This window comes from Methylobacterium sp. Leaf87, assembly GCF_001422775.1.
Classification (GTDB): domain Bacteria; phylum Pseudomonadota; class Alphaproteobacteria; order Rhizobiales; family Beijerinckiaceae; genus Methylobacterium.
Genome location: NZ_LMMI01000007.1, coordinates 1 through 54,318, shown reverse-complemented (window position 1 = coordinate 54,318; position 54,318 = coordinate 1). Strand labels below are relative to the sequence as shown.

Genomic DNA, 54,318 nt, shown 5'->3' with positions numbered 1-54,318 from the left:
CCGTGTGCATCCTCGAGATGGACCGGCAGGCGACGATCTCCGACTGGCTCGACCATCGCACCGCCGACGGTCCCGAGGTCGCCCAGATCGACGCGACCCAGATCGACGGGGTCATGGCCAAGCTGCGCGAATCCTCCTACGATTACGTCTTCATCGACACCCCGGGCGTCGATTCCACCGGGACCCTCTCGGCGATCCGCGCGGCGGATCTCTGCATCATCCCGTGCCGGCCGACGCCGGCGGACCTGCGGGCGTTCAAGCCGACCCTGGCCGCCGTCTATCGCCTCGAGAAGAAGTTCGCCTTCGTCCTCAACCAGACCCCGCCGCGCTCCTACCGCATCCGCGACGCCGCCGACGGCCTCGCGGTGCTCGGCATCCTGCCCGACGTGAACATCGTCGCCCGCACGGACCACCAGGACGCCATCGGGGTCGGCCAGGGCGTCACCGAGTTCAATCCGAAGGGCCAAGCCGCGGGCGAGATCCGCAAGCTCTGGACCTGGATCGAGAAGCGGATGCAGGTCTCCAAGCATGTCAAAGCCGCCTAAGCCGAGCCTCGCCGCCATCGTCGCGGCCTCGGCCACGACGGGGCGCCCCCCGCACGCCACCGCCGAGATCGTCCAGCTCGACGTCGGCCCCCCCCGCCCCCGGCCCGCCGCCACCCTGAAGCAGCGGGCGCGGCAGATGTCGGTCTACCTCGAGCCGCCGGTCTACGATCAGCTGCGCGACATCGCCCATGCCGAGCGGGCCAAGATGCACGGCCTGATGCTGGAGGCCCTCGACCTGCTGTTCCGCCAGCGCGGCGCCCGCTCCATCCAGCAGCTGACGGAGACCGACCCGCGCTGAGGCGGGTCGGCGCGGACCCGTGTCGCTTCCGCGCGGCAGGGTTCGGTGCCTGCCCTGGACAGCCGAGTCTCCGCGCTCGGGATGATTCCTCGTTTCGATTCAGGTGGTTGCGCTGGGATTTCGATCCAACCTCTCAGCGCAACGCCCGAACCCCGGCCTTCGCGCGAGCGAGGCGGCTCACAAATTCATTGTACTGATCGTCACGTTTTTCATATTCTTTGGATAGTACAAAGGGTTAGCGCCGTTCCTGAAGGTAGTGCGTGACCCTGCGCCAGGCCGGCTGACCCGCCCGCACGGCAATCCCGTCGATCCCATTCAGCCTTCGTTTACGGCAAAGCGACAAACCTGCGGCCCTCGGGATGGCGTGCGTTCGCGCCGCTCCGGGCCCCGGTGGACCTCGTCGTCTCGGTCGCGGGTGTGTGTTGCGTAACGAGGCAGCGGGGCGGATTCTCGGGATGACGCGTTCGACGAAGGCCGGCCTCGTATCCGCTGTGCCGGGCCGCCCCCTGTGGCAGCTCCTCGGTGTCTGCGCCGTGGCGCTCACCACCGCCAACTGCGCCCAGAATCCGCAGCAGAAATTCGCCGGGCCCTCGGGCTCCACCCTCGATCCGAAATACGGGGTCAAGGCGAGCCCGCGCCTCTACAAGGAGGGCGACGTGATCCCGAAGGGCGGCGGACGCCGCTTCTCCGGCAAGCCCTACGTGGTGGCCGGCCGCACCTACGTGCCGCGCGAGGACGCCAAGGGCTACGTCCGCGAGGGGCAGGCCTCGTGGTACGGCGCCGCCTTCCACGGCCGCCTGACCGCCAACGGCGAGGTGTTCGACCGCAATTCCATCGCCGCCGCGCACCCGACCCTGCCCCTGCCGAGCTACGCCCGCGTCACCAACCTCGCCAACCGCCGCTCGATGATCGTGCGGGTGAACGATCGCGGGCCCTACCACGCCGACCGCATCATGGACGTGTCGGAGGAGGTGGCCCAGGCGCTGGAATTCCACCGCGGCGGCACCTCCCGCGTCCGCGTCGAGTATGTCGGCAAGGCCTCCACCGCCGGCAGCGACGACCGCAAGCTGCTGGCGACCCTGCGCACGGACGGCGTGCCCGCCGCGATCCGCGGGGCCTCGCCGGTGATGGTGGCCGACCTCGGCCCCGACGAACCCCTGGCCCGGGGCCGCTCCGCCCTGGCGTTCAAGCCCGCCGCCGACGAGGCACCGCGCGAAACCGCGCCGGAGGCCGCTTCCGAGACCGTTCAGGAGACGCCGCGCGAGGCGCCCCGTCCGGCACGGGTCCAGCCGATCCTCCTGGCGAGCGCGGCCGGCCTCGCCGTGCCGGCCGCCGTCCAGCCGACCGCCGTGCGGGAGACCACGTTCCGGCACGTGCCCACCGCCCCCGTGCGCCTCGCGCCGGCGCCCCTGGCCCTGACCCCGCCGCCCGTGCGGCTGGCGGCGCGCGGGATCGAGGACGGTCACCGGACCGGGGGCCGGATGCAGGCCGCCGCCCAGCCCCTCACCCGCACCGCCGCCGCCTGGCCTGCGCCGTCCGTTCAGCCGAAGGCCGTGGCCAGAGGGACCGGCAGGGACGTCGCCCCGGTGCACGCCGTCGCTGCGGGCAAGACCACCGCTGCGGACAAGACCACCGCTGCGGACAAGACCGTCGTTGCCTCGAAGGGCGGCGTGGGTAAGACCGTCGACTCAGCCAAGGCGGGCGGACCCGTGAAGGCCGTGGCGGTCGCGAAGGCAACGCTGCCGCCCGCGAAGGTGCCGGCCAAGGCCACGCCTGTCCTCGTGGGCAAGGCCACGCTGGCACCCGTGGGCAAGGCCGCCCCGGCCAGGACCGCCGTCGTGGCCGGCAAGCCCGCGCGCGCGCGGGTGGCCGAGGCGCGCTGACCCGGAACTCTGCCCCGGAACTCTGCGGCGTTGTGCGATGCGAAATGCCGTGAGGCATCACGCATTTGGGTTCGATCTCGCACGCAAATCCCTGTATCGTCACGCTTGATCACTGGTGGGGGCCGGTGATCGGGGTGTCGAGATTCTGGCGTCGAGTGGTGTGAGGCGAAAGATGCGCGCGATGGTTCTTCACGCGAGCCGGACGGCCCTGGTCTGCGGCCTGCTCGCCGCCTCCGCCTGGGGCGCCCTTGCCCAGAGCTTCCAGTCGGCGGCGCCGCACGCGATCCTCATCGATGCCGATTCCGGCTCGGTGCTGTTCGAGAAGGGGGCCGACGAGCCCTTCTCCCCGGCCAGCATGGCCAAGCTGATGACCACCGAGATCGTCTTCAACGAGATCCGGCAGGGCCGGCTCACCATGGAGTCCGAATTCCAGATCACCGAGGACGCGTGGCGCCGGGGCGGTGCCGGCGGCGGCGGCTCCTCGATGTTCGCCCAGCTCAACAGCCGCATCAAGCTGTCCGACCTCCTGCGCGGGCTCATCGTCCAGTCGGGCAACGACGCCGCCATCGCGATCAGTGAGGGCATCGCCGGCTCGGAAGAGAATTTCGGGCGGATGATGACCAACCGGGCCCGCGAGATCGGCCTGTCGCGCTCGACCTTCCGCAACGCCACCGGCTACGCGGCGCCCGACCAGAAGGTGACCGCGCGGGACCTTGCCAAGCTCGCCCTGCACCTCATCGAGACCTACCCCGACCTCTACAAGATGTTCGCCGAACGCGAGTTCACCTGGAACAAGATCAAGCAGCAGAACCGCAACCCGCTGCTGGCGCTGGACATCGGCGCCGACGGGCTCAAGACCGGATACCTCGAGGAATCCGGCTACGGCCTGACCGGCTCGGCGGTGCAGAACGGCCAGCGCCTGATCATGGTGGTGAGCGGCCTCAAGACCGCGCGCGACCGGGCCGCCGAATCCCGCAAGCTGGTGGAGTGGGGCTTTCGCGCCTTCGAGCCGCGTCAGGTCTTCGCCGCCGGCGAGACCGTGGCGGAGGCCTCCGTCTACGGCGGCGCGCAGGGAAGCGTGCCGCTGGTGGCAAAGAAACCCGTGCGGGTGCTGCTGCCGCGCGGCACCGGCGACAAGATCACCGCCAAGGCGGTCTATGACGGGCCTCTCGTCGCCCCCGTACAGGAGGGCAAGGCCGTGGGCCGCCTGCGGATCATGCGCGGCGACATCCAGGCCCTCGACCAGCCGCTCTATGCCGGCGCCGACGTCCCGGCCGGCACGATCCCGCAGCGGGCCCTCGACGCGGCCCTGGAGGTCGGCACCGGCCTGTTCCGCCGCGCCTTCGAGAAGGCCGGCGCCAAATCGTGACGGACAGCGAGTCGTGACGGAAGACAGGTCTTGACGGAAGGCGCGACAGGGATCGGCGCGACGGGGGCGTTCATCACCTTCGAGGGCGGGGAGGGGGCGGGGAAATCCACCCAGGTCCGGCGCCTCGCCGAGCACCTGCGCGCCCGCACCGGCCGCCCCGTGGTGGTGACGCGCGAGCCCGGCGGCTCGCCCAAGGCCGAGGCGATCCGCGCCGCCCTGCTCGCCGGCATCGCCAAGCCGCACGGCCCATTCGCCGAGGCCCTGCTGTTCTCCGCCGCCCGCATCGACCACCTCGACACCCTGATCCGCCCGGCCCTGGCCCGGGGCGAGACCGTGCTGTGCGACCGGTTCGCGGATTCGACCCGGGCCTACCAGGGCGCCGCCGGCGGCCTCGATCCCGCCCTCGTCCTCGGCCTGGAGCGCGTCGTCGTCGGTCCGACGCGGCCCGACCTCACCCTGATCCTCGACCTCGACCCGGCGCTCGGCCTCGCCCGCGCCGCCAAGCGCTCGGACGCGGCACCCGACCGGTTCGAGGCCGAGGCCCTCGAGTTCCACGCCCGCCTGCGCGCCGCGTTCCGCGCCATCGCCGAAGCCGAGCCGGAGCGCTGCGCCATCGTCGACGCCGGTGCCGACCCCGAGGCGGTGGAGGCGGCGATCCGGGCGGCCGTGGCGGCGCGGCTGCCCTTGCTTCTCGGCGAGGGGCATATCAGGGAGGGACATACCAGGGAGGGACATGGCGATGCGGCCTGAACGCCTGCCCGAGGATGTCGAGCCGGGCGACCTGCCCCACATCCCCCGCCCCCGCGAGCAGGCGGGCCTCGTCGGCCATACGGAGGCCGAGGCCGCCCTCGTCGCCGGGATCGCGTCCGGGCGCCTGCACCACGCCTGGCTCATCGGCGGCCCCCGCGGCATCGGCAAGGCGACGCTGGCCTACCGCATGGCGCGCTGGCTCATCGCCAATCCGGGCCTCGACGCGATCCCCGAAACCCTCCACGTCGATCCGGGCCACCCGGCGGCCCGCCAGGTCGCGGCCCTGTCCCACCCCAACCTCGTCGCCCTGCGCCGGACCCGCCCGCCCACGGCGAAGACCCTGGCGACGAAGATCTCCGTCGATGCCGCGCGGGGCGCCCTGGAGCTCTTCGGCTCCACCGGGGGGGCGGCCGGCTACCGCATCTGCATCGTCGACAGCGCCGAGGACCTCAACGCCAACAGCGCCAACGCCCTCCTGAAGATGGTGGAGGAGCCGCCGCCCCGCTCCCTGTTCCTCATCGTCAGCCACGCGCCGGGCCGGCTTCTGCCGACCATCCGCTCGCGCTGCCGGGCCCTGACCCTGCGGCCGCTACCCGACGCCGAGGTCGCCCGGGTTGTGGCGGGCTTTCCCCCGCCCTTCGTCCAGCCCGAAGCCGAGGCGCTGGCCCGGGCCGCCGCCCTGTCGGAGGGCTCGGTGGCGCAGGCGATGGCGATGCTCGATCCCGCCACCGCCAACCTCGTCGCGGAAGTCGAGACCCTGCTCGCCCGCCTCGACCACCCGGACTGGCGCCGCATCCTGGCGCTCGCGGAGAAGCTCGCGGGCCGCGACTCCGACGACCTGTTCGCCGCGAGCCTCGACACGGTGTTCCGCTTCGTCTCGGCCGAACTCGACCGGCGCGCCCACGAGGGGCCGGCCCGCCTTGCGGCCCTGGTCGAGGTGTGTGACAAGATCGCCCGCGCCGCGCGGGAGGCCGCGACCTACAATCTCGACCGCCGGCCGCTGGTCCTGTCCCTGTTCGGAGACCTCGCCGGCGCCCTGCGCGCGGCGGCCTGAACCGGACGGACGTCCTGCGAGTCTTCGTCCTGTGATCCCATGAACCCAGCCTCCGGGGATACTTCGACGTGACCGACCCGGCCTCCGAAAAAACCTTCGGCCTCACCACCGCGATCTCCTACCCCAACGGCGCCCCGCATATCGGCCACGCCTACGAGGCGATCGCCACGGACGCCATCGCGCGCTTCAAGCGCCTCGACGGCTACGAGGTGCTGTTCTCCACGGGCACCGACGAGCACGGTCTCAAGATCCAGCAGGCCGCCGCCAAGGCCGGGCTGTCGCCGCGGGCCCTCGCCGACAGCATGGCCGGCCTGTTCGAGACCATGGTCAAGGCCCTCAACTGCTCGCACGACCGCTTCATCCGCACCACCGAGCCCGTGCACTACGCCGCCGCGCAGGAACTCTGGCGCCGGATGGAGGCCAACGGCGATATCTACCTGTCGAAGTATTCCGGCTGGTACTCCGTGCGCGACGAGGCCTACTACGCCGAGGACGAGACCGAGATCGGCCCCGACGGGGAGCGCCGGTCGCGCGAGACCGGCACGCCCGTGACCTGGATGGAGGAGGAGAACTTCCTGTTCCGCCTCTCGGCCTATGGGGACCGGCTGCTGGCCCTCTACGAATCCCAGCCCGATTTCATCGGCCCGGAGACCCGGCGCAACGAGGTGGCGAGCTTCGTACGCTCCGGCCTCAAGGACTTCTCCGTGAGCCGCACGAACTTCGACTGGGGCGTGCCGGTGCCGGGGCATCCCGACCACGTCATGTACGTCTGGGTCGACGCGCTCACGAACTACCTCACGGTCACGGGCTTCCCGGACGAGGCGGACGCGCGCAAGAAGTTCTGGCCCATGGACCTGCACGTCATCGGCAAGGACATCGTCCGCTTCCACGCGGTGTACTGGCCGGCCTTCCTGATGTCGGCCGGACTGCCGCTGCCCAAGCGCGTCTTCGGTCACGGCTTCCTGCTCTCCAAGGGCGAGAAGATGTCGAAGTCGCTGGGCAACGTCGTCGACCCCATGGACCTCATCGCCACCTACGGCGTCGACCCCGTGCGCCACTTCGTCCTGCGGGAGGTACCCTTCGGCGGCGACGGCAACTACTCCCACGAGGCCATCGTCATCCGCACAACGGCGGACCTGTCCAACGGGCTCGGCAACCTCGCCCAGCGTTCGCTCTCGATGATCGCCAAGAACGTTTCGGGATTGGTCCCGGAGCACGGCGACCTTACCGAGGACGACCGGGCGCTCCTGGCCCTGGCCGACGCCCTGCCGGGCGCCGTGCGCGATGCCATGGACCGGCTCGCGCTCCACACGGCGCTCACCGAGATCTGGGCCGTGGTGACGGCCTCGGACCGCTATTTCGACGCCCAGAAGCCCTGGGTCCTGCGCAAGACCGACCCGGCCCGCATGGCCGCCTCCCTCTACGTGGTGGCCGAGACCCTGCGGGCCATCGCCATCCTGGTGCAGCCGTTCATGCCGGATTCGGCGGGGAAGCTCCTCGACCTGCTGGCCGTTCCGGGCGACCAACGCCAGCTCGCCCATGTGGGGGAGGGCGGTCGCCTCGTGCCCGGCACGCCGCTCCCCGCCCCCGTCGGGCTGTTCCCGCGCTTCGTCGAGCCGGCGGCCAGTGTAGGGTGATGCGGGGGTCGAGGCCGCCGTTCCAGGATGAGGTTTCGCGCGGGCCCCCTCCCTCGGAAGGAGAGGGAGCCTGCCGCGACCGCTTTATCCGAAGCGATCAAACAGCTTCGGCATCACGTGTCCATCCAGGCTCGAGATCGTGAGGTTCGATAGCCTCGATGCGATGTTGCCTGTCGAGCCCTTCAGCTCGGCCTACAACGCGCTGAGCGACGAGGAAGCCGCCAGCCGCGCCGCGGCCGATCCGGACGCTGGTGTGATTCCCGTAGGCTTCTGGGAAACAGTTGCGCCCGTCGCATTTCCGTCCGCAAAGAAACCCTGAGCAACAATGCTGGTCGACAGTCACTGCCACCTCGATTTCCCCAACTTCGCCGAGGACCTGCCGGGCGTCATCGCCCGCGCGCGCGCAGCGGGGGTGACCCGCATGGTCACCATCTCGACCAGGGTCGCGAAGGCGGAGACCTACGCGGCGATCTCCGAGGCCCATCCCGAGATCTGGCACACCATCGGCACCCACCCGGACGGGGCCGGGGACGAGCCCGACGTGCCGACGGAGACGATCGTGGCCCTGAGCCGGCATCCGCGCTGCGTCGGCATCGGCGAATCCGGCCTCGACTTCCACTACGACAACGCCGCGCCGGAGGCCGTGCAGGAGCGGGTGTTCCGCCGCCACATCGCGGCGGCGCGCGAGACCGGCCTGCCCCTGGTGATCCATTCCCGCGACGCCGATGCCGAGATGGAGGCGATCCTCGTCGACGAGATGGGGCAGGGGGCCTTCAAGGCGGTGCTGCACTGCTTCTCGTCGGGCGCCCGCCTCGCCGAGGTCGGGGTCGATCTCGGCCTCTCCGTGTCGTTCTCCGGCATCGTCACCTTCCGGCGCTCGCACGAACTGCGCGCCATCGCCCTCAAGGTGCCGCGCGACCGTCTGCTGGTGGAGACCGACGCGCCGTTCCTGGCGCCCGAGCCGCACCGGGGCCGCACCAACGAGCCGGCCTACACCGCCGACACGGCGCGGGCCCTGGCCAAGACCCTGGAGATGGAGTTCGACGCCTTCGCGGCGCTCACCACCGCGAACTTCCACCGCCTGTTCCACAAGGCCGCCGCCTGAGCGGGCAGGGGACAGGCGAGGGGGGCGTGACATGCCCCTCCCCCCTCCGATACCAACGGCAGCGGAGGTGGCGATGGGTTCCTTGACGGTGACGATCCTCGGCTGCGGCTCGTCCGGCGGCGTGCCCCGGGTCGCCTATGGCTGGGGCGCCTGCGATCCGGCCGAGCCGAAGAACCGGCGGCGGCGCTGCTCGCTCCTCGTCGAGCGCGGCCCGGAGACCGGGCGCACCAGCGTCCTCGTCGACACCGCGCCGGACCTGCGCGAGCAGCTCATCGGCGCGGGGGTGACGCATCTCGACGCGGTGCTGTTCACCCACGCACATGCCGACCACACCCACGGCATCGACGACGTCCGGCCCCTCGTGCTCCACATGCGCCGGCGCATTCCGGTCTATGCCGACGCCCTCACCCGGGCGCTCCTGGAGCGTCGCTTCGGCTACTGCTTCGAGACCCCGCCGGGCAGCGAGTATCCGCCGATCCTCGACATGAACGATCTCGTCCCGGGCGAGACGGTGGAGGTCGGCGGGGCGGGCGGCGCGGTGACGGCCCTGCCCTTCGCCATGGAGCACGGCAACGAGGCGGCGCTCGGATTCCGGTTCGGCCCGGCGGCCTACGCGCCCGATGTCAGCCTGATGCCGGCGGGGTCCCAGGCGCACCTGCACGGCCTCGACCTGCTGATCATCGACGCCCTGCGGGAGACGCCGCACCCGACGCACTACTCGGTCTCGGACGCCCTCGCCCTCATCGAGACGGTGCGGCCCCGCCGCGCCATCCTCACCAACCTCCACACCGACCTCGACTACGCCACCCTGGCGCGCAAGCTCCCGCCGCACGTGGTGCCGGCGTATGACGGCTTGCGGGTGACCGTGGACGTGTGAGCGGCGGCGGAGGAGGGCGGTCCCAGGATCAGTTGCGGGCCGGAGTCTCGTCCGGCAGGCCGGCACTCACCAGGATCTGCGTCATCGCCGCCTTGGCGAGATGGTTGTAGCCCGCATCGGTCATGTGGAGGCCGTCGGGGCCGATCATCTGGGTGGGCGTGAGCAGGCCCTTGGCCACCCAGGCGCGCATCATGGCGTTGCGCCGGATCACCGGAACGTCGAGTTCGCTGGCGACGGCGTGCAGGGCGGTGCCGTAGAGCTCCGATCCGGCGGTGCCGGACAGGCGCTTGCACCATTGCTGGTCCATGAGGATCACGTCCGCCCCCGTGGCGCGGATCGCCAGGATGCCGGCCCGGGTCAGTTCGGCGAAGCGCTCCACGCTGACGCCGGTCATCGGGTCGTTGCTGCCCGTCTGCCAGATCACGAGATCGGGCTTGTCGGCCAGCACGTCGCGTTCCAGGCGCCGGGCCATGGCCTCGGCATCGTCGCCGCCCTTGCCCCGGTTGAGCACGGTGACGAACTGGTGGTCCGAGGCGGCCTTGTCGAGCCGCGACTCGAGATCCTCCTGCAGCTGCGCCGGATAGGTCGCGGCCGGGGAGGTGGCGCCGATGCCCTCCGTCGAGGACGAGCCGAACGCCACGATGCGGATATCCGCCCCCTTGGCCACGAGGCCGGCGAGGCGCGGCAGACGCGCCAGGGTGCGGGCGTGAAGCGCGGGACGCACCGTCTTGGGCTGCGGGATCGCGGTCTCCGCGTCCAGTCCGGCATGGACCGCATGCACGGGAACGGGCTCGGACCGGGCCGGCGCACAGAGCGCCACCAGGGCGAGGCCGAGCATCGGGATGACGGGAAGGCGTGCGGGGATCGGCATCACATTCGCTTCGGTAACGGTCTGCGCCCGGGGCGGTGCAGCCGTGTAGCACCCCTTGTGAGCCGGGATTATGACGAAGGCGAGGGCGTTTAGCGCCTCCTGTGCCACAACCGGACAGGATTGTTCGGGTTATGCGCCGAAGTCGGCGGACAGAATGAATTCAACGTTCACGGGTCGAGGAGCCCGCCGATCGGGTCGGGACGCCCTGGGGTACGAAGGCCCCCTGCCCCTGATTCCCTAGCTCTAGGTTCCATAATATATCTTATGCGAACGGCGTTCGGGAGATGGGAAAGCGCTTTGGGGCGACTTCGGGTAGTGTCGGCGCGATTGCGCCACCCCTTCAAAGCGTCTCCAGCCAAGTTTCGAAAGCCAAGTTTCGAGGTCCGCCCCGCCGTGCCGTCCGTCGCCCTGCCCTACACCCCGCCCTACGACTGGCCGGCGATCCGCGACTACCTCGCCGCCCGTGCCATCCCGGGCGTGGAGGCGGTCACGCCGGAGGCTTATCGCCGGACCATCGACCTGTACGGACGGCACGGCGACGTCACCGTCGGCCCGGGCGAGGGCGACGTCCTGGTGGCGCGGATTCGGCATCCCGACCCCGGTGCCGTGCCGGCGGTTCTGGGCCGCCTTCGGCCGATGTTCGACTGCGATGCCGATCCGGCGGCGATCCGCATGGGCCTCGCGGAAGATCCCCGTCTGGCGCGTCTCGTCGCGGCCCGGCCGGGCCTGCGCGCGCCCGGCGCGTGGGACGGGTTCGAACTGGCCGTGCGCGCCATCCTCGGCCAGCAGGTCTCCGTGGCGGCGGCGACCCGCCTCGCCGGCCGGCTGGTGGCCGCCTTCGGCGCGCCGCTCACGGACCCCACCGACCCGCCGGGCCCGAGCCACGTCCTTCCCTTGAGTCACGTCCTTCCCGACGCCGGAGCGGCTGGCGGGAGCCGACATCGCGGCAGCCCTCGGCATGCCGCGGGCCCGGGGGGAGGCGGTCCGGACCCTGGCGGCGGCCGTGGCGGAGGCGCCCGGCCTGCTGGCGCCGGGCCAGCCGCCCGAGGCGGTCGTCGCCGCCCTCAGGCGCCTGCGCGGCATCGGCGACTGGACGGCGCAGTATATCGCGCTCCGGGCCCTGCGCGCGCCCGACGCCCTGCCGGCGGGCGACCTCGCCCTCCTGCGCGCCCTCGACGACGGGGGCGGGCGGCCGAGCCCCGCCGGTCTGCTGGCCCGATCGCAGGCGTGGCGGCCGTGGCGGTCCTACGCCGTGCTCCACCTCTGGGCGAGCGAGGGCGACCGGAACGGAATTCGGCAGCAAGAACCGGGATGCGCCCCCGGCCCGAAGGCGCCAGGGTAGGGGCATGACCGGTCCCGTTCCCAGCCGCTCCCTCCCCGCTCCCCCGGACGATGCCCCGGCCGCCATCGACGACGCGTGCTGGGCCGCCGTCGCCGCCCGCGATCCGGCGGCCGAGGGGCGCTTCGTCTACGCCGTGCATACCACCGGGGTGTATTGCCGGCCGGGCTGCGGTGCCCGCACCCCGCGCCGGGACAACGTGAGCGTCCACGCCACCCCGGCGGCGGCCCGCGCGGCGGGGTTCCGCCCCTGCCTGCGCTGCCGCCCGGACGATCCGCCCCGGGCGGAGCGTCACGCCGAGGCCGTGGCCCGCGCCTGTCGCCGCATCGGTGAGGCGGTGGAGCCCCCTGCCCTCGCGGCGCTCGCCCGGGCGGCGGGCTTGAGCCCGTTCCACTTCCACCGCGTCTTCAAGGCCATCACCGGCGTGACCCCGAAGGCCTATGCCGGGGCCGTGCGGGCCGAGCGCCTCGCCGCTGCCCTGCCCGCGGCCGGCACCGTGACGGAGGCGGCCTATGCGGCGGGCTACGGCACGGCGGGCCGATTCTACGCCGCCGCCGGCCAGCACCTCGGCATGACGCCCGGCGTCTTTCGGAAAGGCGGGGCCGGGGTCGCGATCCGCTTCGCCGTGGCGGCCTGCGCCCTGGGTTTCGTCCTGGCGGCGGCCACCGAGCGGGGCCTCTGCGCCATTCTCCTCGGCGACGATCCCGAGACCCTGGCGCAGGATCTGCGGGTGCGCTTCCCCAGCGCCGACATCGCCGGGGCGGATGCGGACTTCGCCGCGTGGCTCGCCGCGATCGTGGCTTTCGTGGCGGCTCCGCAGGGCGGCCTCCCCCTGCCGCTGGACATCGGCGGCACGGCTTTCCAGCAGCGGGTGTGGGCGGCCCTGCGCGCGATCCCGCCGGGGCGCACGGCGACCTACGCGGACATCGCCCGAGCCATCGGCCGGCCCGCCGCCGTGCGGGCCGTGGCGCTGGCCTGCGCCGCCAACGCCCACGCCGTGGCGATCCCCTGCCATCGGGTTTTGCGCACCGACGGCGCACTCTCCGGCTACCGCTGGGGCGTGGCGCGCAAGGCCGCGCTTCTGGCTCGAGAGGGTGCGGGATCGGACCCGCCGGGACTGGACCCGGCGGGATTGGACCCGGCGGGATTGGACCCGGCGGGATTGGACCCGGAGTGACCGGCCCCGCCATGCGTGCGCCACCCTTGTCCGCGCGGCCGGAGCGGGGGAAGAGGGGGCCGGCCAATGGAGACACCCCCGGTTCCGTGAGCGTGACACCCCCCGCCTCCCCTGCCCCGCACCGTCCGGCGCCCCTTTCCGCCTACCCGCTCCTCGTCGGCACCATGCTGCTGTGGGGCGGCAACGTGGTGGCGGGCAAATGGGCCGTGGGCGAGGTTTCGCCGCAGGTGCTCACCTGCCTGCGCTGGGCCATCGTCTGCGTCGTCCTGGCCCTGCCGGCCCGGCCCGGGCTCGTCGCCGAATGGGGGCGGCTCAAGCCCCACTGGGCCTACGTGCTGCTCATGGGGGCGTGCGGCTACACCCTCTACGCGAGCCTGTTCTACGCCGCCGGCGGGTTCACCACGGGGATCAACATCGCCCTGTTCCAGGGGGCGATCCCCGTGCTCGTCATCCTCATCAACTACGCCGTCCACCGGGTGGCCGTGACCGGGGCGCAGGCGCTCGGCGTCGCCGTGACCCTCGCCGGGGCGATGGTGGCCGCCACCCACGGCGACTGGCGCGTCCTCACCCATTTCGGGTTCAACCGCGGCGACGTGCTCATGCTCGGCGCCTGCCTGTTCTATGCCGGCTACACCGTCGCGCTCTCCGCGCGCCCGAAGGTCTCGGGCCTGACCTTCTTCACCGCCATGGCGCTCGCCGCCTTCCTCACCGCCCTGCCGCCGCTCGCCGCCGAATGGGCGCTCGGCCACACGGTCTGGCCGACGCCGACGGGCTGGCTCATCGTCGCGTTCGTGGCGCTCGGCCCGAGCCTCGTCGCCCAGCTCGCCTTCATGCGCGGGGTCGAGCTCATCGGCCCGAACCGGGCCGGCCTGTTCGTCAACCTCGTGCCGATCTTCGGCGCGGGCCTCGCCATCCTCCTCGTCGGCGAGCCCTTCCGCTGGAACGACGCCCTGGCGCTGGCCCTCGTCATCGGCGGCATCGCCATCGCCGAGCGCCTCGGCCGGCGGCGCTGAGGGCGCAGGACCGTCAGGGGGCCGCCACCGCCTTGCGCAGGGCGGCGAGAAGCTCGCCCTCGAAGGCCAGGGCCGAGCCGTAGTGGAACTCGATGTCGAACGGCTTGCGGGCGTTCATGGACAGGGAGGCGCTCTGCATGGCCACGAGGCGCCCGGCCTCGTCGAACAGGCCCGAGCCCGAGCCGCCGAAGCCGTCGTTGCAATCGTGGCGCAGGCGCCGGATGCCGCCCTCGCTCGGCGGATCGACCTGCCGGACGGCGCAGGCTTCGAGGCTCGCCGGCCCGCGGTAATTCTCGTGTCCGCCGGGCGAGACCATGACGATGGGCAGCCGCATCGGCCCCTCCCCCAAGTCCGGCGCCGCCGGCATCGGCTGGGGCCGCACGCCCTCGGCGGGCCGGACCAGGCGCAGGATCGCCCAGTCGTCGGTGATGTGGAGCGCCTGCGAGGCCGGCACCGCCCCGAGCTGGATGCTGCCCGGCACGAAATCGTAGTTGCGGCCGCCGATCTGGAAGAAGCAATCGGCCACCTCCCGCGTGGTCTCGAGGCGGCGGTTGCGGAAGTTGTGGGCGTTGAGCACCACCACGGAGGGGTCTCCGATGAGCCAGGCGGCGGCGGCCTTGCGGGGAATGCCGTCCGGCCCGTGGCAGAACAGCACGCCCGCCCCGGGATAGCGGTCGATGTCCGCGCCCGTGAGGTCCCGGCGCCCGTCCCGGGGATAGAGGGCGGCGAGGTCCTGGGCCTCCACCCGCAAGACACCAGGCAAGACACCGGGCAAGGCACCGAGCAGCAGCACCGCCCAGGGCATCAGCGCGGCGATGCGGCGGGCCGCCCCGACCGGAGCACCCGCGATCCCGCGTCTCCGTGCAGCCCAGAGGCGCCACGTCCGGATGCGCCACGTCCAGGCCCGCCACGTCCAGGTCCGCCAAGCCCTCGGCGCCATCGGCCCTCGCCCCCCTGATCGGCCCGTTCGCCCGGGCCGTTGCGACAGTCGTGCGATGCGCCAGGGGGACGGTCAAGCGTCGGGACGCCGCTGCGCGATCCTCATGCTGAACTTGCCGAAGTTGCCCGGCTAGAAATGTCGGATCGTCTAGAGACTTTGCTGCATGAAGATGGCTAGAAATAAGGGCTGAAGGAACAGTAATAAGCTTCTTATAAGACTTATATAGTCTGATAAAAGCTTAAGAGGGCAGCGGTTCTTCTAAGAGCGGCGGCGCCAATGTTCCGAAACGGCGGGAGAAACAGCCACGCGCGACCGCAGGGTCGATAGACGGGGCGGCAGCTGAGGAGACGCACGATGATGAGGTACTTGAGTTCCGTGTCGGTGCTGGCCGTGATGGCCCTGGCGCCCATCGGGATGGCCACCAGCGCGGCCGCCAACGACAAGCTCGTCGAGATGTCGAAGAGCGACGAAAACTGGATCATGCCGGGCAAGAACTACGACTCGGACAACTACAGCAAGCTCAAGCAGATCAACCGCGACAACGTCAAGCAGTTGAAGCCGGCGTGGACGTTCTCCACCGGCCTGCTCAACGGTCACGAGGGCGCGCCCCTGGTCGTCGACGGCAAGATGTACATCCACACGTCTTTTCCGAACAACACCTTCGCCCTCGGCCTCGACGATCCGGGCCTGATCCTCTGGCAGGACAAGCCGAAGCAGAACCCGGCCGCCCGTGCGGTCGCGTGCTGCGATCTCGTGAACCGCGGCCTCGCCTACTGGCCGGGTGACGGCAAGGTGCCGTCCCTCATCCTGAAGACGCAGCTCGACGGCAATGTCGCCGCCTTGAACGCCGAAACCGGCGAGACGGTGTGGAAGGTCGAGAACTCCGACATCAAGATGGGCTCGACCCTGACCATCGCCCCCTACGTGGTGAAGGACAAGGTGATCATCGGGTCGTCCGGCGCCGAGCTCGGCGTGCGCGGCTACCTCACCGCCTACGACGTGAAGACCGGTGCCCAGGTGTGGCGCGCCTACGCCACGGGTCCCGACAAGGACCTGCTGCTTGGGCCCGACTTCAACGTGAAGAACGCCCATTACGGCCAGAAGGGTCTGGGCACCTCCACCTGGGAGGGCGATGCCTGGAAGATCGGCGGCGGCACCAACTGGGGCTGGTACGCCTACGATCCCGGCACCAACCTGATCTACTTCGGCACCGGCAACCCGGCGCCGTGGAACGAGACCATGCGTCCCGGCGACAACAAGTGGACGATGACCATCTTCGGCCGCGACGCCGATACGGGTGAAGCCAAGTTCGGCTACCAGAAGACCCCGCACGACGAGTGGGATTACGCCGGCGTCAACGTGATGATGCTGTCGAACCAGAAGGACAAGGACGGCAAGGATCGCAAGCTCCTCACCCATCCGGACCGCAACGGCATCGTCTATACCCTCGACCGGACCGACGGTTCGCTCGTCTCGGCCAACAAGATCGACGACACCGTCAACGTCTTCAAGTCCGTCGACCTGAAGACCGGCCAGCCGGTGCGCGATCCCGAGTACGGCACCCGGATGGACCACCTCGCCAAGGACGTCTGCCCCTCGGCGATGGGCTATCACAACCAGGGCCACGATTCCTATGATCCGGAGCGCAAGCTCTTCTACATGGGCATCAACCACATCTGCATGGACTGGGAGCCCTTCATGCTTCCGTACCGCGCAGGTCAGTTCTTCGTCGGTGCGACGCTGAACATGTACCCCGGCCCGAAGGGTGACCGTCAGAACTACGAGGGTCTCGGCCAGATCAAGGCCTACAACGCCATCACGGGCGAGTATAAGTGGGACAAGATGGAGCGTTTCGCCGTGTGGGGCGGAACGATGGCCACCGCCGGCGATCTCGTGTTCTACGGAACCCTGGACGGCTACATCAAGGCGCGCAACGCCGACAACGGCGACCTTCTGTGGAAGTTCAAGCTGCCGTCGGGCGCCATCGGTTACCCGATGACCTACAGCCACAAGGGCGATCAGTTCGTCGCCATCTACTACGGCGTCGGCGGATGGCCGGGCGTCGGCCTGGTGTTCGACCTGCAGGATCCGACCGCCGGCCTCGGCGCGGTGGGCGCCTTCAAGAAGCTCGCCAACTACACCCAGATGGGTGGCGGCGTGATGGTGTTCTCCCTGAACGGCAAGGGTCCGTACGACGATCCGAACGTCGGCGAGTACCAGACCGCCGCCAAGAAGTAAGTCTCTAGACCAACAGAGGACTCCGCCGGCCTCAAGGCCGGCGGGGTTCGCCCCGCCCTGAGATTTCGCGCGCGAAGGCCAACGGGAGGACACGCCATGTCCTGACCCGAGATATGCCGCCGTCGCGCAGCCCAGAACACAACCGAACAACGGATGTCCCCCATGTCGCTCGTCACCGGACGTCGCCGCGCGGCGCTGGCCGCCTCGCTCTCGGCCGGCGCGCTCCTGGCGCTGGGTTTCGTGTCCTCCGTTCATGCGGCCGAGGACGTGAAAGCCTCGGCCCCGGCCGACGACAAGACCCTTCGCGTCTGCGCGGCGGTGCAGCCGCCCCTCTCCATGAAGGACGGATCGGGCCTCGAGAACCGGATCGCGAGCGCCGTGGCCGAAGCCATGGACCGCAAGGTTCAGTTCGTCTGGTCCGAGAAGCCGGCGATCTACCTCGTCCGCGATGGGCTCGACAAGAAGCTCTGCGATGTGGTGGTCGGCCTCGACAGCGACGACCCGCGCGTCCTCGTCTCCAAGCCGTACTATCGCAGCGGCTACGTCTTCATCACCCGCGCCGACCGCGACCTCGACATCAAGTCCTGGGCCGACCCGCGCCTGAAGAGCGTCGACCACATGGTGGTCGGCTTCGGCACCCCCGGCGAGGCGATGCTGAAGGATATCGGCCGCTACGAGGAGGACATGGCCTACCTCTACTCGCTGGTGAATTTTCGCGCCCCGCGCAACCAGTATACGCAGATCGACCCGGCCCGGATGATCAGCGAAGTCGCCGGCGGCAAGGCCGACGTCGCCGTGGCCTTCGGGCCCGATGTGGCCCGCTACGTCAAGGATTCGAGCACGCCGCTCCGGGTGACGCCGGTGCCCGACGACACCGTGCGCAGCGACGGCCAGAAGATGCCCCAGAGCTTCGACCAGTCCATGGGCGTGCGCCGGGACGACACCGCCCTGAAGGCCGCCCTCGATGCCGGGATCGCGAAGGCGAAGCCCCAGATCGACGCGATCCTGAAGCAGGAAGGGGTGCCCCTCTCCGTCGCTTCGAACTGATCCGCGCCAGCCCCGGGCCGCTCGCAGGGGCGGCCCGCCCAGAACCCGACCGGTCGGTCGGAGAACCCCATCAGAGCGATTTCATGCGTCATCTCAAAGGCCTTCTGGCCGGATTCGTCGGCCTCGGCTTCGCGGCCGCCGGGCTGTCCGCCCTCGCGCAGCCGGCCTCCGGCCCGCAGAGCGGGTTCGTGTTCCGCAACACTGTGACGGGCGAGCAGCTCGACGTCTCCCAGGGCAAGGAGGGCGGCCGCGACACGCCGGCCGTGAAGGAGTTCTTCCAGACCGGCAAGAACCTCTACATCGACGACAAGTCCTGCCTGCGCAACGGCGAGTCCCTGTTCGCCACCTCGTGCTCGGGCTGTCACGGGCATCTGGCCGAGGGCAAGCTCGGGCCCGGCCTGAACGACAATTACTGGACCTACCCGTCCAACACCGAGGATACCGGCCTGTTCGCCACCATCTTCGGCGGCGCCAACGGCATGATGGGTCCGCACAACGAGAACCTCACGCCCGACGAGATGCTGCAGACCATCGCCTGGATCCGCCATCTCTATACCGGCCCGGTGAAGGATGCGGTCTGGCTCAGTGCGGACCAGAAGAAGACTTACACCCCCTACAAGCAGGGTGAGACCTTCCCCACGGACGTGAAGGGCCAGTGCAAGCCGCTGGAGAACTAGCGTCCCTGGGAAGCCACGCCGCGCCTCGACCGCGCGGTGAACGATGAGCGGCCCACGCGCCGCGCCAACCATAAACGGAGGAGACGAACATGCGGACGTTCATTTTTGCGGTGGCGTTGGGTACTGGCGCGGTGCTCGCTGCCCCGGCGATGGCCTACGACGGCACCAAGTGCAAGGCCGCCGGCAATTGCTGGGAGCCCAAGCCCGGCTTCCCCGAGAAGATCGCCGGCTCGAAGTACGATCCCAAGCACGATCCGAAGGAACTCAACAAGCAGTCCGAGTCGATCAAGGGCATGGAAGAGCGCAACGCCCGTCGCATCGAGGCCGCGAAGAAGTCCGGCAAGTTCGAATACGACGTCACCAAGCTGTCGGCGAACTGAAGCCACGACGCGCCCTGCCTATCCGCGACTGGCGCGCCGACCCCTCTCCCCGCTTGCGGGGAGAGGACCGCAGACACCCTGCCGTGTTCGCGGTGAGCGAGAGGCGAAGCCGAAGCGAGGGGGGCGCTCGTAGACCCCGTCGAGGTTCCACCCCTTGGATGCCGTGCACCCGCTTCTCATAAAGTAAACCAAGGCCCCCGCGTGATGAACGAGACCCGCCCCGGCGACGCGATGCTCACCGATTGGCGCGAGGCCGCCGGCCGGTTCGAGCGGGCCGTGAGCGACGCGGTGGTCGGTCAGGCGCGGGCGATCCGCCTCCTCACCATCGCGATCTTCGCCCGCGGCCACGTTCTGCTGGAGGGCGATGTCGGCGTCGGGAAGACCACCCTGCTGCGGGCCGTCGCCCGGGCGCTGGGCGGCGCCTACGAGCGCGTCGAGGGCACCGTCGACATGATGCCCACCGACCTGATCTACCACACCTACCTCGCCGAGGACGGGCGCCCCCGCGTCGAGCCCGGGCCGGTGCTGCGCCGGGCCGAGGACCTGTCGATCTTCTTCTTCAACGAGATCAACCGCGCCCGGCCCCAGGTGCATGCCCTGCTCCTGCGCCTCATGGCCGAGCGCAGCCTGACCGCGTTCAACCGCGAGTACCATTTCCCCAACCTGCAGGTCTTCGCCGACCGCAACCGCGTCGAGCGCGAGGAGACCTTCGAGCTGCCGGCCGCCGCCCGCGACCGCTTCCTCATGGAGATCGGGATGGAGGCCCCGCGCGACGCCGAGAGCCGCCGCGCCCTGGTGTTCGATCCGCGCTTCCACGACACCGACACCCTCATCGCGGGCATCGACGCCGATGTTCTCGATCACGCGGCGATCCCCGGCATCGCCCGCGCGATCCAGCACGGCATCCAGGCGAGCCCAGCCATCGAAACCTACGTCGTCGGCCTGTGGGAGGCCCTGGTGCGGCCGGGCTCCGCCGGCATCCGGCTCCCCGGCATCGACATGGAGGCCCTGGTGCAGGGCGGGGCGTCGCCGCGCGGCGTCGCCTTCCTCGTGCGCGCCGCCAAGGTCCGCGCCTGGCTGGAGGGCCGGGAATGGCTGGTGCCCGAGGACATCCGCGCCGTGTTCCCCGAGGTGATGGCCCACCGCGTCTTCCTCGAACCGGTCTACGAGATGCGCCGCGCCACCCTCGTGCCCGAGCTCTGCCGCACCGTGTTCGACACGGTGCCGGCCCCATGACGGTGCTGGATGCGGCGCCGGCCGATGCCGCGCCGGCCGATGCCGGCCCGGAGGCCGACATCGTCTACCGGCCGCGCGGGCGGGTGCCCGGGACGGCGGTGGGTGCCCATCGCGGCCGCGACGCCGGGGGGCTCGGCACCTTCCGCGATCAGGTGCCGTTCCTGCGCATGCCGGATGCCCGCCGCATCGACGTGCGCGCCACCCTGCGGGATCCGTTCGAGGGCACCCATGTGCGCCGCTTCGAGAGCCGCACGGCCATCGAGGTCTGGGCCCTCGTCGATCTTTCCGCCTCCATGCGCTACCGCGGCGCGGCCGACCGGATGGCGCTCGCCGCCGCCCTGTGCGGGGGGCTCGCGGCGTCGGCCACCCGCATCGGCGACGGCTTCGGCCTCATGGGCTGCGACGGGACCTTGCGGGAGGACGTGTCGATGCCCGTCACCCGCCGACGCGGGATCGGCGCCTCCGTCCGGGCCCGCCTGCTCGCGGCGCGCTGCACCGGCGCGCGGGCCGACGGCATGCACGAAGCCGCCCGCCGCCTCGTCGGACGCTCCAAGATCGTGTTCGTGGTCTCGGATTTCCGCTGGCCCGAAGCGCTCATCGTGGAGGTCTTCGCCTCCCTCGCCCGCCACGACATCGTGCCCGTGGTGCTGGCCGACGCCTCCGAGGACGAGGATCTGCCCGCCTGGGGCCTGATGGAACTCGACGACCTCGAGGGCGCCGGGCGCCGCACGGTGTTCATGCGCCCGGCGCTCCGCCGGCGCTGGCTCGCCCACGAGCGGGCCCGCGCCGACACCCTGCGCCGCATCGCCATGACCTACGGCCGCCCGCCGTTCCGCCTCGAAGGGCCCTTCGAGTCCGACGCCCTCACCCGCCACCTCATCGGGACGTGATGCGCGGTCTTATCCCTGTTCTGGTGGTCCTCCTCGCCGTGTCGGGCGCGGCCGAGGCTCAGGTGCGCACCGTCGAGGTTCGCGCGCCGCGCGCCTTCGGCTACGTCCTCGGCGACCTCGTGCGGGCGCAGGCCGACATCGTCGTGGATGCGGGCTTCACCCTCCAGAGGGCGTCCCTGCCGCAAGCCGGCCCCCTGGCCTACTGGCTCGACCTGCGCGACCTGCGCGTCGAGGACTCCGTCGCGGGCGATGCCCGGCGGGTGCGGATCTTTCTGACCTACCAGAACTTCTATGCCGCCCTCGACGTCCGCGGCCTCGAGATCCCGGGCTTTGCCGTGACCTTCGAGAGCGCCAGTGCGCATGGCGCCACCACCACGACGGCGCAGGTTCCGGCCTGGCAGTTCACCATCTCACCCCTACGGGAGGTGGTGCCGCCCGCCCGCGAGAACCCGGCCGACTATATGCGGCCCGACGGGCGCGTCGCCGCCGTCGATGTACAGCCCCTGTGGTGGCGGGCCGGAGGCGTCGCGGCCCTCGCCCTCCTGGCCTTCGGGGCGCTCGCCCGCGACCGGGCCTGGGGGCCGTTCCGGGCCCGGCGCGGGCGCCCGTTCGGCGCCGCCCTGGCCAGCCTGCGCCGCCTCGCGCGCAGCCCCGACGCGGACGCCGCCTACGGGGACGCCCTGCGCGCGCTCCATCGCGGCCTCGATGCCACCGACGGCCGCCGGGTGCTGGCCGACGACCTGCCGGGCTTCCTCGCCCGCCACCCCGCCTGCCGCCCGGACGCGGCGGGTTTGCGCGACCTGCTCGCCGCCTCGCGCCTCGCCTTCTTCGGTCCCGGCCCCGCCGCCGCCCGCGCCGCCCTGCCCTGGCCCCAGCTCGAAGCCCTGGCCCGGCGCCTCGCCGCCGCCGAGCGGGCGGCGTGATGGGCGGCGCCACCCCGATGGAAGCCCTGTCCCGGTTCGCCGTCGACACCCCCCAGGTCCTGTGGCTGCTGCCGCTGGCCCTGTTGCCGTTCCGGGCGTCGGCCCAGCGCGTGGTGCCGGTGGCGGCCCTCGACGCCGGCCCGGCCGACCCGCTCTCGCGCGCCATCGGCTGGGCCCTGCGGTTCGCCGGATTCCTGGCGCTCGCCGGCCTCGTCGTCGGCATCGCCGGCCCGTATCGCCGGGGCGAGACGGTGACCCGCACCGGAATCGGCGCCCAGGTGTCGATCCTTGTCGACCGCTCGGGCAGCATGAACGAGACCTTCGCGGGGCGTCAGCCGTCCGGCGCCGAGGAATCGAAGGCCGCCGCCTCCCGCCGGTTGCTCGGCGACTTCGTCGGCAGCCGCGCCCACGACCAGTTCGCCGTGACCGCCTTCTCCACCGCCCCCATGCTGGTGGTGCCGATGACCGACCGGCACGAGGCCGTGCGCGCCGCCATCCGGGCCATCGACCGGCCGGGCCTCGACTACACCAACGTGGCCCGTGGCCTCGCCATGAGCCTGTCCCAGTTCGGGGCCCAGGGCGGGACCGTCTCGCGGGCGCTGCTCATCGTCTCCGACGGTGCGGCGGTGATCGATCCGCGCGTCCAGGGCACCCTGCGGGCCGAGTTCGCGAAGATCCGGCCCAACCTCTACTGGCTGTTCCTGCGCACCAAGGGCTCGCCCTCCATCGCCGACAAGCCCGCCGGGGAGGACACGCCCCAGGCGGCGCCCGAGCGCCACCTCGACCTGTTCTTCAAGAGCCTCGGCACGCCCTACCGCGCCTTCGAGGCGGAGGGCCCCGAGGCGGTGGCCGCCGCCATCCGACAGATCGAGGCCCTGGAGCGCGCCCCCATCCCCTACACCGAGCAGCGCCCGCGCCGCGACCTGTCGTGGGTGGCCTTCGGGGTGGCGCTGCTCGGGCTCCTCGTCCTCGTGGCGGGCAAGCTCACGGAGGCGGATGTGCGGCGCGGGCGCAGGGGTATTCCGCAGGTGGCCGAGGCTCCATCCGAAAGGATCGCCGCATGAACCCGGCTCCGCATCGTTTCACGACGCTCGTGAGCATCCCCCTCGCCCCGCTTGCGCGGAGAGGGTTTCGGACCCCTTGCCGGGGCCGAAACGAGGCGGCAGCCGAAGGTGAGGAGGCCGCTCCGCCCGAGGCTCGTCCGCCGAGACCCCCTCACCGTCGCTTCGGCTTCGCCTTCGCTCACCGCAGGCACGACGGGGTGCCTGCGGTCCTCTCCCCGCGTGGCGGGGAGAGGGGGACGCGCCCTATCGCCTTGGAGGCCACCCGATGACGGCGCTCGCTTTCCCCACCGAACGCGCCGGCCCCCTCCTCCGCGCCCGCATCGTCAACACCCTCCGGCGTGCCCGGCCGCGCCTGCTCCTCGCCCTGCCGGTGCTGCTCGGCCTCGCGGCCCTCGGGTTCGGCGTCGCGGCGTGGCGGGTGGCGCGCGACAACGCCGCGATCGGTGCCCTGCAGGCCGGGCGCGACGTGCCCGTGGGGACGGACGCCTCCGCCCCCCTGCTGCTCGCCCGGGTCCAGCACCTCGCCCGGCGCGGCCTGCCCGAGGGGATCGAGCCCCTCGTCGAGGCGCTCGCGCGGGCCGGCGACACCGACCGGGTGGCGCGCGCCCGCTACGCGCTGGCCAACACCCGCCTGCGGCAGGCCTTCTCCCATCTGGAGCGCGGCGACCTCGACCCGGCCGGGCCCCTCATCACCCTGGCGCGCCAGGATTACCGGCGCGCCCTGCAGAACGCGCCCGACCTCTGGGACGCCAAGTTCAACCTCGACGTCGCCTCGCGCCTCCTGCGCGACTTTCCCGAATTCGACCGCAAGACCGGCGACGAGCTGAAGGCCGAGCCGAAGCAGATCTGGACCGAGGTCCCGGGCCTCCCCAGGGGGGCACCATGAGGGTGCATCTCGCCCGCAACCTGCGCGACGGCCGGTTCCAGGCCCTGGCCGGGGCGGCTTTCCTCGTCGTCCTCGCCCTCGTGCTGCCGGCCGTGCCGCTGACCCGGACCGGGGTCTCGGTGCTGGCCGTGGTCGACATCACCGGCAGCATGATCGTGCGCGACTACGCGAGCGCCGACGGCAAGCCGGCGAGCCGCCTCGACACGGCGCGGGGGGCCCTGCGCGACCTCGTCACCGCCCTGCCCTGCGGCTCGCAGGTGGCGCTGGGCCTGTTCACCGAGCGCCGGCCGTTCCTCCTGTTCACGCCCATCGAGGTCTGCGCCGATTTCGCCCCCCTCGACGGAGCCCTGGCGGCCCTCGACTGGCGCATGGCCTGGGAGGGCGACAGCCGCATCTCCGCCGGCCTGTTCCGCGCCGTGGAGATGGCGGCCAGCCTCGATACCGACCTCCTCTTCGTCACGGACGGGCAGGAGGCGCCGCCCCTGCCCAGCACGGGCGGGCCGCGCTTCGAGGGCAAGCCCGGCGCCGTGCGCGGGCTCATCGTGGGGGCCGGCGCCTACGCCCTGTCGCCGATCCCGCGCTACAACGACCGCGGCCGCGAGATCGGCTTCTACGGGTCGGGCGACGTCCAGCAGGAGAACCGCTTCGGCCCGCCCCCGGCCGATGCCGAGAGCCGCGAGGGTTACAACCCGCGCAACGCCCCCTTCGGCGGCGTCGCCGCCACGGGCAACGAGCACCTCTCCTCCGTGCGCGAGCCCTACCTGAAGACCCTCGCGGGCGAGACCGGCCTCGCCTACGTCCATCTTGACGGGCCCGGCGGCCTGGCGGCTCCGCTCCGTGCCGCCGCGACCCCGCGCCCCTTGCCCGGCCGCCTCGACCTGCGCCCCGTCCTCGGCGGGGCCGCCCTGGCGCTGGCCCTCGCCGCCTTCCTGTTTCCCATGGTGCGCGCCCTCCCCTCGGGTCGCGCACGCGCCCTCACCCTGAAAAAGGCCTGATCCGTATGCGCCTCGTCGCCCCGACCGTGTTCCTCGCCCTGTTCGCCCTCGCCGCCCCGGTCACCGCCGTCTCGGTCACCCCCGTTTTGGCCCACGGCCCGACGCCGCAGAAGGTCGACCAGTCCGTCACCATCGCGGCCAAGCCCGAGGCGGTGTGGAAGGTGGTCGGCACCTTCGCGGCCATCGACACCTGGCACCCCGACGTCGCCAGGAGCGAGGCCGTCGACGGCAACGCCGCCGGGGGACGGCGCAAGGTCACGCTCAAGAACGGCGGCACCCTCGACGAGGGCCTCGACGAGATGAACGACAAGACCTTCACCTACTCGTACCGCCTGTCGGATGCCGACCTGAAGGCCCTGCCGGTCTCGTCCTACTCGGCCACCCTGACGGTGACGCCCGACGGCGACGGCTCCAAGGTCGAGTGGCTCGGCCGGTTCTACCGGGGCGACACCGGCAACGAGCCGCCCGAGGACCTGAGCGACGCCGCCGGCAAGGCGGCGATGAACGCCTATTTCGGCAACGGCCTGAAGGGTTTGAAGGCCAAGGTCGAGGGTGGCAAGGCCAAGTGATCGGGCGGGTCGCCACGCTCGCCCTCGCGGCCCTCCTCGCCGGCGCGGTCTCCGGCCCGGCCTTGGCGGAGAAGGGCTCGGCTGAGAAGGGCTTGGCCCAAACCGTCTACGCGGTGAGCCAGGAGGGCGGCACCCTGACGCCGGTGGCGCCGTCGGGGGCGGCGATCCCCGTGGGCAAGGGGCCGGCGCAGGTGGCGGCGGGGCCGGACGGGCGGCTCTACCTCGCCCATTCGGACACCCATACGGTGTCGGTGGTCGACGGGCCGAGCGGCGCGGTGCTGGCCCGCCTGCCCTTCGCGGGCCAGCCCTTCGGCGTCGCCGTGGCCCCGGATGGCCGGAGCCTGTTCGTCGGCGACTGGTCGGGGGCCCGCGTGGTGCGACTCTCCACCGCCACGGGTGCGGTGGAGGGCAGCGTCGGCGTCGGGCGCGATCCGGCGGGTCTCGTCCTCGACACGCGCGGCCGCCTCTACGTCGCCGACCGCGAGAGCCGTCAGGTCAGCGTGGTCGACACCGCGACCATGACCCGGATCGCCACCGTGCCCGTCGGCGAGGGACCGTTCGCCCTGGCGCTGAACCCGGCGCAGGACCGGCTCTACGTCGCTTGCGTGCGCAGCGGCGACCTCCACGCCATCGACACCGCCACCCTGACGATCGTCGGGCGCGCGGCCCTCGGCGGCATGCCGTACGGCGTCGCGGTGAGCGGCGACGGCGCGCGCATCCTGGTCACCAACCAGCAGGCCGGCACCCTCGTGGTCCTCGACGCGGCCCTGACGCCCGTCGCGACGATTCCCGTGGGCCGTTATCCCGAGGGCGTGGCGGTCTCGGGGGACAGGGCCTACGTGGCGAACTGGTTCTCGGATTCCGTCTCGGTGATCGACCTTCCCACCCTCACGGAGACGGCGCGGCTGCCCGTTGGCGAGGGACCGCGCGGCCTCGCCGTTCTGATGTCGAAGGAGATCCCATGACGGAGCGGCGGCGGCCTGCGCCCTTCCGGCGGCTCGCTCTTTGCCTCGTGCTCGGGCTTTCGGCCTGCGACAAGCCGGAGGAGCCCGCGGAGGCGTCGCGCGCGCCGGAGGAGCAGACGGTGGTGGCGACGAGATCGGATGCGGACATCCCGCCCTGGCTCTCGCCGACGGATGCCATGGAGCCGGCCCGCTGGCTCGCCAGCCGCGAACTCGGCCGCCCGGTGCCCGAGGTCGGATCAGGGGCCGATCACCTGCGCTACAGCCTCGCCCGCGCCAAGGACGCGTTCATCGAGGATCCCCGCATGGTGGCCAACCGCACGGTGCAGCTCGGGCAGATGCTGGTCGAGGCGGGCACGCCCGAGCCCTATGCCGACCTCCTCGACGGCCTGGAGGCCGTGGCGGCGGTGACCACGCGCAAGCAGCTCTACGGCGAGATGTGCCAGCAATACTACAACACCCGCCGGCAGGGCGCCGACCGGGCCACCGCCCTGGCCCGCCTCACGGAGCGCTACGCCGCGCAAGGAAGCGGGGACGACAGGGGGGGCGGGGATCACGACGGGAACGACAGATCAGGCCCGACCCCCGCTCCCGGGGCGGCGCGATGACGAGCGTCCTCATCGTGGACGACCATCCGGTGATCCTGCGGGGCTTCCGCCGCATCATGGAGGACGCCGGGGTCGAGACCGTCCACGAGGCCACCGACATCGTCGGCGGCTACCGCCTGTTCCACCGCCTGCGGCCCGGCATGGTGGTGGCCGACCTCACCTTCCGCACGGGGGCGCTGGCGGGCCTGTCGCTGATCCGCCAGATCCGCGCCCTGGAGCGCGACACCCGCATCCTCGCTTTCAGCATGCACGACGATCCCGTGATCGTGTCGCGTGCCCTGGAGAGCGGGGCCACGGGCTACGTGTTGAAGGACGTGCCGGCGGCGCAGTTCCACGCGGCGTTCGAGACCGTGCGGGCCGGGCGGAGCTACCTCGACCACGACCTCGCCACCCGCGTCGCGGTGCTGGGCCTCGCCGGGCAGCGGGCGCCGCTCGCCGACCTCACGGCCCGCGAACTCCAGATCCTGTCCCTGCTCGGCCGGGGCCAGTCCTACCAGACCATCGCGGACGGCCTCGCCGTGAGCTACCGCACGGTGATCGGCGCCTGCGCCAGCCTGCGGCACAAGCTCGGCGTGCGGACGCTCGCCGAACTCATCCACGTGGCCGTCTCGCAGGGCGAGGGCGGCCTGACGCGGTGAGGCGCCTTCTCTGACGGGGCCGAGTTACCGGCCCCCGCCGCCCGCCGGCCGCTCGAGGGAGAAGCGCGTCTCCGGCTCGGCGGTGAAGTAGTCGAAGGCGCCCGCGCGCAGGATCGGCCGCATCGCTCCGGTGTCGACGACGCCGTCCACGATGAAGGCGTCGTCGATGTAGATCGACACCACCTGCCCGATCACCAGGAAGTGGTTCGCGTCCCCGCCGCCGAGCGGCGTCAGCGGCACCGTCTGCACCCACTTGCACTCGATGGCGGCGGGCGATTCCCCCACCCGTGGCGGCCGCACATTTCGCGATGGGACTGGCGTGAGACCCGCGAAATCGAACTCGCTCTGCCCGCGCGGCAGCGGGGCCGAGGTGGCGTTCACGGCCTCCCGCAGGGCGTAGGTGGCGAAGTTGCACACGAACTCGCCGCCCTCCTCCGCGAAGGTCATGGCGTCCTTGCGGCCCGAGGACGAGAACATCACCATGTCGGGCCCCGAGGCCACGGCGTTGAAGTACGAATAGGGCGCCAGGTTCACTTCACCGGCCCGGTTCATCGCGCTGATCCAGCCGATGGGACGGGGCGCGACGAGGGCCTTCAGCGGATTGTGCGGCAGGCCCTTGGTTTCGGAATCGTAATGCATGGGGCTCAGATCCGGGTGACGATGTCGGACAGCACCGGCCGGGGCCGGTCGCCCGGAACCTCCTGGGGATGGCCGATGTGGATGAAGCCCGCGAGCTTCTCGCTCGGGGCGAGCCCGAGGGCGTCGAGGACGCGCCGGTCGTAGGCGTACCATTCCGTCAGCCAGGACGTGGCGTAGCCCGCCGCGTTGGCGGCGACCACGAGGTTCATGCACACGGCGCCCGCCGACAGCACCTGCTCCCATTCGGGGATCTTCACGTGCGGCCCGGCGCGGGACACCACCACCACCACCACGGGGGCGTGGGCGAGGCGGGCCCGCTCCAGATCGAGCCGGCCGGAATCCGCCTCCGGATGGTCGGCCGCGTAGGTGTCGGCGATGACGGTGCCGATTCGCACCCGCGCCTCGCCCGCGATGACGAGGAAGCGCCAGGGCGCGAGCTTGCCGTGGTCCGGCACCCGGGCGGCCAGCGTGAGGAGCGCGTCGAGTTCGGCCGGCGCCGGGCCGGGGCCGTCGAGGCGCATCGGGGGCACGGAGCGGCGGGTGCGCAGGAGATCGAGGGTGGCGTTCATCGAGACCTTTTGCGAGACCTTTTGGGAGGGATGAGGCGGAGTCCGTTGGAGTCTTGCGGTGCTGCGCGTGATCTAGCATGGATCTCGGGCCGAGAACGCCGGTCATGCCGTCGCCACGCTCCGGTTCCAGAGCATGGGGATCGGACGCGCGAAGGATGCGCGAAGGGAGAGGTCGCATGACGAGGGACCCGATGCTCGGCGCCGCACTGACGGTCGCACTGTCGGCCCTTCTGGCGACGCCCGGCGGCGCCCAGGAGAGCGGCTTCCACAACCGGATCGGGCCGAACCTGCCGACCCCCTCCGTCACCGGGCCGGAGCTGCCGCCGCCCGTGGCCCAGGCCGACGCCGCCCTGAGCCTCAAGGCGGTGTTCGCCGGCAGCGACAAGCCCATGCGCTCGGGGCTGGCCTGGCGCATCTACGAGGACCGCGCCGACGGCGTGCGGCCGGGCATCGTCGCGCGCTCGGAGGCGGCCGAGCCGACCTTCACCCTGGCGCCCGGCGCCTACGTGGCCACGGTCACGTACGGTTTCGCCAGCGCCTCGAAGCGTCTCACCATGGCGGGGGTGCCGGTCTCCGACGGGCTCAGGGTCAATGCCGGAGCCCTCAAGCTCTCGGGCGCCATCGGCGACGTGAAGATCCCGCCCGCCGAGGTGGCGTTCTCGGTGTTCGTGCCCATCGGCACCAATTCCGAGGGGCGCCTGGTGCGCAGCGGCGTCAAGGCCGGCGAGCTGCTGCGCCTGCCCGAGGGCACCTACCACGTGGTCTCGACCTACGGGGAATCGAACGCCATCCAGCGGGCCGACCTCAAGGTCGAGAACGGCAAGGTAACCGACGCGACCCTCAGCCACCACGCCGCCACCGTCACCCTCAAGCTCGTGGCCGCCGCCGGGGCCGAGGCCTTCGCGGGCACTGCCTTCAGCGTCCTGACGCCGGGCGGCGACACCATCCGGGAGGCCATCGGCGCGTTCCCCCAGGTGGTCCTGGCGGAGGGCGACTACGTGCTCATCGCCCGCCACGACGGGCAGGTCTACACCCGCGAGTTCAAGGTCGAGAGCGGGCTGGACCGGGACATCGAGGTGGTCGCCAAGGCGACGTGACCCTCGCCCTGATCGCTCCGTCGCCGCGAGACCGCCCCATGATCCTTCACCGCTGGATTTCCGTCGGCCTGACCTTCGTCACGCTCGTCGCCCCGGCCGCGCACGCCCAGCCCCTCCCGGAGGCCTCCGCGCTTCCGCCGGAGATCGCGCAGGCCGCCGTCGCGCTCCTCGGCCGGGGCCTGAAGGCGCCCGAGACCGCGCGCTTCGACCGGCTCCGCATGGGCCGGGCCGGGGCCGTCTGCGGCCAGGTGGACACCACGAACCGGATGGGCCAACACGTCGGGCCGCGCGGCTTCGTCGCCGATCTGGAGGCGGGCTTCGCCGCCCTCGTCCCGGACGGGGCGGAGCTGCGCAACCCGGCGAGCCCGGCGCATTACGCGGCGATGCAGAGGGCGCTGGCGCTGTTTGCCGCCAACTGCGCGGCCTGATAGGCCGCCCAGCATGAAGGAGTCGCCCATGACACCCGCCCTCACGAAGCCCGCCATCGTCTGGCTCACGGGCCTGTCCGGCGCGGGCAAATCGGCCACGGCCGAAGCGCTGCAGGACCTGCTCGCCGCGCAGGGACACCAGGCCACGATCCTCGACGGCGACGAACTGCGCCAGGGCCTCAGCCGCGACCTCGGCTTCGGCGACGCCGCCCGCATCGAGAACATCCGCCGGGCGGCCGAGGTGGCGCGCATCCTGGCGCGCTCCGGCATCGTCACCATCGTCTCGCTGATCTCGCCGTTCCGCAAGGAGCGCGCCCAGGCCCGCGCCATCGCGGGGGAGATCCCGTTCCTCGAAGTCTACGTCGATGCGCCGCTGGCCGTGTGCGAGAAGCGCGACCCCAAGGGCCTCTATCGCCGCGCCCGTGCCGGCCTGATCCCGAACTTCACCGGCATCGACTCCGCCTACGAGGCGCCGGCCGAGCCGGACCTCCACCTGCACACGGATGCGGGCACGCCGCAGGACGGCGCCGCGCGCGTGGCCGTGGCGTTGGGCAAGCTCTGAAGGGCTGAGGGCCTATCGGATGGGAAGCGGCAGAAACAGGCCTAGGATACACCGCGGGTTGCGGACGGCGATCTGCGAGTGGCTTCGCCGCATGTATCCCGCGCCCGGGTAGAGCTCACCGCCCTCCGTGAACATCCCCCTCACGGTATCGTAGGGTTCCAGTTCGGGGACCCCCTTCCCCGCACTGTCGATCATGCTGTGAAGATGTTTGATCACGGCCCGGTCCAGGAACCGCAACAGACGATCGGAATTCGGGGCGCCCTTGACGTTTCGGTTTTCCGGTAGCGGCAGGCCCGCCATCGTCTGCGTTGCCACGAAGGAATCGTAAGCCAACCGAACGATCCCGAGATCCTCGCGATTGGTCAGATCGAGGCAATGTCTCAAATCGATGACCGCACCCACGACGAAGGGCTTTGCCGTCGTTGAGGTCGCGAACTTCGCTTCGGCCCATTCCCAGGCGCGTTTCGGATCGGACTCCCAGAAATACGCCCCGGGCCCGAGCCAGTCGTAGTCCTTGTCGCTCTGAATGAGTGCGGTATCGCCACGGATTGCCTCGCGCCCGATGGCTTCGTCGCATCCGTGGTAACCCAGGACGAAGGAAGTCGCGAGACGGCTCAAGCGGCGCGTGTCGCCTTCTCGTCCGGACCACCGAAAGTCGCGCGAAGCTCGCCGTCCTTCGTATAGATGCCCTCCTCGATGAGGGCCGCCCGCGCGGCAGCGGGACTTGCCGTATTCGCGGCGGTACGCTTGGCGATCAGAACCTTGATGGCCGCACGACGCTTTTCATCCGTCATGATCCCGGCACCTCCGACGTCGATCGCGCATGGCAGCGCGCCGTTGATCCCCAATCATAGGAAGAAACGCGGCGGACGTGCAACCGGCTCCCGAAAGCCCCTTCCGATCGTTGGATCGAAAGGGGCGCAGTCCCTCAAGGCGTCGGCGCTTCCTCGTTCTGGCCGTCGAGGGTGACCTCCGCGCTCGGCACGCTCGCCGCGATGCTGTCGGCGCGGATGCGGTCGGGGGAGGTCGCTTCCGCCACCAGGGCCGCGAGGGTCTCGTCGAGGCCGCCCGTGCGGGTGTGCTGGCTGCCCAGCCGCCGGACCGAGACCGTGCGCTCCTCGCCCTCCTTGCGGCCCACCACGAGCATCACCGGCACCTTCGCCAGCGAATGCTCGCGGACCTTGTAGTTGATCTTTTCGTTTCTCAGATCGGCTTCCACCCGGAGGCCGAGGCGGTCGGCGGCCGCCACCACTTCCCGTGCGTAGGGGTCGGCGTCCCCCGTGATGGTCGCCACGACGATCTGCACGGGCGCGAGCCACAGCGGGAAATGCCCGGCGAAATGCTCGATGAGGATGCCCGTGAACCGCTCCAGGGAACCGCAGATGGCACGGTGGACCATGACCGGCGGCTTCTTCCCGCTGTCGGCATCGACGTAGAACGCGCCGAAGCGCTCGGGCAGGTTGAAGTCCACCTGGGTGGTGCCGCACTGCCAGTCGCGGCCGATGGCGTCGCGCAGCACGTACTCGAATTTCGGCCCGTAGAAGGCGCCCTCGCCCGGGTTGATCGCCGTCTTGATCCGGCCGCCCGACTGCTCCTCGATCTGGGCGAGCACGCGGGTCATCACTTCCTCGGCGTGGTCCCACAGGGCGTCCGACCCGACCCGCTTCTCGGGCCGCGTCGAGAGCTTCACCACGATGTCGCCGAAGCCGAAATCGGCGTAGGTCGACAGGATGAGGTCGTTGATCTTGAGGCACTCGGCGGCGAGCTGGTCCTCGGTGCAGAACACGTGCGCGTCGTCCTGCGTGAAGGCCCGCACCCGCATGAGCCCGTGCAGCGCGCCGGACGGCTCGTAGCGCGAGACCGCGCCGAACTCCGCCATGCGCAGGGGCAGGTCGCGGTAGGATTTCAGGCCGTGCTTGAAGATTAGCACGTGGCCGGGACAGTTCATCGGCTTGATGGCGAAGACGCGCTCGTCCTCGGTCTTCGTGACGAACATGTTGTCCCGGTACCACTCCCAGTGGCCGGAGGTCTCCCACAGGGCCTTGTCGAGGATCTGGGGGGCGTTGACCTCCTGGTAATCGCCCTTCAGGCGCCGGCGCATGTAGGCGATGAGCTCCTGGAACACCGTCCAGCCCTTGGCGTGCCAGAACACCACGCCCGGCCCCTCCTCCTGGAAGTGGAACAGGTCCATCTCGCGCCCCAGGCGGCGGTGGTCGCGGCGCTCGGCCTCCTCCAGGCGGTGCAGGTAGGCGTCGAGGTCCTCCTTGGTGGCCCAGGCGGTGCCGTAGATGCGGGTCAGCATCGGGTTGTTGGAGTCACCGCGCCAATAGGCGCCCGCCACCTTCATGAGCTTGAAGGCGGTGCCGACCTTGCCCGTCGAAGTCATGTGCGGGCCGCGGCACAGGTCGAACCAGTCGCCCTGCCGGTAGATGTTGAGGTCTTCGCCGGGGGGAATCACGTCGACGAGTTCGACCTTGTAGGCCTCGCCCTTCTCCGAGAAGATTTTTCGGATATCGTCGCGCTTCCAGACTTCCTTGGTGAAGGCGGCGTCACGCGCGATGATTTCGCGCATTTTCGCTTCGATCGTCGGAAAATCGTCGGGGGTGAACGGCTGGTCGCGGGAAAAGTCGTAGTAGAACCCGTTCTCGATGACGGGCCCGATGGTGACCTGCGTCTCCGGCCACAGGGCCTGCACGGCTTCGGCGAGCACGTGGGCGCAATCGTGCCGGATCAGCTCGAGGCTGCGCGGATCGGCCCGGTCGAGGAACTCGATGCGGGCATCGTGCTCGATGAGGTCGGAGAGGTCGCGGACCCGGCCGTCCAGCGCCATGGCGACGGTGCGCTTGGCGAGCGACTTGGCGATGCCCTCGACGACGGCGCGGCCGGTGACGGCATCCTCGAAGCTGCGGGTGTTGCCGTCGGGGAAGGTCAGGATGGGCATCGGGATCACTCTCGCGGTGGCTCACTCCTGCGAACGCAGCAGGTAAGCCGGGTGGGGTGGGATCGGGCGCGACACGCGCCGTGCCCGGCCGTTTAGACCGTTTCGCGGAAGGAAGGAATCCGCCTCGCGTCCGGGACCCGTCCGACACGCGGCGGATGGCGTTCAGCTACGATCCGGCGCGGTTGATACAAGCTGACGTTGACAACCCGCCGCTCCGAACAGCCCATCGTCCGCATACGGACCCGGGCGGGGCGTCGGCCAGCACATGCCAGGACACGCGCCGCCACGAGGTTCGAACAGGCGAGCCGGCCCCATGGGGCGACGGGCTCACGGGAGAACACCCATGTCGAATCCCCTCTCCGTCTCCCCGGCGGAGACCCACGGCCCGGTCGAGGCGCCCGCGAAGAAATTCTGGCCGCAGGGCTGGTGGCGGATCGTCGACATCAAGATCGGCATCATCCCGCTCCCGGTCTACGCGATCCTCGTCGTCCTGCTGGCGATCCTGACCCAGGAGGGCGAGATCAAATCGGACGCGCCGACGATGATCGCCGTGCTGGTGCTCGGGGGCTTCACCTGCGCCGAGATCGGCAAGCGGCTGCCGGTGCTGCGCAGCATCGGCGCGGGGGCGATCTTCGCGACCTTCATCCCCTCGGCCCTGGTGTTCTACGGGTGGATCCCGCCGCAGATCTTCAAGGCGATCGTGGATTTCACCAAGTTCACCAACTTCCTCTACCTCTACATCGCCACCATCATTGTCGGCAGCATCCTGGGGATGGACCGCGACGTTCTGATCAAGGGCTTCCTCAAGATCTTCGTGCCCCTGGCGGCGGGCTCCGTGGCGGCCGGGATCGTCGGCACCCTGGTGGGCACCCTGCTGGGGCTGGGCGCCTACAACACCTTCTTCTTCCTCGTGGTGCCGATCATGGCCGGCGGCGTCGGCGAGGGCGCGATCCCGCTCTCCATCGGCTACGCGGCGATCCTCGGTCAGGGCCAGGGCGACGTGTTTGCCCAGGTGCTGCCGCCGGTGATGCTCGGCAGCCTCACGGCCATCGTCCTGGCCGGCACCCTCAATGCCGTCGGCAAGCGCCTGCCCCACCTCACCGGCGAGGGCCGGCTGCAGCCCGACCGGGAGAACGACGTCGCCGCCGTGAAGGCGGAGGACATCCCCGTCGACGCCGCCACCGTGGGCGCGGCGGCGCTGACGGCGGTGACGCTCTACCTGCTCGGCGTGATGATGCACCACCTCACCGGCCTGCCCGCCCCCGTGGCGATGCTGTTCCTCGCGGTGATGGCGAAGCTCGCCAGCGCCGTGTCGCCGCGGCTCCAGGCCGGCGGCTTCGTCGCCTACAAGTTCGTGCAGGTCAGCATGACCTACCCGCTGCTCTTTGCCGTCGGCGTGTCGCTGACCCCCTGGGACAAGCTCGTCGCGGCCTTCACGATCCCGAACCTCATCACCATCGTGTCCACCGTGGTGACTCTCATGGCGACGGGCTTCGTGGTGGGGCGCCGGCTCGGCCTGTACCCCATCGAGACCGCCATCGTGAACGCCTGCCACAGCGGCCAGGGCGGCACCGGGGACGTCGCCATCCTGACGGCGGCCAACCGCATGAGCCTGATGCCGTTCGCCCAGATCGCCACCCGCATCGGCGGGGCGCTCACGGTCACGGGGACGCTGGTGGTGATGCGGTGGGTGAGCGGGGGGTGAGCGGGGCGGACGAGGTCCGGTTCCGCCTGTGATAGCCTGTCGCCGGGAATGCTGTTGCGAACGGACGGAGCGAGGGAATGACGACCCACATGCTCAATGACGACGATCTGCCGCTCCTGCCCGGCAGCGATCTCTCGAAGGAGGATGTCCAGCACCGGATCGACGATTGGATCGCGCGGTTGGGAACCCTCTTCCAGGGCGCTGAAGCGTGGGCCGATGCGCATGGCTGGACGGCCTCGCACCCCGGTACGGTCGCCATGAACGAAGACCTCGTACAGAGGCATGACGTTGCGCCTGCGGAGCAGCCGATTCTCAGAGTCGAGGGTCCGCAGGGGGCCTATGCGGTCTTCAAGCCGAAGGGATTGTGGGTGATCGGCGCCAATGGGCGCGTCGATCTCTACACCTCGAAGGGGGTGTACGTTCTCATCGATCAGGCGGACGAATTCCGGGAACCGCTCTGGCGACTCTTCAGGGTCCGCGAAAAGCCGGAGGGCATTCCCTACACGCCCGAACTCCTGGCCGAACTGGCTTGAGAAATGCAGCAACTGCCGCGGATCAAGGCTGCCTATGATTGGTTCTACGGGCAGTGGCAACGCGAAGCGAGCCGGTTGGCAGAGGCGGGAGACGTGTCTGCCCTCGCGAAACTCGACGAGAAGCGCGACACGCTGGAACGGGGCGTTTTCGTTCTGATGTTCGGTCAGTTCGAGGTGGCCGTGGATTCCATTTTTCAAACCGCGAGGACCCGTCGCCTCGGAGAAGCGGATTGGGCGCTTCGCAGGGGATGGGACACTGGTTCGCTCCAGGGGCGGAAGATCCCGCTCGAGACGAAGCTGTCCCTGGTGCTGGACCGTCGCTCGCCGACCTTCGGGAAGATCCTCGGGACCTACGCGACCCGGAATCACTGCGCCCATGGCGGCATGGAGTTGTCCGTGGGATCCATCGATTCCCTGGCGGCCGAACTCTACGCCTGGCGCAGCGAACTACGGCCGTAGGCTATTCTGCGAGAATGGGGCGCGGCGGGCTGCCGGTCAGGGTCCCCCCGAACGACGGTTGGCCGCACTGTGCGCCCGTGCGGTATCCTCCACGCCCTCGCACGCGAACGGCGAGACCGGGGCGTTCACGCCGCGCCAGCGGCCGAAGCGCCACGGCACGAACCACCGGGCACGGGGCGGCAGCGCCTCCGGCACGAGGTCGATGCCATGGGTTCCGAAGGGGCCACAGCGGCAGATTCGCGACAGGCCGATCCAGCCGCCGGCCCAGAGCCCGTGTCGCCCGATCGCTTCGTCCGTGTAGGCGGAGCACGACGGCCAGTGCCGGCACTGGCGGCCGATCAGGCCCGACAGGGTGAGCTGGTAGGCGCGGATCGCCCCATGGGCGGCGCGCCGGACCATGCTCAGGCGGCCGCCTGTGGGCCTGCGGCGGCCTGCGGATTGCCGACGGGCGTGCCGGCGGCGATCTGATCCAGGGCGTTCACTACGGCGTCGAAGGTGAGCAGCGTCGAGGCGTGGCGGGCCTTGAAGTCGCGCACGGGCTCCAGCACGGCGAAGTCCGCCCACGGGCCCTGGGGGCCGGGGCCGTTCTCCTTCAGCATCGCCCGCATGGCCTCGCGCGCGCGCCGCAACTCGTCGGCCGTGGCCCCGACCACGTGGCGGGCCATCAGGGAGGACGACGCCTGGCCCAGGGCGCAGGCCTTCACCTCGTGGGCGAAATCCGTGACGACCCCGTCGGCGACGCACAGGTCCACCGTGACGGTGGAGCCGCAGAGCTTCGAGTGGGCGGTGGCGCTGGCGTCGGGCGTGGGCAGGCGCCCGAGGCGGGGAATGTCGGCGGCGAGTTCGAGGATGCGACGGTTGTAGATGTCGTCGAGCATAGGCGGCGTCCTCTCGGCAGGATCCCTGCAGCAGCCTCGTTCGAGGCCGGCGTCCGGTCCCGGTTGTCTGATCCGCGCGCCCCGCATTGCGCGGCGACGCGATAACGACGATATAGGCGCCAACGCACCGTTTCGCGAGGAGGCGGATCGTCGATCCGGGCTGCGCCCACGGCCAGGGTCGCGCCTGCGGCCAGGGCGTCCCCGCCGGCCGATGCCCCAGACGGCCAGTGGTTCGACGATGTACGCCAAGCCCGACAGCAACACGATGACGACCCGGATCGCTCGGGCGGAAGATGCCATGGATGCTGCGCTCAAATCCCTGTCCTACCGCCTGACCGAGACGGAGGATTCGCGGATGGCTCCCAAAACCCCGGATACGGCGCGTCCGAACGGGTCCGCTCCGGCGGCGTCCCTCAACGGCATGCGCAACGACAACGCCCCGGTGCCTGCTGCGGAGATCGCTCCCGAGATCGCTCCCTTGCCGGCCTCCGCCAAGCGCGTGCCCGAGGCCATCGCCACTGGGCGCCCGAGTCGCGAGGAGGCCGAGGCCGCCGTGCGGACCCTCCTGCGCTGGGCCGGCGACGATCCGAACCGCGAGGGCCTGCGCGACACCCCCGCCCGCGTCGCCAAGGCCTACGGCCAGCTCTTCGGCGGCTACGAGCAGGATGCCGACAAGCTCCTCGAGCGGGTGTTCGAGGAGGTCGAAGGGTATTCCGACATCGTCCTCGTGCGCGATATCCCGTTCTACTCCCATTGCGAGCACCACATGGTGCCGTTCATGGGCCTCGCCCACATCGCCTATTATCCGACCAAGGGCGTGGTCGGCCTGTCGAAGCTCGCCCGCGTGGTCGATACCTTCGCGCGCCGGCTGCAGACCCAGGAGACCATGACGGCGCAGATCGCCGACGTGATCGAGAGCATCCTCAAGCCCCGTGGCATCGCCGTGATGCTCGAGGCCGAGCACCTGTGCATGGCCATGCGCGGGGTGCAGAAGGCCGGCGTCTCGACCATCACCACCCAGTTCCGCGGCGCGTTCCGGAACGACGCCAACGAGCAGGTCCGCTTCCTGACCCTCGTGCGCAACAAGCCCTGAGCGTCGCGATGACGATCGCCTTCGCCGCACCCGGTACGAAGGCCGCGGTCGAGGAGGGGACGGTCTTCACCCCCCGCTTCGACGCCAACGGCCTCATCGCCTGCATCGCCGTCGACGCCACCGACGGGCAGGTGCTCATGCTCGCCCACATGAACGTCGAATCCCTCGCCCGCACCCTGGAGACGGGGGAGGCCTGGTACTGGTCGCGCTCGCGCGGGGAGCTCTGGCACAAGGGCGCCACCTCCGGTCAGATCCAGCGCGTCGTCGAGATGCGGGTCGATTGCGACCAGGACGCGGTCCTCATCCGCGTCGCCGTCGGCGGCGACGGCGGCTGCTGCCACACGGGGCGGCGCGACTGCTTCTATCGCGCGGTCGAACTCGGATCCCCGGACGGTCCCGTGCGCCTGCACGCCGGCGCGGCACCATGATTCCCGCGGCGACGATCCTCCCGCCATGACTTGTCTCCCGCCATGACCTGGGCGCCATGACCTGGGACGGGTCGGGCGGCGAGCGCGGGCGCTTCGGCGCCGATGCCGTCGAGCCCGTCGCGGCCCCTGCCCCGCGCAGCCCCCGCATCGGCCTGGCGCTCGGTGGCGGCTCGGCCCGGGGCTGGTCGCATATCGGCGCCATCGAGGTGCTGGAGGAGTCCGGAATCCACCCGGGCGTGGTGACGGGCTGCTCCATCGGCGCCGTCGTCGGTGGTTGCTATGCGGCGGGCCAACTCGGCCTGCTCAAGACCTTCGCCCTTTCCCTGACCAAGCGCCGCGTCGTCGGCCTCCTCGATCTGCGCCTCGGCTCCGGCCTCATCGCGGGGGCTCGCCTGCGCCAGCGCCTGGAGCGCGACCTCGCCGACCGCCGCGTCGAGCATCTCGCCGTCCGGTTCGCCAGCGTGGCCACCGATCTCGGCAGCGGCGAGGAGGTCTGGCTGACGCGCGGCAACCTCGTGGAGGCGCTTCGCGCCTCCTACGCCCTGCCGGGGGTGTTTCCGCCCGTGCGGCTCGGCGGCCGCCTCCTCATGGACGGGACCCTGGTCAACCCGGTCCCCGTCGGCCTCGCCCGCGCCCTCGGGGCGGACGTGGTGATCTGCATCAATCTCAACGGCGACCCGCGCGAGGCCGGCGGACCGGTGGTCCTCGACCCGGACGAACGCGCGGACGAGGCGCGGCCGGCTCCGGCCCCGCGCCGCCGCCGGTCCTGGGCCCTGTTCCGACGCGGCCGGCGCGCACCGCCGGAGACGCCGAGCCCCGGCATGGCCCGGGTGATGCTCGATGCCTTCAACATCACCCAGGACAAGATTTCGCGGGCGCGCCTGGCCGGCGATCCGCCCGACGTCACCATCTCGCCGCGCCTCGCCGAGATGGGATTGTTCGAGTTCCACCGCGCGGCGGAGGGGATCGAACTCGGCCGCCAGGCCGCCCGTGCCGCCCTGCCGGCCATCCGCGCGACCCTCGCGTCGGCGGCCGCCAGGGTCTGATCGCCCCGTCCCTCGATCGGGGCGAGGGCGCGGCGCGGAGGGGTCACGCCATGGTGATGTAGTCGCGCATGGCCTGATGCTCCGCCTCCACGGCCGCGATCCGGCGCTTGACCACGTCGCCGATGGAGATGAGGCCGGCGAGGCGCCCCTCCTCCAGAACGGGAACGTGGCGGAAGCGGCCGTCGGTCATGAGGTGCATCACGTCCTCGACGCTGGTGTCGCGGGCGCAGGTGACGACGGTGGCGGTCATGTGCTCCGAGACCAGGGCATCGAGCGCCCCGGCCCCCTGGCGGGCGAGCGCCCGCATGATGTCGCGCTCGGACAGGATGCCCAGCACCGTGCCCGCGGCATCGCTGACGACGACGGCGCCGATGCGCTTCTCGGCGAGCAGATGGATCGCTTCGTCGAGGGTGCGCTGCGGCTCCACGGTGACGACGGAGCGGCCTTTCTCGGCGAGAATGCGGGCGACGGTCATGGGTCTTTCCTTCCTGGTGGGGGCACACGGCCTTGCGGCCGGGTTTGCCCCTGGCTCGCGGTTCTTGGTCGATCGGCTCCGGCGTCCCGGTCTCGGACGCGGGGAGGCTCTGTGGCGATTGTGTGGCCCGCGTCGCGTTCTGGCAAGCGGCCGCGCGCGTGCGAACGCCGGGCGCGCGTTTCCCGACGGACCGGGTGGGCGTCGCCCCCGTCCGGCGAAGGCAGCGATGGCCGGTTCGTCAGCCCGGATGACGGTCGATCAGCGGCAGCAGGAAGAACCCGACGAGGAAGCCGCCGAGATGCGCGTCCCAGGCGACCGCCGTCGCCTCGGCGCCGAGCGGCAGAGCGATGATGCCGAACAGGAAGTTGGTCGCGAGCCAGATCACCAGGAACACCACCGCCGTGCGGTTGCGCATGAGTTCCGGGATCGTCTGCAGGCGCTGGCGCGGCGCCAGGTGCCACGGCTGGGCCGGCGTGAAGGCGGGGGGCGGCTGGAACACGAAGCGCGCCGCGGCGGCCATCAGGGCCGAAACGCCCGCCGAGGCGCCGATGAGGGGCGCCGTGCTCAAGGGATCGAGCACCACGTGCAGGGCTCCCCCGGCGACCGCGCCCACGAGGGCGAGGAGTCCGAAGCGCCAGGCGCCGTAGCGGCGCGCCACGGGCGAGCCGAAGGCGGCGAGCCAGACGGTGTTGAAGATCACGTGCGTCCACGAGCCGTGCAGGAGGGCGTAGGTCGCGAAGGTCCAGGGGCTCGCGTCCGGTTCGGCCGCGATGTAGCGGGCGAAGGCCTGGCGGGCATCCATCACTTCCGGGTCGCCGGCGGCGGAGGCCGCCGTCAGCAGGTCCGCGATGCGCGACGGGTCGATGGCCACGCTCCACCGCCCCGGGATCAGGGCGAGGTGGATGAGGGCCCAGATGTCCCAGGCATCGGGGAGGATGAATTCGCGCAGGGCGTGGATGCCCAGCAGCACAGCGATGGAGGCCGTGACCACGCCCGGCATGTTGAAGATCGGAACGCGGTTCTGGCGCGGCAGGTCGGGCATGGCATCCATGGCGCCACCATGTTCGGGCTTTCGCGGACGCGGCAACCCCCGGATTCGCGAAACTTGCAGGGGAAACCTGCCGCGGCGGATGGACGGAACCCTTAACCTTAAGGATATTAACCTTACACAAGAGTTAAGCGCGCGCGTCCCGAAGGGGCGGCATAGGGTGTGCGCAGGGATGAAGAATTCCTTCACGGCACGGCTGCCCGTGTCCCGAAATGGAACTCATCCCGAAGATGCCCCCACGGGCCGTGCCACCGCAGGACACCATGAAGCATCCGACCAGTCGCCTGCTCCACAGTTACTGGGATGGTCTGCGCCGGGAGCGGGCCGCCCCCGAGCGCAGCGAAATCGAACCCGGTGCGATTCGCAACCTCCTCGCCGACAGCCTGATCCTCGAGGTCGACGTGCCGGGCAGCGCCGCGTCGGTGCGCCTGGCCGGCACCCGCGTCTGCGCCCTGTTCGGCCGCGAGCTGCGCGCCGACGCGTTCTCGGACCTGTGGGGCGCGCCCGACGCCGACCCGTGGCGCCTCGTCGAGACCGTCGCGGTGGACACCCTCGGCATGGTGGCCGGGCTCACCGGCACGACGGTGCGCAACGAGACCATCGACCTCGAACTCATCCTCCTCCCCCTGCGCCATCGGGGGCAGACCCAGACGCGGATCCTCGGCGCCCTCAGCCCGCATTGCGTGCCGCACTGGCTCGGCCTGCGTCCGGTCACGCGCCTGCGCACCACCTCCCTGCGCGTGCTGGAGCCCGCCCCGCGGCGCATGGACGACGCCGAGGCGGCCCTGCGCAACCTGCCGACGCCCGCCAACGACTCGCTGCCCTTCCGCCGCGGGCACCTGCTGGTCCATCCGGGCGGCCGGGGCTGAGCGCTCCGTCGCCGATGTCGGTGCCGACTTAGGCGAGACGGCCGGGCGACGATCAGGGATTTCGAAGGCTGAAACGATCCAACAGGGTTGGGCCGGGCTCGAATTCGCGGGCCGCCGTGATCAAATCATCGAGATCGTTCACGTAGAGGCCAAGTCGTCATGGCCGGAGAGGCATGGTTTCGGCCACGCTCTGCAAGAGCGACCATAGGCCTGCCGGCTCCGCGACGCCTCTGTTCCTGGGGCGGATCGCGTCGATGGCGAACTACACGTAGGGCGTGATTTCGGCCGGGTTGCTGAAGGGTTTCGTAACCAAGGGTCGTCTAGGGTTCGTTACCGTTACGAAACCGAGACCTTGGTCCATCATGCTTGAGGCCCTCGTACGCCCCGAGGCGAAACTGACACGCGGCATCCGCGCATCGGACCTTCGCCGCCATCAGCGGGTCAAGGTCGCCCTGCTCGGCCGCTACATGCTCACCGACCGCCGGGAATTTCCGTGCCAGACCGTGGACATGTCGCCGGGCGGCGTGCGCCTCACCTGCGTCGAGCCGGGTCTGCTCGACGAGCGCGTGGTGCTATATCTGGAGGAGATCGGCCGCCTCGAAGGCACCATCGCCCGCCTGATGCCCGAGGGCTTCGCCGTGCGCCTCAGCGCGACCCCGCGCAAGCGCGAGAAGATCGCCTCCCAGCTGACTTGGCTCGCCAACCGGGAGAACCTCGGGCTGCCCGAGGGCCGAACCCACGAGCGCCTCAAGCCCGTCAACCTCGCCACGACCCTGCGCTTCGACACCGGCCGCGAGATTCCGGTGCGGATCGTCGACGTCTCGATGTCCGGCGTCGCCCTCAGCACCGGCATCGTACCGGCCCTCGGCAGCAGCGTCGTGGTCGGACGGACCCCCGGGCGGGTGGTGCGTCACTTCGAGGGGGGCATCGGCGTGAACTTCCTGCTGCCGATCTCGCCGGATCTGTTCCACGAAGGCCTTCGGCTCTGACGGGAATGCACGCGCGCCGGCCCGCACCGGATCGCGGGCCGGCCCGATGGTTTCCGGACCGTGAATCCGGCGCCGCACTTCCTAACGATGGCGGAAGCGGCGGGTTGGTCCTGTCGCGCGGGAGCTGACGCCACCGGGCCGAATCGATAAAATTGCGCGGATCGGCTTCAGCGCGGGGCAGCCGCCGCCACCGCATCGTGACCTCGTTGACGACGGGGGTTGCGATGCGCGGGATGAAGACGATCGCTCTGGGAGCCTTGGCGGTGCTGGCCACGGCCCTGGGTTCGACCGCCCCCCGCGCCCAGACCACCCTCGCGGCCCTGCCGGCCCCCGCCACCCTCGCGGCCCCCGTCGGGGCCGCCCGTCCCATCGCCGCGTGGGTCGCCTTCTGCGAGCGCTACGCCGCCGAATGCGCCATCGACGCGAACGAGCCGGCGCGGATCGCCCTGACCCCGGCGGCCTGGACCACCATCGCGACGGTGAACCGCCGGATCAACGCCCAGATCCGCCCCGTGACCGACCTCGACCACTGGGGCACCCCCGACCGCCCGGCCTGCCGCGCCGGGCCATGCGGATGACCGTGGTCATCGACGAGAAGGGCGAGGGCCACGCGGTGCTCACCCTGATCACCGACCGGGGCGACTTCGTCCTCGACAACAAGACCAGTGCCGTCCTGCCGTGGCACCGCACCGGGTACGTCTTCATCAAGCGCGAGGGCACCGAGGCGGTGGCCTGGGTTTCGCTGGGCGGCGTGACCTCGCCCACCACCACCGCGAATCGCTGACGCCGGCCCGCCCGCAGCGATCGCCCCGATCGCGATGCGGGCGCGGATGCCGCCCACGCGGCGAATTGGAACCGGACGCTGCCGAGGCGGTTAACAGGAGTTTAACTTTACGATTGAGCGCCGGGCTCGGCCGTGCCAACTTTGCCGTATCAGCAATGTACGGCAGGGCGACCCGGATGCGGCACGCGATTCTGCACAGCCTCGGCGAACCGACGACGAGCCAGGGGGGCGCCCTTCGCGAGCGTCTCGGCCGCTTGGCCCGCTGCTCCCTCGTCGGCTCGATCCTGCTCCTCGGCGGTGCCGGGACGCAGGCCCGGCCCGCCCAGGACCGCGCCCTCGCCGCCCTCCCCGATGCGCCCGCCCTCGCCGCCCTCCCCGATGCGCCCGCCCTCGGTGCCGGCACCGATGCGCGCCCGGTGGCGGCCTGGAACGCGTTCTGCGGGCGCCATCCCGGCGAGTGCGCCGTCGATCTCGCGGAGCCGACCCGCATCACCCTGACCCCGGCGGTCCGGTCGACCCTCGACGCCGTCAACCGCCGGGTCAACGCGCGCATCCGCCCCCTCACCGACATGGCCCATTGGGGCGTCGTCGACCGCTGGGATTTTCCCGACGACGGCGCGGGCGATTGCGAGGATTTCCAGCTGTTGAAGCGGCGGATGCTGGTGGAACGCGGCCTGCCCCGGCGCGCCCTGCGGATGACCGTGGTCATCGACGACATCGGCGAGGGCCATGCGGTCCTCATGGTGCGGACCGACCGGGGCGACCTCATCCTCGACAACAAGACCAACGCGATCCTGTCCGGACCGCGTACGGGCTACACCTTCATCAAGCGCGAGGGCCAGGACGGGCCGGCCTGGGTCACCCTCAACGGCGGCGCCTCGCCCGTCGCCACGGCCAACCGGTAGGCGTCAGGCGCCGACGATCAGGTGGGCGAGATCGAGGGCGACCCGGCCCGACATCAGGCTCCAGCCGCAGGCGATCATCGTGGCGATCATCACGAAGGGGATCGGCCGGCGCTCGAAGCGCCGGCCCCGCACGGTGTTGCGCAGGATGATGAAGGGAGCGCCGAAGGCCAGCATCGGCAGGGCCGCCACGGCGGTGACGCCGCCGCGCTCCAGCAGGCTGAAGCTCGCGCGGTGCTCCGTGAACAGTTCGAAGGCGCTGGCGAGCAGACCCGACAGGGCGAGGCCGACGCACAGGGTCTGGAGGGAGTCGAGGGCCGAGGGGGTGAGGGTCATCACGCAAACGCTCCACGCTTAACGAACCGTGAAGCCCACTCTGCCCTGCCGTTTACGAAACGTTAAGACTTTCTTCGTCTCAGGGTTAAGTCCGCGCACAGGCCATCGGCCGATGGCCCGTCGCGCCGGAGACCCTTGGAGCGTCGACCCGAAAGGTGGACGCCGGATTTCGGAAAAGTCGACGCAAAATCAAGGCACTAGAGCTTCGTCCTGGATACGATATCCAGGACGAAGCTCTAGTCTTCCAGGTCGATGTCGAGGATCGCCATGGCGAAGTTGAACGAGCGGTCGCCGTCCTCGTCGTCCACGGAGACCACGCCCAGGAACTCCTCGCCGATATAGACCTCGGCCGAATCGTCCTTCTTCGGGCGGGGCACGAGGCGGATGTTGGCGTTGGCGAAGGTCCGGCGGAGGAAGTCCTGTACCTTGGTGATGTCGGTCTTGGTCACGCTGATCGCCTCTCGCGTTCGGGGTCGGATCGGCCCGCACCCGGTGGGCGGGTTCGTCCGGGACCGCTTGCCACGCCGCCGGGGCCCGGGCAAGCACGGGGCAGATTCTTCCCCGGGCGGCGTCCTCTTCCCCGGACGGCGTCGGACCGATGCCCGCGCGCGTCCGATTCCGAAAGCGCTCAGATTCCGTCGGCGATGTGGATGAACGCGTCGAAGCCGAGCAGCTGGTCCATGGCGCGGGACGGTTCGGCGCAGCCGGCGGTGCCAACGACGCGGGCCGGCACCCCCACCACCGTGGTGTGCGGCGGAACGGCGCGCAGCACCACCGAGCCGGCCGCGACCCGGGCGCATTCCCCGACCTCGATGTTGCCGAGGATCTTGGCGCCGGCGCCGATCATCACCCCGCGGCGGATCTTCGGATGGCGGTCGCCGCCCTGTTTGCCCGTGCCGCCGAGCGTCACCGCGTGCAGGATCGAGACGTCGTCGTCGATCACCGCCGTGGAGCCGACGACGAGGCCGGTGGCGTGGTCGAGGAACACCCCGCGCCCGATCTGCGCCGCCGGGTGGATGTCCGTCTGGAACACCTCCGACGAGCGGCTCTGCAGGTAGAGGGCGAGGTCGCGCCGGTTGTGGGTCCAGTACCAGTGCGCGAGGCGGTGGGCCTGGAGGGCGTGGAAGCCCTTGAAGTACAGCACCGGCTCGATGGCCCGGGTGGTGGCCGGGTCGCGGTCGAGGACCGCCCCGATATCGGCGCGGAAGATCTCGCCGAGACGCGGATCGTCGGCGATGGCCTCGTGGAAGCCGTGGGCCACGAGTTCGGCCGGCAGGGATTGATGGCCGAGGCGCGCCGCGACCCGATGGGCGATCGCCGCTTCGAGGGTCGAGTGGTTGAGCAGCGTCGCGACGATGAAGGAGGCGAGCTGGGGCTCCTCGCGCACGAGGGCCTCCGCCTCCGCGCGCACGCGGGTCCAGATCGGATCGAAGCTCGCGACCGTCTCCCGGTCTGCGGGTCTGGTCAGGGAAGAACGGACGGACATGGGCTCCTCCTCGAAACAGGCCTCTGAAACGGAATCGGGTTCACCGGGATCCCGGTCCATGGAGACCTGGTTCGTCGAAAAATCGGTTCGTCCGCCACGAGGGCGGTACACTACGCGGAATCACTGCCGAAGGTGAGGGGCCGCGTGCGGCGAGCCCTACGGAGAACGTTTGCCCCGGTGCGGTGCAGCACGAGGCCCGTCCTTAGCGTGTGGTGCGAGGCCATGCCGATCAAGGGCGCCGGGTGGACGCAGCCTCCGCGCGACGGACGTTTCAGGCGCGGTGGGTCTGGCCCAGGTTGCCGAAGCGAGCTTCGATGGCGGCCGCGAGGCGGTCGACCATCGTCTCCACGGGAACGTCGGAGGTGTCGACCACGGAGGGGGCCCGCGCGTAGAGCGGCTCGCGGCTGGCGAGGACCGCCCGTAGCTCCTGCATGGCCGAAGGGTGGTCGCCCGTGGTGGCGAGGTCGCCCTGCTCGCGCACGCGCTGCATGTGCTCCTCGGGCCGGGCCCGCAGCCACACCGTGAAGAACGCCTGCAGCAGGAGGTCGTAGGTCAGGGGCTCGGCGACGATGCCGCCGCTGGTGGCGAGGATGAGGGGGCCGGGATGCTCGGTGAGGCGGCGCAGGGCCGCCTGCTCCAGGCGGCGGTAGCCCTCCTGGCCGTAGATCGCGAAGATCTCCTTCACCGACAGGGCGTTCTCGCGCTCGATCTCGGCGTTCAGCTCGACGAAGGTCCAGCCGAGGCGCTCGGCGACCCGGCGCCCGAGGGTCGATTTCCCCGCCCCGCGCAGGCCGACCACGGCCACCCGCGGCTGGGGCGTCTCGCCCCCGGCGGGGGCTTGGCCGGACAGAATGCCCTTGGCCAGGGCGATCTGCTCGCTCGACGCGTTGCCGAGGAGGTCGCGGACCACGTGCCAGTCGGCCGCGTTGTCCTGATCGGCGATGAGGTCGTCGAGGCGCACGCCCATGGCGTTGGCGACCCGGCGCAGGAGGATGATCGAGACGTTGCCCTGGCCGCTCTCGAGTTGCGCGATGTAGCGCTCCGACAGGCCGGACGTGTGGGACAGGAGCTTGCGCGAGAGTCCCCGGAGGGTCCGGGCGTGGCGGACGCGCCGGCCGAGTTCCGTCAGGAAGAGCGATTCTTGTTCTGCAGCGCCGGCCATGCCGTCGTTCGTCTTCCTAATGCGCTGGCAGGCCCGACGCCTGCGCAACTACTGAATCTCAACTGACCATCACCCATTATCAACCCACGACGACAGCATCGTGAGAATTCGGGTGGAGGATGGATGACGCCGTCGGAACAAACCCCGAATATCAGGTCGTGCCAGCCGCCTCGTATGCAGATCGTATCGCTCGAGGCCGCGACGGCTTTCGGAAAGCCGCTTGGCGGCGGAGTTCCTGTGCAGCGCAGCATGTGAGGCTGCGGGTGCAGGAGCGCAAGCGCTTCCCGGAGGCGGATTAGGAAAAAACACGGTGTCGTCCGCCTGCCCGGCACTGGCCCCGAAAAACGTCACACCGACGAAAAGTCGGGAAAACGGGGCTGCCCGACGCGGGATCGAACCAGTCGGACCCGCGATCGATCGAAATTCGAGCGCGAGACGGGTCGTCTCACTGGTCGGCAGGCAGGGCCGTAGCTTCGAGGACCATCGCGCCGCCGGTCTTTCTCGCGACAATTTGCCGCCGCGAGACGGCGAGGAGCACCGCGGAGGGACGGCGTGGGGGCAGCGGAACTTCCACCAGGTCGCTCGGGGCGGCGTCGACGGCATGGGGGGCCGTCATGGACATCGGAGTGGTCGGCGCCGGTGCGTTGGGCGCGATGGCGACGGGGGCCGGGTCGAGGCTCGCCATGGCCGTGGGTGCGCCCGCGAGCGAGGCCGGCCGGCGCGGCGGCAGGGGAACCTCGACGCTTTCCGTCGGGACGCCGTTGGCCGTCGGGCTCGGCGCATAGGCCAGGGCGGTGTTGGCGGCGGCGAGGTTGGGATCGAGGGCCGCCGTGCGATCGAAGGCGCTGGTGAAGGCGGCGCCGGATTTCGCCCCGGAGGCGACAATGGTCACGCCCTCGGGGACATCCGCCGGGATGCCGAGGCGCTTGGCGGCGTAGTAGTAGCCGCGGTTGTAGTAGCCGTAGGCCCGGGCGAGGTCGCCCTTGGCGGTTTTGTAGGCGCCGGCGAGGTAGGCGACGCCGTAGCGCAGGTTCACCGCCGGATCGAACAGGCCGGCCGCGTCGCCCTGGTAGCCGAGGCCGCGCGCCGTGGCGGGCTTGATCTGCATGAGGCCGAGCGCGCTGCCGCCCTTGGCGTTCGGATTGTAGTTGCTCTCGCGCTTGACCACCGCGTGGACGAAGCTCGCAGGCACGCCGGCCGCGCGGGCCTGCTCCTCGATCAGCGCGTCGATGTTGTCCCGTGCGGTCTTGCCCTGGGCGCAAGCCGGCGTGGACAGGATCTGGGTCGGGACGACCAGCGCGGCGACGGCGAGGAGCAGGAGGCGCTGGTTCATGCGGTGACCCGGATCGTCCTTGTTCTGAGCGGCCAAGGTCGGGGTCAAATAAGGCTGGAAAGCGACCCGGTGCCCCGATTGCGGCGACCCGGCCGGGCTTTCCCCACGTGCTGTGGCGCACATGATACACACCCGGGAAACGTGGGGGGCGGTCCCGCGGCGGATTTTCCCTGTCCGCGCAACGGCCTGGCCCAACCCAGGCGCGCCACGGGGTTCAGGCCGACGGGCGGTGCAAAACGAATTCTTCGATGGCGCGGGAAAACCCCTCGCTGTCATTGTCGGCCGTGACGGCCCCGGCCGCCGCCTTCACGTCCGGGCCCGCGTTGCCCATGGCGATGGACAGGCCGCTGCGGGCGAACATCGGCACGTCGTTGCCCGCGTCGCCCAGGGTGGCGATCCGGCTGCGGTCGATTCCGAGGCGCCGGCTCAAGGCGTCGACGAAGCCGCCCTTGCCGGCGCCGGCCGGTGTCACGTCGAGGTAGTACGCCTGGGAGCGGTGCACGTCGGCCCCCTCCCCCAGGGCGGCGACCAGGGCCGTCTCGCAGGCGGCGAGGTGCTGGACGTCGGCGCCGACGCCGACGATCTTGGCCGCGTGGTCGAGGAGCGGGTCGAGATCGGCCACGACGTTCGGCTCGGCCCCGAGGGTCCGCCGTTCGAGGTCGGTGTAGGGCGCACGCGGATCGCGCAGGTTCCAGGCCCCGTGGGCGAACACCCAGATGTCGAGGCCGTCCCGAGCGAGCCGATCGACGGCCTCCCGCGCGACGGCGGCCGGGATCAGGGTCTCGGACAGCACGGTGAGATCGGGTGCCACCAGGGTGCTGCCGTTGAACGCACCGAGCGGCAGGCGCAGGTCGAGCGCCGCGACCAGGCTTCCGAGCCCCATCGGCGGGCGGCTCGACGCGACGGTGAAGCCGATGCCGGCCAGGCCGAGGCGCTTCACCGCCGCCCGGGTGGCCGGCGTCAGGCGCTTGTCCGAGGTCACCAGGGTGCCGTCCACGTCGGAGATGACGAGGGCGATGGGCGGGGCGGAGGCGTCCATGGGCGGCCTATGTCTCGTTCCGGTTCTTCTCCAATCCCAGGCGGGCCGCGATCGTTGCGGCGACATCCACCGCGGGCGCGTCGATGCCGACCACGACGGCGTTCTCCTCGGGCGCCGGCGGCTCCAGGATGGTGAACTGGGTGTCGAGGAGGGAGGACGGCATGAAGTGTCCCCTGCGCTGGGCGAGCCGCCCTTCGATGAGGGCGCGGTCCCCCGCCAGGTAGGCGATCCGGACCTCGGGACGCCCGCGCACGAGGGCGTCGCGATAGGCCCGCCGCAGGGCCGAGCAGACCACCACGCCGGGCTCGCGGGTCTGGAGCCGGGTGTCGATCCAGGCCGCGATGGCCGCGAGCCAGGGCGCGCGATCGTCGTCGTCCAGGGGATGGCCCGCGTGCATCTTGGCCACGTGCGCGGCGCTGTGGAAATCGTCCCCATCGACGAAAGCCCAGCCGAGACGTTCCGCCAGGCACGCCGCCACGGTGCTCTTGCCCGAGCCCGAGACGCCCATCACCACGATCACGCCGGGACCGCCATTGAGGGACGCGAGAAGGCCTGCCTGCATGCTGTACCCAGGTCCGTCAGGTGGGCCGTGTCGCCTGCCCCGAAGGCGCGGGTCAAGGGGGGAAGGGACACGGGGAAAGGGGCACGGAGCCGTGCCCGACGCGGCAGGATCGAACCACATTCCGAAGTCCCTGTCCCAGGATCCCGGGGCGGACCGGCCTTCACTTCGTCGCGAGAGCCGCCTCGCCCGCGCGCCCGGTCGGTTCGGCGCTGGGCATCGGCGCGGGATCGAGCACCCGTGCGCGCACGCGCTGGGGCCCGAGGGTCATGGCGAAGAAATCGTAGGCGCCGGGCCGGTCGTTCGCCATGAGGAACTGGAAGTGCATGCGGAACGGCCGCCACCGGACCCTGCGGTAGGTCTCCGGGCCGATGATCTCCCGGAACCGCGCGGAGCGCACGAGGGGATTGGCGATCGGCCGGTCCCCGAGGGCCAGGGGCAGATCGCGCACGGGATTGAAGCCCGGAAAGTTCATCCAGTCCTGCGGCGCCTGATAATCGACCCAGACGAGGCGCGGACTGGTGCAGAGATCGGCGATCTCGGCGCGCAGGCCGTGCGCCCGCGGCTGGATCGCCACCAGGGGCAGGCCCGACCCGAGGGTGACGAGGGCGAGACTGGTGCTCCCCGTGCCGAGGTCCGGGTCGCGCGCCAGCAGCCGTGCGGCGACCTCGACCGCCGTCAGGGCGCCGGAGGAATGGCCGAGCAGCATCACCTCGTCGATGGGGGTTCCCGCCTCCGCGAAGGCGGCGAGGCGGGCGATCACATGGTCGGTGAAGGCGGTGAGGCGGGCCTCGTAATCCGGGCGCCAGCCCTGCCCGTGCTGCCAGTTGAACACCCAGTCGTTCAGGAGCTGCCAGAAGAAGATCCGGTTGAGCATGGCCTCGATGGCCTTCACCCAGCCGAGCCCAGCGAGGAGACCGAGGGGCACCGTCGCCCAGAGCGGCCAGCCCAGGCTGTGCCCGAATCCGTCGCCGAGATGCGCATGGACGAAGCCCGCGATGGCGAGGGTGGCCAGGACGAGGCCGACGAGGAGGACGAACGGATAGAGGATGACGTTGCCGTACTTCCAGTTGAGCCGGTAGAACCGCAGCATCTGTCCGGCCAAGACGGCGTGAAGGGTGCCGAGGACGAGGAGCCCCGCGCTGATGAGGCGCCAGCGGCGAAAGTCCCGGACCACGAGGTCGTCCCACAGCAGAACGTCGTAATGGGTCCGCGCGCTTCCCGTGGCCGGCTCGTCGGCGACGGTCCAGCTCTGGACCAGGCCGTCCGCCTCCAGGGTGGCGGGGCCGATCCTGGGCTTGGGCTGCCCGAAGCGCTTGGCGTAGCGGGTGAGTTCGCGCACGAACAGCAGCCGGTAGCGGGTGCGCCCCTCCGGGTCGTAGCCCGGGACATAGAAGATCTGGCGCCGCCGGACGGCACCCGGCATCGCCTCTGGCAGGGCCGGTGGGGTGTAGTCGAACGAGAGCATGGCGCATCGGTTTTCATGGCTTCGGGAGGTCGAAGCCTGCACGGTCAGCGACAAGGGGCACGGCGCTGAGGTTCCGGCAAGCGCCGAGACAAGGTTGTGGCAAGTATCGCGCCCCGGCGGATCGACGGCCCGTCCGGCCGGTGTACAGCGGGGATGGCGCGGGCGCTCGGCCGCTCACGGGGGGACTGTGACCCCCCCGCCACGGACAGGGCGGTGGCGATGGTCTAGGCAGCAGGTGAGAGAAACCGACAGGCGATCCTGCATGCGCGTTCTGCCCCTGGCCCTCTGCACCGCCCTGGCGGTGTCGGGCTGCTCCTCGATCCTACCCGGTGCGGGCCCGACGACGGGCGCCATCGTGGACGGGGCCGACGTGTCGACGAGCGAGGGCACGTTCGCGCGCTACGAACTCGTGNCGTCGCTGCAGGTGCGAGGCGGCTATATGGATGACGGCATGCCTCGTGTCCGGTTGTTCCTCGATCCTACCCGGTGCGGGCCCGACGACGGGCGCCATCGTGGACGGGGCCGACGTGTCGACGAGCGAGGGCACGTTCGCGCGCTACGAACTCGTGGATCTGACCGCCGCCACCATCGAGGCCCTGCGCGGGCGGCCGCTGGACAGCCTGCTGGCCTCGTTCGGCGATCACCGCCCGTCYCTCGAGCCCGTCATCGGGGTGGGCGATTTCGTCGCCGTCTCCGTATGGGAGGCCGGCTCGGGCGGCCTGTTCTCCGGCCCGCTCGCCTCCGACCGCTTCTCCGCCGGCTCCAAGGCCGCCACCATTCCCGAGCAGGTGGTCGCGCGCGACGGCGCCATCTCGGTGCCGTATGCCGGGCGCATCCCCGTCGCCGGGCGCCGGCCCCAGGACGTGCAGGCCCTCATCGAGACCGARCTCGCCGGCAAGGCGATCCAGCCCCAGGTTCTCGTCTCGGTGACGAAGGCGGTCTCGCAATCCGTCACCGTCTCGGGCGAGGCCGTCACCGGCGCCCGCGTGCCCCTGTCGGGCAAGGGCGACCGCCTCCTCGACGTCGTCGCCACCGCGGGCGGCGTGAAGGTGCCCGTCAACGAGACCTTCGTGCGGCTCTCGCGCGGCAACCTCACCGCCACGGTGCCGCTCACCACCGTGGTCTCCAACCCGCGCGAGAACATCTTYCTGCGCCCCAGCGACGTCCTGACCCTGGTGCGCGATCCCCAGACCTTCCTGGCGGTGGGCGCGCTCGGCAACTCCACCGAGATCCCGTTCCAGGCCGAAGGCATCACCCTCGCCCAGGCGCTCGCYAAGGCGCGCGGCCTGTCCGACTTCCAGGCSGACCCGGCCGGCACCTTCATCTTCCGGTTCGAGCCGGCCGCCGTGGTGCGCCGGCTCAAGCCCGGCAGCCCGCTGCTGGGCACGCCGCTGGTRCCCGTGGTCTACCGGATCAACATGCGCGACCCCAACAGCCTGTTCCTCACCCAGGCCTTCCGCATGCGCAACCGCGACCTCGTCTACGTCTCCAACGCCCCCTTCACCGAGGTTCAGAAGGT

General features: G+C 70.9%; 59 protein-coding genes and 3 pseudogenes (1 of these 62 only partly in view). 43 read left to right on the top strand and 19 right to left on the bottom strand.

Translation table 11 applies throughout. The annotated features are described in order from the left end of the window. The 10 genes from ASF22_RS06145 to ASF22_RS06105 all read left to right on the top strand — a co-directional run. Positions 1-545: the 3' portion of a ParA family protein gene (locus ASF22_RS06145; RefSeq protein WP_056168893.1), read on the top strand. It extends 94 nt beyond the left edge of the window; 545 of the gene's 639 nt are visible here — the last part of the coding sequence; its start codon lies off the left edge, out of view; it ends in the stop codon at positions 543-545. Then, positions 529-843, top strand: a complete 315-nt coding sequence (locus tag ASF22_RS06140; RefSeq protein ID WP_056168895.1) for a ribbon-helix-helix domain-containing protein — start codon at positions 529-531, stop codon at positions 841-843. The genes ASF22_RS06145 and ASF22_RS06140 overlap by 17 nt, the downstream gene beginning before the upstream one ends. Before the next feature lie 455 nt (positions 844-1,298). Continuing rightward, positions 1,299-2,726 carry a septal ring lytic transglycosylase RlpA family protein gene (locus ASF22_RS06135; RefSeq protein WP_056262487.1) on the top strand — a complete coding sequence of 476 codons (1,428 nt, stop codon included), beginning with the start codon at positions 1,299-1,301 and terminating at the stop codon, positions 2,724-2,726. A 181-nt stretch (positions 2,727-2,907) separates the two neighbouring features. Next, positions 2,908-4,095: a D-alanyl-D-alanine carboxypeptidase family protein gene (locus ASF22_RS06130; RefSeq protein WP_244472927.1), complete on the top strand. Its 1,188-nt coding sequence runs from the start codon at positions 2,908-2,910 to the stop codon at positions 4,093-4,095. 30 nt (positions 4,096-4,125) lie between these two features. Beyond that, the gene (tmk, locus tag ASF22_RS06125) at positions 4,126-4,845 is read left to right on the top strand and encodes a dTMP kinase (RefSeq protein ID WP_244474212.1); all 720 of its coding nucleotides are present in this window, start codon (positions 4,126-4,128) and stop codon (positions 4,843-4,845) included. Continuing rightward, entirely contained in the window at positions 4,835-5,899 is a 1,065-nt protein-coding gene (locus tag ASF22_RS06120; RefSeq protein ID WP_056262678.1) for a DNA polymerase III subunit delta', read from the top strand. The genes tmk and ASF22_RS06120 overlap by 11 nt, the downstream gene beginning before the upstream one ends. 68 nt (positions 5,900-5,967) lie before the next feature. Further along, on the top strand, positions 5,968-7,536 hold the full coding sequence (gene metG, locus ASF22_RS06115) for a methionine--tRNA ligase (RefSeq protein ID WP_056168903.1): 1,569 nt from the start codon (positions 5,968-5,970) through the stop codon (positions 7,534-7,536). Between the two features lie 139 nt (positions 7,537-7,675). Further along, positions 7,676-7,855, top strand: a complete 180-nt coding sequence (locus tag ASF22_RS23625; RefSeq protein WP_156647619.1) for a hypothetical protein — start codon at positions 7,676-7,678, stop codon at positions 7,853-7,855. A 6-nt stretch (positions 7,856-7,861) separates the two neighbouring features. Then, positions 7,862-8,641 (top strand): TatD family hydrolase, encoded by a 780-nt coding sequence (locus tag ASF22_RS06110; protein WP_056262484.1) that lies wholly within the window; start codon positions 7,862-7,864, stop codon positions 8,639-8,641. Between the two features lie 73 nt (positions 8,642-8,714). Further along, the gene (locus tag ASF22_RS06105; protein WP_056168908.1) at positions 8,715-9,518 is read left to right on the top strand and encodes an MBL fold metallo-hydrolase; all 804 of its coding nucleotides are present in this window, start codon (positions 8,715-8,717) and stop codon (positions 9,516-9,518) included. Positions 9,519-9,546: 28 nt separating this feature from the next. Here ASF22_RS06105 and ASF22_RS06100 read toward each other — a convergent pair whose 3' ends face one another. Beyond that, positions 9,547-10,389 (bottom strand): SGNH/GDSL hydrolase family protein, encoded by an 843-nt coding sequence (locus ASF22_RS06100; protein WP_244474211.1) that lies wholly within the window; start codon positions 10,387-10,389, stop codon positions 9,547-9,549. A 264-nt stretch (positions 10,390-10,653) separates the two neighbouring features. Between ASF22_RS06100 and ASF22_RS24765 the strand changes: the two are divergent. The 4 genes and pseudogenes from ASF22_RS24765 to ASF22_RS06085 form a co-directional block, all read left to right on the top strand. Continuing rightward, positions 10,654-11,079 (top strand): annotated as a pseudogene (locus ASF22_RS24765) (AlkA N-terminal domain-containing protein); the annotation flags it as partial. Positions 11,080-11,347: 268 nt separating this feature from the next. Next, positions 11,348-11,731 (top strand): hypothetical protein, encoded by a 384-nt coding sequence (locus ASF22_RS24760; RefSeq protein ID WP_244474216.1) that lies wholly within the window; start codon positions 11,348-11,350, stop codon positions 11,729-11,731. Positions 11,732-11,735: 4 nt separating this feature from the next. Next, positions 11,736-12,905, top strand: a complete 1,170-nt coding sequence (gene ada, locus ASF22_RS06090; protein WP_082483548.1) for a bifunctional DNA-binding transcriptional regulator/O6-methylguanine-DNA methyltransferase Ada — start codon at positions 11,736-11,738, stop codon at positions 12,903-12,905. 86 nt (positions 12,906-12,991) lie between these two features. Continuing rightward, the gene (locus ASF22_RS06085; RefSeq protein WP_244472924.1) at positions 12,992-13,918 is read left to right on the top strand and encodes a DMT family transporter; all 927 of its coding nucleotides are present in this window, start codon (positions 12,992-12,994) and stop codon (positions 13,916-13,918) included. A gap of 13 nt (positions 13,919-13,931) precedes the next feature. On the opposite strand, the gene ASF22_RS06080 is transcribed toward ASF22_RS06085, so the two are convergent. Next, positions 13,932-14,858 (bottom strand): trypsin-like peptidase domain-containing protein, encoded by a 927-nt coding sequence (locus tag ASF22_RS06080; RefSeq protein WP_244474210.1) that lies wholly within the window; start codon positions 14,856-14,858, stop codon positions 13,932-13,934. 354 nt (positions 14,859-15,212) lie between these two features. On the opposite strand from ASF22_RS06080, the gene ASF22_RS06075 reads away from it, so the two are divergent. The 14 genes from ASF22_RS06075 to ASF22_RS06010 all read left to right on the top strand — a co-directional run bounded on the left by ASF22_RS06075 (position 15,213) and on the right by ASF22_RS06010 (position 27,971). After that, a complete protein-coding gene (locus tag ASF22_RS06075) occupies positions 15,213-17,096 on the top strand; it encodes a methanol/ethanol family PQQ-dependent dehydrogenase (protein ID WP_056168914.1) in 1,884 nt (627 codons plus the stop codon). A gap of 162 nt (positions 17,097-17,258) precedes the next feature. Beyond that, complete coding sequence (gene moxJ, locus ASF22_RS06070; RefSeq protein WP_056169055.1) at positions 17,259-18,143, top strand: methanol oxidation system protein MoxJ; 885 nt, start codon at positions 17,259-17,261, stop codon at positions 18,141-18,143. Positions 18,144-18,226: 83 nt separating this feature from the next. Further along, positions 18,227-18,820 (top strand): cytochrome c(L), periplasmic, encoded by a 594-nt coding sequence (moxG, locus tag ASF22_RS06065; RefSeq protein WP_056262480.1) that lies wholly within the window; start codon positions 18,227-18,229, stop codon positions 18,818-18,820. An 89-nt stretch (positions 18,821-18,909) separates the two neighbouring features. Continuing rightward, positions 18,910-19,200, top strand: coding sequence for a methanol dehydrogenase [cytochrome c] subunit (locus ASF22_RS06060; RefSeq protein WP_056168921.1), 291 nt, complete (start codon positions 18,910-18,912; stop codon positions 19,198-19,200). 204 nt (positions 19,201-19,404) lie between these two features. Then, a complete protein-coding gene (locus ASF22_RS06055) occupies positions 19,405-20,436 on the top strand; it encodes a MoxR family ATPase (RefSeq protein ID WP_056262479.1) in 1,032 nt (343 codons plus the stop codon). Next, on the top strand, positions 20,433-21,326 hold the full coding sequence (locus tag ASF22_RS06050; RefSeq protein WP_056262476.1) for a DUF58 domain-containing protein: 894 nt from the start codon (positions 20,433-20,435) through the stop codon (positions 21,324-21,326). Before ASF22_RS06055 ends, ASF22_RS06050 begins: the two co-directional genes overlap by 4 nt. Continuing rightward, entirely contained in the window at positions 21,326-22,249 is a 924-nt protein-coding gene (locus ASF22_RS06045) for a hypothetical protein (RefSeq protein WP_056262474.1), read from the top strand. The genes ASF22_RS06050 and ASF22_RS06045 overlap by 1 nt, the downstream gene beginning before the upstream one ends. Next, positions 22,249-23,313 (top strand): vWA domain-containing protein, encoded by a 1,065-nt coding sequence (locus ASF22_RS06040; RefSeq protein WP_244474209.1) that lies wholly within the window; start codon positions 22,249-22,251, stop codon positions 23,311-23,313. Before ASF22_RS06045 ends, ASF22_RS06040 begins: the two co-directional genes overlap by 1 nt. Positions 23,314-23,578: 265 nt before the next feature. Further along, complete coding sequence (locus tag ASF22_RS06035; protein WP_056168934.1) at positions 23,579-24,199, top strand: hypothetical protein; 621 nt, start codon at positions 23,579-23,581, stop codon at positions 24,197-24,199. Next, positions 24,196-25,194 carry a vWA domain-containing protein gene (locus tag ASF22_RS06030; protein WP_056262472.1) on the top strand — a complete coding sequence of 333 codons (999 nt, stop codon included), beginning with the start codon at positions 24,196-24,198 and terminating at the stop codon, positions 25,192-25,194. The genes ASF22_RS06035 and ASF22_RS06030 overlap by 4 nt, the downstream gene beginning before the upstream one ends. A 5-nt stretch (positions 25,195-25,199) precedes the next feature. Beyond that, the gene (locus ASF22_RS06025; protein ID WP_056262470.1) at positions 25,200-25,763 is read left to right on the top strand and encodes an SRPBCC family protein; all 564 of its coding nucleotides are present in this window, start codon (positions 25,200-25,202) and stop codon (positions 25,761-25,763) included. Then, positions 25,760-26,728 (top strand): YncE family protein, encoded by a 969-nt coding sequence (locus ASF22_RS06020; protein ID WP_348271125.1) that lies wholly within the window; start codon positions 25,760-25,762, stop codon positions 26,726-26,728. Before ASF22_RS06025 ends, ASF22_RS06020 begins: the two co-directional genes overlap by 4 nt. Further along, positions 26,725-27,333 (top strand): hypothetical protein, encoded by a 609-nt coding sequence (locus ASF22_RS06015; protein ID WP_244474208.1) that lies wholly within the window; start codon positions 26,725-26,727, stop codon positions 27,331-27,333. The genes ASF22_RS06020 and ASF22_RS06015 overlap by 4 nt, the downstream gene beginning before the upstream one ends. Further along, positions 27,330-27,971, top strand: a complete 642-nt coding sequence (locus tag ASF22_RS06010) for a response regulator transcription factor (RefSeq protein WP_056168945.1) — start codon at positions 27,330-27,332, stop codon at positions 27,969-27,971. The genes ASF22_RS06015 and ASF22_RS06010 overlap by 4 nt, the downstream gene beginning before the upstream one ends. 24 nt (positions 27,972-27,995) lie before the next feature. On the opposite strand, the gene ASF22_RS06005 is transcribed toward ASF22_RS06010, so the two are convergent. Both ASF22_RS06005 and ASF22_RS06000 read right to left on the bottom strand, forming a co-directional pair. Next, positions 27,996-28,610, bottom strand: a complete 615-nt coding sequence (locus ASF22_RS06005) for a flavin reductase family protein (RefSeq protein WP_056262467.1) — start codon at positions 28,608-28,610, stop codon at positions 27,996-27,998. A gap of 5 nt (positions 28,611-28,615) precedes the next feature. Then, entirely contained in the window at positions 28,616-29,179 is a 564-nt protein-coding gene (locus tag ASF22_RS06000; RefSeq protein ID WP_056262464.1) for a nitroreductase, read from the bottom strand. A gap of 191 nt (positions 29,180-29,370) precedes the next feature. Between ASF22_RS06000 and ASF22_RS05995 the strand changes: the two genes are divergently transcribed. The 3 genes from ASF22_RS05995 to cysC are packed head-to-tail and all read left to right on the top strand — an operon-like array spanning position 29,371 to position 31,266. After that, the gene (locus ASF22_RS05995; protein WP_156647624.1) at positions 29,371-30,276 is read left to right on the top strand and encodes a hypothetical protein; all 906 of its coding nucleotides are present in this window, start codon (positions 29,371-29,373) and stop codon (positions 30,274-30,276) included. A 38-nt stretch (positions 30,277-30,314) separates the two neighbouring features. Continuing rightward, a complete protein-coding gene (locus ASF22_RS05990) occupies positions 30,315-30,704 on the top strand; it encodes a hypothetical protein (RefSeq protein WP_056262662.1) in 390 nt (129 codons plus the stop codon). Positions 30,705-30,732: 28 nt separating this feature from the next. Then, entirely contained in the window at positions 30,733-31,266 is a 534-nt protein-coding gene (cysC, locus tag ASF22_RS05985; RefSeq protein ID WP_244472920.1) for an adenylyl-sulfate kinase, read from the top strand. Positions 31,267-31,278: 12 nt separating this feature from the next. Here cysC and ASF22_RS24755 read toward each other — a convergent pair whose 3' ends face one another. From ASF22_RS24755 to thrS, 3 genes are all read right to left on the bottom strand, one after another. Beyond that, on the bottom strand, positions 31,279-31,884 hold the full coding sequence (locus ASF22_RS24755; RefSeq protein WP_056168962.1) for a hypothetical protein: 606 nt from the start codon (positions 31,882-31,884) through the stop codon (positions 31,279-31,281). Continuing rightward, on the bottom strand, positions 31,881-32,060 hold the full coding sequence (locus tag ASF22_RS05975; RefSeq protein WP_156368878.1) for a hypothetical protein: 180 nt from the start codon (positions 32,058-32,060) through the stop codon (positions 31,881-31,883). The genes ASF22_RS24755 and ASF22_RS05975 overlap by 4 nt, the downstream gene beginning before the upstream one ends. 134 nt (positions 32,061-32,194) lie before the next feature. Continuing rightward, positions 32,195-34,207: a threonine--tRNA ligase gene (thrS, locus tag ASF22_RS05970; RefSeq protein ID WP_056262458.1), complete on the bottom strand. Its 2,013-nt coding sequence runs from the start codon at positions 34,205-34,207 to the stop codon at positions 32,195-32,197. Between the two features lie 343 nt (positions 34,208-34,550). On the opposite strand from thrS, the gene ASF22_RS05965 reads away from it, so the two are divergent. The 3 genes from ASF22_RS05965 to ASF22_RS05955 all read left to right on the top strand — a co-directional run bounded on the left by ASF22_RS05965 (position 34,551) and on the right by ASF22_RS05955 (position 36,904). Then, a complete protein-coding gene (locus ASF22_RS05965; protein WP_056262455.1) occupies positions 34,551-35,912 on the top strand; it encodes a 2-hydroxycarboxylate transporter family protein in 1,362 nt (453 codons plus the stop codon). A gap of 77 nt (positions 35,913-35,989) precedes the next feature. Further along, positions 35,990-36,445 carry a hypothetical protein gene (locus ASF22_RS05960; protein WP_056168973.1) on the top strand — a complete coding sequence of 152 codons (456 nt, stop codon included), beginning with the start codon at positions 35,990-35,992 and terminating at the stop codon, positions 36,443-36,445. Between the two features lie 93 nt (positions 36,446-36,538). After that, a complete protein-coding gene (locus tag ASF22_RS05955) occupies positions 36,539-36,904 on the top strand; it encodes a hypothetical protein (RefSeq protein WP_156647618.1) in 366 nt (121 codons plus the stop codon). A 36-nt stretch (positions 36,905-36,940) separates the two neighbouring features. On the opposite strand, the gene yidD is transcribed toward ASF22_RS05955, so the two are convergent. Together yidD and ASF22_RS05945 are read right to left on the bottom strand one after the other, a co-directional pair. After that, positions 36,941-37,303 carry a membrane protein insertion efficiency factor YidD gene (gene yidD, locus ASF22_RS05950; protein WP_056262447.1) on the bottom strand — a complete coding sequence of 121 codons (363 nt, stop codon included), beginning with the start codon at positions 37,301-37,303 and terminating at the stop codon, positions 36,941-36,943. 2 nt (positions 37,304-37,305) lie between these two features. After that, positions 37,306-37,782, bottom strand: coding sequence for an iron-sulfur cluster assembly scaffold protein (locus ASF22_RS05945; protein WP_056168983.1), 477 nt, complete (start codon positions 37,780-37,782; stop codon positions 37,306-37,308). A gap of 238 nt (positions 37,783-38,020) precedes the next feature. On the opposite strand from ASF22_RS05945, the gene folE reads away from it, so the two are divergent. The 3 genes from folE to ASF22_RS05930 are packed head-to-tail and all read left to right on the top strand — an operon-like array spanning position 38,021 to position 40,349. After that, entirely contained in the window at positions 38,021-38,875 is an 855-nt protein-coding gene (gene folE / locus ASF22_RS05940; RefSeq protein ID WP_056168986.1) for a GTP cyclohydrolase I FolE, read from the top strand. Positions 38,876-38,883: 8 nt separating this feature from the next. Beyond that, positions 38,884-39,303 carry a phosphoribosyl-AMP cyclohydrolase gene (hisI, locus tag ASF22_RS05935; protein WP_056262444.1) on the top strand — a complete coding sequence of 140 codons (420 nt, stop codon included), beginning with the start codon at positions 38,884-38,886 and terminating at the stop codon, positions 39,301-39,303. A gap of 56 nt (positions 39,304-39,359) precedes the next feature. Continuing rightward, a complete protein-coding gene (locus ASF22_RS05930; RefSeq protein ID WP_056262441.1) occupies positions 39,360-40,349 on the top strand; it encodes a patatin-like phospholipase family protein in 990 nt (329 codons plus the stop codon). A 43-nt stretch (positions 40,350-40,392) separates the two neighbouring features. On the opposite strand, the gene ASF22_RS05925 is transcribed toward ASF22_RS05930, so the two are convergent. Both ASF22_RS05925 and ASF22_RS05920 read right to left on the bottom strand, forming a co-directional pair. After that, positions 40,393-40,824: a CBS domain-containing protein gene (locus ASF22_RS05925; RefSeq protein ID WP_056168992.1), complete on the bottom strand. Its 432-nt coding sequence runs from the start codon at positions 40,822-40,824 to the stop codon at positions 40,393-40,395. Positions 40,825-41,062: 238 nt separating this feature from the next. After that, complete coding sequence (locus ASF22_RS05920; RefSeq protein ID WP_056262439.1) at positions 41,063-41,875, bottom strand: rhomboid family intramembrane serine protease; 813 nt, start codon at positions 41,873-41,875, stop codon at positions 41,063-41,065. 260 nt (positions 41,876-42,135) lie between these two features. Here ASF22_RS05920 and ASF22_RS05915 point away from each other — a divergent pair, with 260 nt between their 5' ends. The 4 genes and pseudogenes from ASF22_RS05915 (at position 42,136) to ASF22_RS05900 (ending at position 45,419) form a co-directional block, all read left to right on the top strand. Further along, on the top strand, positions 42,136-42,741 hold the full coding sequence (locus ASF22_RS05915) for a PAS domain-containing protein (RefSeq protein ID WP_056169067.1): 606 nt from the start codon (positions 42,136-42,138) through the stop codon (positions 42,739-42,741). Between the two features lie 362 nt (positions 42,742-43,103). Beyond that, complete coding sequence (locus ASF22_RS05910) at positions 43,104-43,730, top strand: PilZ domain-containing protein (RefSeq protein WP_056168998.1); 627 nt, start codon at positions 43,104-43,106, stop codon at positions 43,728-43,730. Positions 43,731-43,954: 224 nt separating this feature from the next. Next, positions 43,955-44,514, top strand: a pseudogene (locus ASF22_RS05905) (transglutaminase-like cysteine peptidase). A gap of 176 nt (positions 44,515-44,690) precedes the next feature. Next, positions 44,691-45,419 (top strand): transglutaminase-like cysteine peptidase, encoded by a 729-nt coding sequence (locus tag ASF22_RS05900; RefSeq protein ID WP_056262436.1) that lies wholly within the window; start codon positions 44,691-44,693, stop codon positions 45,417-45,419. 3 nt (positions 45,420-45,422) lie between these two features. Here ASF22_RS05900 and ASF22_RS05895 read toward each other — a convergent pair whose 3' ends face one another. The 8 genes from ASF22_RS05895 to ASF22_RS05860 form a co-directional block, all read right to left on the bottom strand. Beyond that, positions 45,423-45,752, bottom strand: a complete 330-nt coding sequence (locus ASF22_RS05895) for a hypothetical protein (RefSeq protein ID WP_056262433.1) — start codon at positions 45,750-45,752, stop codon at positions 45,423-45,425. Between the two features lie 236 nt (positions 45,753-45,988). Continuing rightward, complete coding sequence (locus tag ASF22_RS05890; RefSeq protein ID WP_056096383.1) at positions 45,989-46,201, bottom strand: DUF3126 family protein; 213 nt, start codon at positions 46,199-46,201, stop codon at positions 45,989-45,991. A gap of 179 nt (positions 46,202-46,380) precedes the next feature. Continuing rightward, positions 46,381-47,238 (bottom strand): serine O-acetyltransferase, encoded by an 858-nt coding sequence (gene cysE, locus ASF22_RS05885; protein ID WP_056169069.1) that lies wholly within the window; start codon positions 47,236-47,238, stop codon positions 46,381-46,383. Between the two features lie 271 nt (positions 47,239-47,509). After that, positions 47,510-48,400 carry a helix-turn-helix transcriptional regulator gene (locus tag ASF22_RS05880; RefSeq protein ID WP_056262430.1) on the bottom strand — a complete coding sequence of 297 codons (891 nt, stop codon included), beginning with the start codon at positions 48,398-48,400 and terminating at the stop codon, positions 47,510-47,512. 445 nt (positions 48,401-48,845) lie between these two features. Next, positions 48,846-49,733, bottom strand: coding sequence for a transglycosylase SLT domain-containing protein (locus tag ASF22_RS05875; protein WP_056262427.1), 888 nt, complete (start codon positions 49,731-49,733; stop codon positions 48,846-48,848). A gap of 214 nt (positions 49,734-49,947) precedes the next feature. After that, a complete protein-coding gene (locus tag ASF22_RS05870; protein ID WP_056262423.1) occupies positions 49,948-50,772 on the bottom strand; it encodes a Cof-type HAD-IIB family hydrolase in 825 nt (274 codons plus the stop codon). Positions 50,773-50,779: 7 nt separating this feature from the next. Beyond that, on the bottom strand, positions 50,780-51,334 hold the full coding sequence (locus ASF22_RS05865) for a gluconokinase (protein WP_056262421.1): 555 nt from the start codon (positions 51,332-51,334) through the stop codon (positions 50,780-50,782). Positions 51,335-51,494: 160 nt separating this feature from the next. Then, positions 51,495-52,799, bottom strand: a complete 1,305-nt coding sequence (locus ASF22_RS05860; RefSeq protein WP_056262418.1) for a hypothetical protein — start codon at positions 52,797-52,799, stop codon at positions 51,495-51,497. Positions 52,800-53,061: 262 nt separating this feature from the next. Between ASF22_RS05860 and ASF22_RS24750 the strand changes: the two are divergent. After that, positions 53,062-53,211, top strand: a pseudogene (locus ASF22_RS24750) (sugar transporter); the annotation flags it as partial. A 31-nt stretch (positions 53,212-53,242) separates the two neighbouring features. Further along, on the top strand, positions 53,243-54,318 hold a 1,076-nt coding region (locus ASF22_RS05855), incomplete at its 3' end, for a polysaccharide biosynthesis/export family protein (protein WP_056262415.1).

Coding starts and splice junctions, on each gene's coding strand:
- ASF22_RS06140 (WP_056168895.1), top strand. CDS start 529: ATGTCAAAGCCGCCTAAGCCGAGCCTCGCCGCCATCGTCGCGGCCTCG.
- ASF22_RS06135 (WP_056262487.1), top strand. CDS start 1,299: ATGACGCGTTCGACGAAGGCCGGCCTCGTATCCGCTGTGCCGGGCCGC.
- ASF22_RS06130 (WP_244472927.1), top strand. CDS start 2,908: ATGGTTCTTCACGCGAGCCGGACGGCCCTGGTCTGCGGCCTGCTCGCC.
- ASF22_RS06120 (WP_056262678.1), top strand. CDS start 4,835: ATGCGGCCTGAACGCCTGCCCGAGGATGTCGAGCCGGGCGACCTGCCC.
- ASF22_RS06110 (WP_056262484.1), top strand. CDS start 7,862: ATGCTGGTCGACAGTCACTGCCACCTCGATTTCCCCAACTTCGCCGAG.
- ASF22_RS06105 (WP_056168908.1), top strand. CDS start 8,715: ATGGGTTCCTTGACGGTGACGATCCTCGGCTGCGGCTCGTCCGGCGGC.
- ASF22_RS06100 (WP_244474211.1), bottom strand. CDS start 10,389: ATGCCGATCCCCGCACGCCTTCCCGTCATCCCGATGCTCGGCCTCGCC.
- ASF22_RS24760 (WP_244474216.1), top strand. CDS start 11,348: ATGCCGCGGGCCCGGGGGGAGGCGGTCCGGACCCTGGCGGCGGCCGTG.
- ada (WP_082483548.1), top strand. CDS start 11,736: ATGACCGGTCCCGTTCCCAGCCGCTCCCTCCCCGCTCCCCCGGACGAT.
- ASF22_RS06080 (WP_244474210.1), bottom strand. CDS start 14,858: ATGGCGCCGAGGGCTTGGCGGACCTGGACGTGGCGGGCCTGGACGTGG.
- ASF22_RS06075 (WP_056168914.1), top strand. CDS start 15,213: ATGATGAGGTACTTGAGTTCCGTGTCGGTGCTGGCCGTGATGGCCCTG.
- moxJ (WP_056169055.1), top strand. CDS start 17,259: ATGTCGCTCGTCACCGGACGTCGCCGCGCGGCGCTGGCCGCCTCGCTC.
- moxG (WP_056262480.1), top strand. CDS start 18,227: ATGCGTCATCTCAAAGGCCTTCTGGCCGGATTCGTCGGCCTCGGCTTC.
- ASF22_RS06060 (WP_056168921.1), top strand. CDS start 18,910: ATGCGGACGTTCATTTTTGCGGTGGCGTTGGGTACTGGCGCGGTGCTC.
- ASF22_RS06055 (WP_056262479.1), top strand. CDS start 19,405: ATGAACGAGACCCGCCCCGGCGACGCGATGCTCACCGATTGGCGCGAG.
- ASF22_RS06050 (WP_056262476.1), top strand. CDS start 20,433: ATGACGGTGCTGGATGCGGCGCCGGCCGATGCCGCGCCGGCCGATGCC.
- ASF22_RS06045 (WP_056262474.1), top strand. CDS start 21,326: ATGCGCGGTCTTATCCCTGTTCTGGTGGTCCTCCTCGCCGTGTCGGGC.
- ASF22_RS06040 (WP_244474209.1), top strand. CDS start 22,249: ATGGGCGGCGCCACCCCGATGGAAGCCCTGTCCCGGTTCGCCGTCGAC.
- ASF22_RS06035 (WP_056168934.1), top strand. CDS start 23,579: ATGACGGCGCTCGCTTTCCCCACCGAACGCGCCGGCCCCCTCCTCCGC.
- ASF22_RS06030 (WP_056262472.1), top strand. CDS start 24,196: ATGAGGGTGCATCTCGCCCGCAACCTGCGCGACGGCCGGTTCCAGGCC.
- ASF22_RS06025 (WP_056262470.1), top strand. CDS start 25,200: ATGCGCCTCGTCGCCCCGACCGTGTTCCTCGCCCTGTTCGCCCTCGCC.
- ASF22_RS06015 (WP_244474208.1), top strand. CDS start 26,725: ATGACGGAGCGGCGGCGGCCTGCGCCCTTCCGGCGGCTCGCTCTTTGC.
- ASF22_RS06010 (WP_056168945.1), top strand. CDS start 27,330: ATGACGAGCGTCCTCATCGTGGACGACCATCCGGTGATCCTGCGGGGC.
- ASF22_RS06005 (WP_056262467.1), bottom strand. CDS start 28,610: ATGCATTACGATTCCGAAACCAAGGGCCTGCCGCACAATCCGCTGAAG.
- ASF22_RS06000 (WP_056262464.1), bottom strand. CDS start 29,179: ATGAACGCCACCCTCGATCTCCTGCGCACCCGCCGCTCCGTGCCCCCG.
- ASF22_RS05995 (WP_156647624.1), top strand. CDS start 29,371: ATGCTCGGCGCCGCACTGACGGTCGCACTGTCGGCCCTTCTGGCGACG.
- ASF22_RS05990 (WP_056262662.1), top strand. CDS start 30,315: ATGATCCTTCACCGCTGGATTTCCGTCGGCCTGACCTTCGTCACGCTC.
- cysC (WP_244472920.1), top strand. CDS start 30,733: ATGACACCCGCCCTCACGAAGCCCGCCATCGTCTGGCTCACGGGCCTG.
- ASF22_RS05975 (WP_156368878.1), bottom strand. CDS start 32,060: ATGACGGATGAAAAGCGTCGTGCGGCCATCAAGGTTCTGATCGCCAAG.
- thrS (WP_056262458.1), bottom strand. CDS start 34,207: ATGCCCATCCTGACCTTCCCCGACGGCAACACCCGCAGCTTCGAGGAT.
- ASF22_RS05965 (WP_056262455.1), top strand. CDS start 34,551: ATGTCGAATCCCCTCTCCGTCTCCCCGGCGGAGACCCACGGCCCGGTC.
- ASF22_RS05960 (WP_056168973.1), top strand. CDS start 35,990: ATGACGACCCACATGCTCAATGACGACGATCTGCCGCTCCTGCCCGGC.
- yidD (WP_056262447.1), bottom strand. CDS start 37,303: ATGGTCCGGCGCGCCGCCCATGGGGCGATCCGCGCCTACCAGCTCACC.
- ASF22_RS05945 (WP_056168983.1), bottom strand. CDS start 37,782: ATGCTCGACGACATCTACAACCGTCGCATCCTCGAACTCGCCGCCGAC.
- folE (WP_056168986.1), top strand. CDS start 38,021: ATGTACGCCAAGCCCGACAGCAACACGATGACGACCCGGATCGCTCGG.
- hisI (WP_056262444.1), top strand. CDS start 38,884: ATGACGATCGCCTTCGCCGCACCCGGTACGAAGGCCGCGGTCGAGGAG.
- ASF22_RS05930 (WP_056262441.1), top strand. CDS start 39,360: ATGACCTGGGACGGGTCGGGCGGCGAGCGCGGGCGCTTCGGCGCCGAT.
- ASF22_RS05925 (WP_056168992.1), bottom strand. CDS start 40,824: ATGACCGTCGCCCGCATTCTCGCCGAGAAAGGCCGCTCCGTCGTCACC.
- ASF22_RS05920 (WP_056262439.1), bottom strand. CDS start 41,875: ATGGATGCCATGCCCGACCTGCCGCGCCAGAACCGCGTTCCGATCTTC.
- ASF22_RS05915 (WP_056169067.1), top strand. CDS start 42,136: ATGAAGCATCCGACCAGTCGCCTGCTCCACAGTTACTGGGATGGTCTG.
- ASF22_RS05910 (WP_056168998.1), top strand. CDS start 43,104: ATGCTTGAGGCCCTCGTACGCCCCGAGGCGAAACTGACACGCGGCATC.
- ASF22_RS05900 (WP_056262436.1), top strand. CDS start 44,691: ATGCGGCACGCGATTCTGCACAGCCTCGGCGAACCGACGACGAGCCAG.
- ASF22_RS05895 (WP_056262433.1), bottom strand. CDS start 45,752: ATGACCCTCACCCCCTCGGCCCTCGACTCCCTCCAGACCCTGTGCGTC.
- cysE (WP_056169069.1), bottom strand. CDS start 47,238: ATGTCCGTCCGTTCTTCCCTGACCAGACCCGCAGACCGGGAGACGGTC.
- ASF22_RS05880 (WP_056262430.1), bottom strand. CDS start 48,400: ATGGCCGGCGCTGCAGAACAAGAATCGCTCTTCCTGACGGAACTCGGC.
- ASF22_RS05875 (WP_056262427.1), bottom strand. CDS start 49,733: ATGAACCAGCGCCTCCTGCTCCTCGCCGTCGCCGCGCTGGTCGTCCCG.
- ASF22_RS05870 (WP_056262423.1), bottom strand. CDS start 50,772: ATGGACGCCTCCGCCCCGCCCATCGCCCTCGTCATCTCCGACGTGGAC.
- ASF22_RS05865 (WP_056262421.1), bottom strand. CDS start 51,334: ATGCAGGCAGGCCTTCTCGCGTCCCTCAATGGCGGTCCCGGCGTGATC.
- ASF22_RS05860 (WP_056262418.1), bottom strand. CDS start 52,799: ATGCTCTCGTTCGACTACACCCCACCGGCCCTGCCAGAGGCGATGCCG.